Origin of the sequence: Albibacillus kandeliae, assembly GCF_003116585.1 — a bacterium.
Lineage (GTDB): Bacteria > Pseudomonadota > Alphaproteobacteria > Rhodobacterales > Rhodobacteraceae > Albibacillus > Albibacillus kandeliae.
Genome location: NZ_QEHM01000003.1, coordinates 507,792 through 562,084, shown reverse-complemented (window position 1 = coordinate 562,084; position 54,293 = coordinate 507,792). Strand labels below are relative to the sequence as shown.

The following is a 54,293-nucleotide window of genomic DNA, read 5'->3' as shown; positions in this document are numbered from 1 at the left end:
CTCGTGTTCGGTCTCCGAGACCTCGTAATTCACCCGCTCGCGCGTTTCGCTAGCCTGGCTGCTGGATCCCTGGTTGCCCGCGCCCTGGCCGTCGGGCAGATTCGAGGCCACGGTCACGTCGCCCGCACCGTCGTTCTTCGCCGAATCCGACTTTTCCTCGGTGTCGGTGCTGATTGCGACGCGGCCCTCCGGGTCGAAACGGCGTTCGCGGATCGATTCGGTCTCGGTCACGGTGTCGACGCTGACCTCCACCACCGCGTTGCCCGCGCCGACGCGGGCCTCGACCAGCCGCTGCACCCGATCGCGCAGCAGTTGCGCGCGATCGTCCCCGCTGGCGGGCCCTTCGGCACTGTCGGCGGGCCCGAGCAGCGACCCGTTGGCGTCGATGATCGCGACCTTGTCGACCGTCAGCCCGCTGACCGCCGAGGCGACGAGGTAGCGCAACGCGTTGGCCTGCGCCTGCGTGATCGGCACCCCCGCAGGCACCACCGAGACCGAGGCGGTCGGCGTCACAGCGCGCTGGAACGGGTTGGATCCGTTGTTGGCGATATGGACCCGCGCCTGCGAGACGAAGGGGCTGGCGACGATGGTGCGTGCCAGCTCCCCCTCCTTGGCGCGCCAGTAGGCGGCATCGAACATCTGCGAGGTGGTGCCGAACCCGTTCAGCTGATCGAGCAGTTCGTACCCCCGGCCACCCGTCATCGGCAGCCCCTCGCTGGCCAGGACAAGGCGCAGTTCATCCCGTTCCGCGGCGGGGACGTAGATCGAACCGCCGCGAATCTCGAACGGAGTCGCCCGCTGTTCAAGCGCGCGCACCACGTCACCCGCCGCGCCGGCCTCCAGCCCGGCATAGAGCAGCGTCATGTTCGGCGCGGTGGCCAGCCGCGACATGGTCATCAGGGTGACTGCGAGCGCCACACCGGCCAGAACGATGATGACACGCCGGCGCATGTCCAGCCCGTTCCAGACATCGAAGATCTTCTGCACGTCAGCCTCCGGTTCGCCGACCTTCTGTTCGACGTTGGCCCAGTCTGGCCGATTGGCCTTAACAATCGGTTAGTTCCTGCAGGGTTATGAAGGACATGCGAGTCAGAAGGAGAGGCCATGACCGACGCCGCTGCAGATCCGCCGGAGGAGGTGCCGGCCAAGTCCGGAAAGCTGCCCCTGATTCTGGGGCTGGTGCTTGCGCTTGTCGGGGCGGGCGCGGGCTTCTTCGCCGTGTCGTCCGGAATGCTGCCACTGGGCGGTGCATCGCATGACGCCGCGGAGGGGCAAGCGGGCGACAGCCACGGCGCCGCCGGGGAGTCCAAAGACGGAGATCACGGCACGGGTGAGGACCTCTCCCGCATCGCATTCGTTCCGCTCGACCCCATCGTGGTGTCGCTCGCGCAGGGCGGTCAGCTCCAGCATCTGCAGTTCCGCGCCCAGCTCGAGGTGGAGGCCGCCCGCCGGCAGGAGGTCGAACTGATTCTGCCGCGCGTGATCGACGTGCTGAACGACTACCTGCGGGCGCTCGAGTTCAGCGACCTGCGCGATCCCATGGCCCTGGCGCGGCTGCGTGCCCAGATGCTGAGGCGGGTCCAGATCGTGGTGGGAAAGGACCGGGTGCGCGACCTTCTGATCATGGATTTCGTCCTGAACTAGGAGACGAAGATGGAATTGATGGCAGACATACTGCTGGTCGCGGGGGCGCTCGGCGCGGCGCTCTACTGCTTCGTTCTGGCGCGGCGTCTGAACCGGTTCAACGACCTCGAAAAGGGGGTCGGCGGGGCCGTCGCGGTGCTCTCGGCACAGGTCGACGACCTGAGCAAGACACTGGTCGCCGCCCAATCGGCGGCAGAGGGGTCGCATTCTGTGCTGACCGACCTCACCACGCGGGGAGAGACCGTCGCCGCGCGGCTCGAACTGCTTATGGCCGCGATGCACGACATGCCCGAAGCCCGTGATGCGCCGGGGGTCGCGATACCCAGTCGCCCGACCGTCGCCACCGAAACTGCGCCAAAGCCGCCGCTCCCGGCGACCGAGAGTGTCGAGTCGGGTCTCGTGTTCACGCGACGCGCCCGTGGCGGGGCGGCACGACGATGAGCGGGCGAGGGCAGCGCGCCCGAATCCGCCGAACGCGGTTCGGCGCCCTGTTCTGGGTCGCGTTCATGTTTCTCGGCTCTGCCCTGCTGCGCCTCGGACTCGAGACCGCGCCGGCAATTGCGCGTGAGGCGATGCAGCCCGATCAAGGCGACGCACCCGCCGCTCATCATGCAGAGCAGGGTTCGGGCAGTGACGCGGAACTCGACCAGTTGATGCAGGCTATGAAAGCGCGCGAAACACGGGTCGAGGCGCGGGAAAAACAGATCGAGGAGCGGTTGAAGGCGCTGCGTATCGCTGACCAGAAGATCAGCGAAAAGATGACCGCACTGACCGAAATGGAAAGCGCGCTTCGCGAAACGCTCGCCCTTGCCGATGGCGCCAGCGAGGCCGATCTCGCCCGCCTCACCTCGGTCTATGAAAAGATGAAACCCAAGGACTCCGCGGCCCTGTTCGAAACCATGGACCCGGCCTTTGCCGCCGGGTTCCTGGCGCGGATGAGGCCGGATACGGCAGCCGGAATCATGACCAGCCTCAGTCCGGATGCGGCCTACACCATCAGTATCATATTGGCGGGTCGGAACGCCTCGGTCCCGAAGGAATAGCGCGCGAGGAGTGTCATCCTCAGGCTTTGTTAATGCGAAACGGCGAGACTGCGACAAGGCAGGTTCGGGCGGAGACTCTGGATGATCGGTATTATCGGAATCGTGGTGATCTTCGTGATGGTCTTCGGCGGCTACCTGCTGGCTGGAGGCAAGATGGCGATCATCATCAAGTCGCTGCCGTTCGAACTCATGATGATCGGCGGCGCCGCTGTCGGTGCCTTCCTGCTCAGCAATGACGGGGCGGCGGTCAAGCATACGCTCAAAGACATCGGCAAGGTGTTCAAGGGCCCCAAGTGGAAGCCTGACGATTACCGCGATCTGCTATGCCTGCTCTTTGCCTTGATTCGCATGGCGCGGCAGAACCCGGTAGCCATCGAACAGCACATCGAAGAGCCTGATGCCTCCTCGATCTTCTCCAAGTACCCCCGGATTCTCAAGGACCGCGAAGCGATCGACCTGATCTGCGATACCATCCGCTCCGCCTCGATGAATTACGACGATCCCCACCAGGTCGAGGAGGTGCTGGAAAAGCGGATCGAGGCCAACCTGCATCACGCCCTTCATTCCAGCCACGCATTGCAGTCGATCGCCGACGGTCTGCCCGCGCTCGGGATCGTGGCTGCCGTGCTCGGGGTCATCAAGACGATGGGGTCCATCGACCAGCCGCCGGAGGTGCTCGGCAAGCTGATCGGTGGGGCGCTGGTCGGCACCTTCCTGGGCGTATTCCTCGCCTATGGAATGGTCGCGCCCTTCGCCACCAAGGTGAAGGCGGTGATCGAGGAGGACGCGCACTTTTACCAACTCATTCGCGAGGTGCTGGTCGCGAACCTGCACAACCACGTGGCCGCGATCTGCATCGAGGTCGGACGCCAGAACACGCCCTCCCACATCCGGCCGGGCTACTCCGATCTCGAAGAGGCGCTCAAGGCAGCCAAGCAGGACGCGGCATGAACGCAACCGGCCAGAGGGGTGCGCAACCGCGTGTCTGGTCGCTTGGTTCGGCCGCGGCGTTGCTGTGGATCATACTGTCCGCCGGTCCGCTCTCTGCCCAGTCCATCCGGTTGCGTGCGGGCGAACATGAGGGCTTCACGCGGTTTACCCTGAACCTTCCGTCTGGGGCGAACTGGGCCTTGGAGCAGGGGCCCGGCCAAGTTACCCTGGTCCTTGATCGGCCGGGGTTTCGTGCCAACATCAGTTCGACCTTTTCCCGAATCCCCCGCACCCGTGTGCGCGATGTCGTGCAGCCTCCCGGCGGCGGACGGCTCGAATTCCTGCTCGGTTGCGACTGCCAGGTCGAGACTTTCATGACCTCCGGGCGACTCCTTGTACTGGATTTCAAAGGTCGCCCGGGGAGCCGTCCGAAGAAGCAAACGGGCGTTCCTTCATTGGCCGCCAGCTTTGGCGCGACGCCCTACCGCTTCCGTATCGAGCCCATTTCGGACGGTCTGCAGGTTGGTATGGGGGAAGTCGACTCCCTCCCCGAGGTGGCGTCGCCCCGTCCAACCGAAACCGCATCCGGCAGCCAGAAGCCGCTGCCTCCACAGGTTCTCTCTTCCCGGGTGGCGGGAGGCCCAGACGAAGAACCTTTGCCGCCACCCGGCCGGCTCGCCGCGATTGGCGAAATGGAAGCTCGCTTGCTCCAACAGATCCGGCGCGCCTCGGGTCAGGGCCTGCTTTTGCCCCAGCCGGGTCCGCTGTTGCCCGATCTGACGCAATCGGTTGCGAGCGGGGAGGAAGAGGCCGAACCGCCCCCAGATGCGTCAGAGGTCAAGACCTACCCAGCACCGGCCGGGGACGAAAACCTTGTTGTCGAGACCGCCATAGACCGTGACCTGGCCCAAGTGGCAGATATGCTCGGTGCCGGTTTGCCCGCGGATCGCTGTCTGCCGGACGAGTCACTCGCGCTTCACCTTTGGGCCTCCGACGCGCCCTTTGCCGAACAGATTGCCGGGCGTCGTTCAGCGTTGATCGGCGAGTTTGACATGGCCGATACCGCTGCGGTGCTCGGCCTCGCCCGCAACTACATCGCCTTCGGCTTCGGCGCGGAGGCGATGCAGACCCTCGAGATGATCGGCACCGATTCACCCGATACGGCCGTCCTGCGCACGATGGCGCAACTCCTCGACGGTGGTGCGGTCGCTCTCCCGAATGCCTTTGCCGGCATGGCGGGTTGCGATACCGATGCCGCCCTCTGGGCGCTGTTGTCAGAGCCCGATCCGCGAGAGCCGGTGAACGACGCGGCTGTCCTGCGAGCCATCAACCGACTGCCCTCCCATATCCGGGAGCTGCTGGCGCCCGATCTGGCCCGCCGCTACGTGCAAGCGCGGCGGCGCGATATGGCAGAGGCGATCCTGCGGGCGGTCGATCGGATCAACGATGAACCGACGCCCGCGATGACGATGGCCGCAGCGTCGGTGGCACGCGTCGAGGGCGATACCAAAGCGTCCGATCGTCACCTGGGACAGGTAATCGAGACGGCTTCGGAACTGTCGCCCGAGGCGCTTGTCGCACTGGTTCGCAGCCGGTACAGGTCGCACGCAACGCTCAAGCCAGAAACCGCCGGGCTTGTTTCGGCCTATCTAACCGAGCTTCGCAACAGCGCGATGGGTCCGGACCTCAGACAGGCGAACATTCTGGCACTGGCACTGACCGGAGACTTTGCCGAGGCTGCCGAGCAGGTGGCGGCCCTCTCAGAAATGGATGATCGCGCTGCGCAGGACTCGGCGAGGAACGCCGTGCTCGATCTCCTGACCGAGCGGGGCGATGATGTCTCCTTCATGCGATACGGATTGGCGCTGAGCGAAAGGGAAGACCTTCCAGACGATCTCGGCGACAGGATGGCGCGGCGGCTGCTTGATCTCGGCTTTCCCCGTCCAGCCCTTCGGCTTGTTACCGGTTCACGTTCGGATCCTGCGTCGGAAACACGTCGGCTCCTGAGGGCTGAAGCCGCGCTGGCCGAGCAACTGCCGCACGAGGCGCTGATCGCATTGCTCGGGATCGAGAGTGATCGGGGGGTGCAGCTGAAAGCCGAGGCGATGCGCCAGCTGCGCGATGTCTGGAGCGGTGGCGCCCTGCTCCCCGCGACGATTCCTGATCAAGCGGCAACGGCTTGGGCTGCGGAAGAATGGCAATCGGTGCCCGGGCTGGCCGGCCCCGACATCACCAAACTAGTGCCCCGGGCGATCGGCAGAACCGAGCGCAGTGCGGAGGTCTCGCTGCTGCCGCCGCTGGCGCGCGCGCGTGCGCTTCTGAGCGACAGCGGTTCGACGCGAACGGATATCGCGCGGTTGCTCGAGGCAATTGAAATCCCGGGAGCAGGGCCGGACGGCTAGGCCTTTCGAGGGTAAATAACCGAATCTAAATGATTTTGCCCCAGAATCGAGAAGACTCGAAATGCGGAGATTGGCAAAATGCTGGATCGGTACTCAAGCGCGCTTGCGCCTGACGCGCTTTGCCACGCCTCAGAAACCGTTCGATGGCTTGGTTGGGCGCGAGCCATGACTCTCATCATATCGGTGCTCTGCCTCTTCTACGCGGCGACGGATGCGCGCAGTTCCTCCGGACATGCCCGCAGTGACGCCGACCTGTGCGATATCGCAGCGCAGAAAGCCTCACGGCGTTCGGGGGTGCCGCTTGACGTTCTGCGCGCCATCACGCGTACGGAAACCGGGCGGCCAGCAAAAGGAGTGCTGCAGCCCTGGCCTTGGACGGTCAATATGGAGGGCGCAGGTCATTGGTTTGACGACGAAATCAAGGCCAGACGCTATGTCGAACAACAGTTCTCACGCGGGGCCCGAAGCTTTGACGTGGGTTGCTTCCAGATCAATCACAAGTGGCACGGTGCAGCCTTTCGAAACTTCGAGGAGATGTTTGACCCACAGCGCAATGCGGACTATGCGGCGCGCTTTCTGTCCGAGCTTCACGAGGAGTTTGGCGACTGGACGCGTGCGGCAGGGGCTTATCATTCACGCACGCGCCAATACGCCAAGCGCTACGAGGATCGTTTCGATCGCATCCTTGGCCACCTGTCCGCCATGGCGACGACCCGAGAGCTCCGCAGCGAAGCTGAGTTCGGACCTCCGCAAGCACTGAATCTCGACCGGCGGCTCGTACCCGTTCTCTTTGACACGGGCAACGGCCGAACGCCGCAAACGAATGTCAGACCGTCAGGGGTGATGGGTTCCCTGGCGCCGCTCGGCAATTCGGTGCGGGCCTTCATCGCGCTGGATTAGGGGACCATGTTGCCAAGAATCGCAGCACAGGACCTTTTCAGCCCCACGGTGCTCCTCGCGCTGGCCCTGATGGCGGTCATTGTGATGATGATCCTGCCGATGCCGGCCTGGGTGCTGGACGTTGGCCTTGCGGGATCGTTCTCCCTCGCGATCCTGATCTTCACCGTGACGCTCTTCATAGAAAGACCACTGGATTTCTCGGCCTTTCCTACGGTCCTGCTCGCCTCACTCATGCTGCGGCTATCGCTCAATGTTTCCTCGACCAAGCTGATCATCGGCCAGGGGCATACCGGCCCCGGTGCCGCGGGGGACGTGATCGAGGGGTTTGCCAATTTCATCATGGGCGGCAGCGTTTTCCTTGGTCTTGTCGTCTTCGGTGTGCTGCTGATCGTCAACTTCATGGTCATCACCAAGGGTGCGGCCCGTATGGCGGAGGTTGGAGCGCGGTTTGCGCTCGATGGCATGCCGGGCAAGCAACTCGCGATTGACGCCGACATGTCCGCAGGGGCCATCGATCATCGCCAGGCCAAGGCGCGGCGTGAGCTCGAACAGCAGGAGACGACCTTCTTCGGGTCGCTCGATGGCGCCTCGAAATTCGTCAAGGGCGACGCGGTCGCGGGCCTCCTGATCACCCTGCTGAACCTGGTGATGGGCCTGATCATGGGCATTGTCGTGCATGGCATGCCGATTGGCGCGGCGTTCGAGACCTACGCCATCCTGACGGTCGGCGATGGCCTCGTCACCCAGATCCCGGCTGTGATCATCTCCATCGCGTCCGCCCTTTTGCTGGCCCGCGGCGGCACGCTTGGGGCGACAGACCTCGCCCTGTTGGCCCAGCTCGGCCGTCACCCTGCGGCGCTTGCGACGGTGGCGCTGCTGATGGTCCTGTTTGCACTCGTCCCGGGCTTGCCGTTTCTGCCGTTCATCCTCGGCGCGTTGATCCTGGCGCTCGCCGCCTGGTCGTTGCGCCGCCGCGCCCACGGTCTCGCCGCCGCCGAGGATTCGCGCGCCACCGAAGCCGCCATGCCCGCGCCAAAGGCGCTGGGAGATGTGCTCGACCTCGACGATGTCCACGTCGAGTTTGCGCCTGACCTCGTCGGCATGGTCCTTGATCCCGGCACCGGGCTGGACGCGCGGATCGCTAACATGCGCACCCATGTCGCGATGACATATGGCCTGATCCTTCCCGACATTCGCCTGACTGACCAACCCGAGCTGCAGATCGGCGAATATCTGATCCGGGTTCAGGGCGTCGAACAGGTTCGCGGCACGCTCCACCCCGATCTCGTGCTGGCCCTGATGCCAGGCGCGCAGGACGATCTTCCCTCAGGCACCGATGTGTCAGAGCCCGTCTACGGCGCGCCGGCGCGCTGGATCTCGCCCCGTCACCAGGAATCCGCCGCCGTGAGCGGGGCCACGATAGTGACGCCGCCCGAGATCTTGGCGACTCATCTCCTTGAGGTCATCAAGCTCAATTTCGCACGGCTCCTCACGCTCAAGTCGCTGCGACGGTTGCTGGCAGAGATGACCCGCCTTTCCGACCCCGACCGGTCCGAGGCCAATCGAAGGCTGCTGGATGAGTTGATCCCCGACAAGGTGCCAATTGACACGTTGCACGCCGTCCTGCGCCTGTTGTTGGAGGAACGGGTGTCGATCCGGAACCTACCCCTGATCCTCGAATGCATCGCCGAGGCGCGTTTGCAGACGGTTCAGCCCGAGCTGCTCTGCGAGATCGTGCGCCAGCGTCTCGGCTTCCAGCTCGTCGCGGAAATGCGGCGCGCCGACGGAAGCATTCCGCTGGTTCAACTCGCGCCCGAGTGGGAGGAGACGTTTTCGACCTACCAGGTGGAAACCAAGGTGGGGGCATATGACATCGCGCTGCCCCCAGACCTGTTCAACCGACTGGCCGAGGGCGTCGCGGTGCGCCTGTCCGACAGCGCCGAACAGGGGGTGTTTCCAGCGCTGGTCACGTCCAGCCGACGACGAAGGTTCCTGCGCACCATCATGCGCGCGCGTGGCCTGACGAACCCCGTCCTATCCTTCGACGAGATCGGGTTGGAGGCGCGCCCGGCCCTTGTCGGCGTGGTCCCGGCGTGACGGGGAACGCGTTGGACCTGATTGGTCAGGTGGATGTCTGGGTCTGGCAGGCACTGGCGGTGTTCCTGCGCTGTGGTGCGGTAGTGGCGCTCATGCCGGCCTTTGGGGAGCGAAGCGTTCCGATGCGCGTCAAGCTCGGCCTCACAATGGCGCTGACCGCTGTGGTCGCGCCGGGCGCACCCGATGCCCCTCTTAAATCCTTGATAGAAGTGTCAATTCCGTTCTTCCTCTACTTCGCGTGTGCCGAGGCTGTTACGGGCCTTTTTCTCGGTCTGACCCTCCGGCTCTTCGTCCTCGTGCTGCAGACGGCCGGGTCGATGGCGGCGCAATCGACATCGCTCGCGCAGGTGCTGGGTGGCGCGGCGGCAGAGCCCTTGCCGGCCGTCGGCTACGTCTTGGTTGTCGGAGGTCTTGCTCTTGCGGTGATGGCCGGCCTGCACGTTGACGTGGCACGATTCCTGCTTGCGTCCTACGATCTCGTGCCTGTGGGCCGTTTCCCCTCGGTGGCTTTGGTCTCGGAAGGCGGTCTTGCGCAGGTAGCCGGCTGCTTCGGACTCGCCTTGTCCCTCGCCGCGCCATTCGTGATCGCCTCGCTGCTCTACAACCTGACCCTCGGCGTCATCAATCGGGCTATGCCGCAGCTGATGGTGGCCTTAGTCGGCGCTCCGGTGATCACATGCGGGGCGCTGGTCACGCTGATGCTCTGCGCCCCGATGATCCTGCTGGCCTGGCGCGAGGCTCTCATGACATTCCTCGCCAATCCCGCGGCCATGCCGCGATGACCGAGTCCGCTGCCGACAAGACCCACGAGCCGACGCAACAGAAGTTGTTGAAAGCCCGAGAAAAAGGGGATGTGGCACGCTCGACCGACCTGCTGGTCGCGGCCTCCTATGCCGGGCTTTTGTTGACGATCATCGCGCTCGGGCCGGGCATGGCAGGTGACGTGGGATCGATCCTTGCAGCGATGCTGGACCGAAGCGAGAGCCTCTCGGCGCAGGTGTTGCAGGGCCCTGCCTTCCGACCGGTTGGGGGGCTGCTGACCAGCATCGCCACAGCCATTGCGCCACTGTTTGCCGGGCCCGCCGCCCTCGTGCTTGCGGCCCTTCTGGCGCAGCGGGCTCTTGTTTTTGCGCCGTCCAAGCTGGTCCCGAAACTATCCCGTATATCTCCGGTCGCAAATGCGCGGAACAAGTTCGGTCGCTCGGGCCTGTTCGAGTTCGCCAAGAGCCTCGTCAAACTTGTGCTCTATTCCGTCTGCCTCAGTTTCTTCCTGCGCCAACGCCTGCCCCTGATCTTCGGCACGGCGGGGGCCGATCCCCGCGCCGCGTCGGTGGTCATGGCAGACCTTTCTACCCGGTTCCTGACGCTTGCCCTGGCGGTCGCGATCTGTCTGGGGGGAGTCGACGCGGTTTGGCAGTTCTTTGATCTTCGACGCCGAAATCGGATGACCCGGAAAGAGCTGACCGACGAGGCACGCGAGGCGGAAGGGGATCCGCAGATGAAGCAGCAACGCCGGTTCCGGGCCCAGACGATTGCAACCTCGCAGATGATCGCCGAGGTCGCCAAGTCGGAGGTGGTCATCGTCAACCCGACCCACTACGCCGTGGCCCTGCGCTGGAGCCGCGCGCCCGGGTCCGCGCCGGTCTGTGTCGCCAAGGGCGTGGATGAAATGGCCATGGCGATTCGGCGCGCGGCAGAGGCTGCGGGCGTGCCGGTTCAGCACGATCCGACAACGGCCCGGGCGATCCACGCGACTGTTCCGCTCGGGCAGGAGATCGGGACCGAACTCTATGCGCCGGTGGCCGCTTCCATCCGCTTTGCCGAGGACATGCGGCGCCGGGTGCGGGAGGGTCGTTGATGGAGAGGTCACGGTTGGAAGTACTGCGCGAGATCGCGGCGGCGAAGTACCTGCAGGAATACCGCGTCATCGCGGCTCTTCTGGCCGAGGAGGTGCGGTTGCGCCGGGCCCTGGCTCAACTTGATCGTCAGGTCAGGACCGCTCATACGACTTTGGCGGATACAGTCGGTGCACAAAGCATCGGTGGGGATGTGCTGTGGCAGGTCTGGGTGGGGCGCACGCGCCGCGATCTCAACCTCCAGCTTGCGAAGGTGATGGCCAGCAAGGAGCCCGCGATGGCGGGCCTTCGGCGCAGTTTTGGCCGCCGGGTCGCCCTCGACCGGCTGATCGTCAGTGAGGCGGATGGGCGCAGGCGGATGGCGGCCCGCAGGTTTGAACAGGACCTGATCGCGTTTCGCAGTTAACCGAATTTGCGAGGTCAGCTGTCCTGTCGGCCGATGTCTGTGATCAACACGTCCCGGATGTCGTTGCCCATCTCCTTCCGGGCAACCTCGCGCAGGGCGCCGCGCAACAGGTCGAGGCGGTCGGCCTGGGTAAAGCTTCCGCGAAATCCGCCCATGCTGGCATGATCGAAGAGCACCCGAAGGAAGAGATCGCGCAGCTTCGGTTCGCGCGCGTGCATCCTCTCCTTCAGGTTCGGCCCGGTCTCGAGGCTGAGCGAGAGGACGATCATCGAGGTGACCCTGTCATCCTTGACGAGGGGCACGACGAACTGGCCGGTCATCTTGAAGAACTCCGAGTCCGGCGCGCTGACCGGTATCTGGGAGGAGGAATGCGTCTCATCCGGGGGTTCAACATGCGAGTCCCCTCCGCCGCTGGTCGGCGCATGATCTGCGTTCTCTTCCGGCGCGTGATCGTCTGCTTTGGGCGGGGCAAGAACCAGGGCGACCCCGATGCCGGCCCCGGTTCCAATCAGGAGCAGAACGAGAGGCAGGAGTTTCTTCAGCATGTCGAGGTCTCAGAACGGGAGGATGGCATCGAGGATCTGCTGGCCGTACCGGGGCTGCTGCACGTCGGTGATCTGGCCGCGTCCGCCGTAGGAAACCCGCGCCGACGCGATCTTGTCGTATGTGACCACGTTCTGGCGGGTAATGTCCTCGGGGCGGACATAGCCAGACACCAGCAGTTCCCGGATCTCGAAATTGACACGCAGTTCCTGCGACCCGGCGATCTTCAGGACGCCGTTGGGCAGCACATCGGTGATGGTCGCGGCGACGCGCAGGGTGAGCTTCTCGTTGCGCGACACCGACCCCTGACCGCTGCTCTGTGCGCCCGAGCTGAGTTCGACCGCATCGGCGGAGGACGCGCCTTCGGGCAACCTCCGGTCCAGCCGCTGGGGCAGGCCCAGAAGTTGCGGCATCCCCAGCGATTCCGAGGCATTGCGCGACCGCGAGGTGCCGTTCGATATCTCGGCGCTCTCGTCGATTTCGATCACCACGGTCAGGATGTCGCCCTTGGCGACGGCGCGGCGGTCGCCCAGCAGGCTCTGCCGCTCGCGACTCCACAGCGAAGCACCATCGACCGTGCGCTGGACCGAGGCGGTCAACGGCAGGCCGGGCCACAGCATGGCCACCTGCTCGGGCGTTTCGGTGTTGGGCGTGAAGGATGGCGGTTTGCCAAGGTGATCGACGCGACTGCACCCGGCAGTCAGCAGCAGGCAGAGGGAGAGGCGGCAATACCAATACATCAGCGGACCTCTATGATTCCATCCGCGCGCACGAAGCCGGTGACGGTGCTGCGCGAGGAAAGGTTCATGACGCGGATCGTTTCGCCCGCCGAGGCGCGGTCGAGTGACCGGCCTTCCGTGGTGATCCGCAGGCCGCCCTGCGCGAAGATCAGCGAGACGATCTGGTTCCTGTCGATGAGGGCGGGCGGGCCGATGTCGCCCGACCGGAGCGGGCGCCCCGGGTAGAGTGCCACGCGCGCCTCCTGTCCCACCGCCTGATCCGGGTGGGTCAGCGTGCCGGGGACGTCGGCCAGCTTGACCGTGATGTCGCCGGGCGCAATCACCTCACGCGCGCGGATCGTGCGCAGCGGGACAAGGACATCGGCAGCCGCCGTCTGCGCGGAGAGCCCGCAGGCCAGGACAAGCGCCCGCATCATCGCACCTGCGTGGTCGCGGCGAGCATCTGGTCGGCCGCCGAAATGACCTTGGCATTCATCTCGTACCCGCGCTGGGCCTCGATCAGCTCGGTCACCTCGCGCACCGCATCGACTGAACTCTCCTCCAGGTAGCCCTGGCGCAGAGTCCCGAGCCCGTCCTCGCCGGGCGTGGAGACGTTGGGCGGACCCGAGGCCTCCGTCTCGGCGAAGAGGTTGCTGCCTAGGGCCTCCAGCCCCTTGGAATTGGTAAACCCGGCGAGGCTGAACTGGCCGATCAGCTGACCGACGGCATTGTCGGCAAAATAGGCATAGACCTCGCCCGCGGCGTTGATCGAGATGCTGCGCGCATCTGCCGGGATCACGATCTCGGGCGCGACCGGGTAGCCGTCGGAGGTCACGATCACGCCATCAGGCGACCGCTTGAGGCTGCCGTCGCGGGTATAGGCCGATTCACCCGATGGCAGAGTCACCTCGAGGTAACCATTGCCCTCGATAGCAAGGTCCAGATCCGCGCCCGTCGCCTCGAGTGCGCCCTGTTCGAGGTGCACCGTGATCGAGGCGGGCCGGACGCCGAGCCCCAGTTGGACCCCCGTGGGCAGCACCGTGCCGTCGGTGGCGTTGATCGTCCCCGCGCGCGCGACCTGCTGGTAGTGCAGGTCGGCAAACTCGGCCCGGCGGGCGTTGTAGCCGGTGGTGTTCATGTTCGCCAAGTTGTTCGAAATGGTCTCGACCCGCATCTGCTGGGCGGCCATCCCGGTGGCGGCAATCCTGAGAGCCCGCATGGCCCCTCTCCTCTAGCTGCGGATCAGTGTTTTTACCGCGTTGCGGATGCGCTGATCCTCGGTTTCCAGAAAACTCTGCCCCATCTCGTAGGCGCGCTGGACCTCGATCATCCGGGCGATCTGAAGCACCGGATTCACGTTTGACCCTTCGAGAAAGCCCTGAATCAGCCGCGCATCCTCGGCGGGAAGGACCCCGGCGGGGGAGTCGAACCTGACGCCGTCCTCGCGTTTCAGCTGCAGCGGATCGGCCGGCAGGTAGAGCCCAACCTGGCCCAGCGGCTGACCATCGGCGCTGATGGTCCCGTCATCGGCGATGGCGACATCCGCTCCGGCGGGCACGAAGACAGGCGCGCCGCCGGCATCGAGGACAGGATGGCCCTCCGGCGTGACAAGATCGCCGTTGGCGCTGGTGGCAAAGCTGCCGGCACGGGTCAGGCGCTGGCCCGCCGGGGTCTGGATCAGGAAGAACCCCTCGCCCTCGATGGCGAGATCCAAGCGGCCGCCGGTTTGCGTCAGGGCGCCCTGTTCCATCGAGGTATTGCGCACCTGCGCGCGGCTCATCGACAGCGAGGGCTGATCAGGCGCGGTGCGGATGTACTCCGAGAACACCAAGCCCTCCTGGCGGAAACCAGTGGTGGCGGCGTTGGCGATGTTGTTGGCCACGATCCGCATCTCGTTCATCAGGCCGCCCTGGCGGGACAGGGTGACGTAGCCGGTGCTACTCATCTCGGAAGCCCTTCGATCAGGGGCAGGATGTTGCCATCGAAAAAGGCGACCAGGGTTTCGGTCATGAAAGACATCGAGACCCAGAAGACAAGGACGATGGCTGCCAGTTTCGGCACGAAGGTCAGAGTCATTTCCTGGATCGAGGTGAGGGCCTGAATCAGCCCGATCGACAGCCCGGTGGCCAGCGCCACGGTGAGGATCGGCAGCGAGATCAGGACCGCAGACCAGAGGCCCTGCCGCAGGGTGTCAAAGAAGAGCCCGTCGTTCAGCATGGGTCAGACCGGCATCCGCAGGATTTCCTGGTAGGCCTCGACCACCTTGTTGCGCACCGTGACCGCGGTTTCGACGGCCAACTCGGTCTGGGTCAGGGCCTGGACCAGCGCGTGGGGATCCGCGTCGCCCGTCATCGCGGCGATCGCGGCCTCCTCCCCGGCGCGCAGGGTAGCGGCGAAATCGCGGGCGGTGTCAGAGACTGCGGCTGCGAGACCCGCGCCGGCAAGGGCGCCGGCGGCATCCTTCGCACGAGCATAATTCTGGCTGGCGGAGAGGCTTCTGATATCCATCTGGGGCTCCGTTAGTTGCGTAGCAGGTCGAGCAGGGCAGAGGACATCTGCCGCGTCTGGTCGAACATCTTGAGGTTGGCCTCGTAACTGCGCTGGGCTTCCCGCGCGTCGGCGATCTCGATCATCAGCTGCACGTTCGACCCCCGGTAATTGCCGCTCGCATCTGCCAGCGGATGGGCGGGGTCATGAATGGTCTCGAGCTCGCTCTGGTCGAGCTTGACGCGTCCAACCTGCACCAGCCCGGCTTCTCCGCCCCCGGTCTCGAAGGGCACGGTCTTGCGCCGGTATCCGGGGGTATCGGCGTTCGAGATATTCTCCGAAACATGTCGCAGCCGGGCGGCCTGGGCCACCATTCCGGCGGCGGAGGCAGCGATGGAACCCGAGAAATCGCTCATCTAACCGCTCCTCAGTTCTGCCGCAGGCTGGCACGCAGGACGTTCATCCCCGAGCGGTAGATGGCGAGGGCACGGTCATGCTGACGCGAGACATCGGCGGCCTTCATCATCTCGGTTTCGAGCGTCACCGAATTGCCGTTCGGATCCCTCTCGGACCTGATTTCCTCCTCGCGCGGGGGCGCGGATCCATCCGACAGCACTCCAACGTGCCCGGCCCGCGTTGTCCGCATCTGGTTGGTCCCTTCGGGCCCAATGAGATCGGCGAAGCGCGTGACATCGCGGGCGCGGTAGCCCGGGGTATCGGCATTCGCCATGTTACGCGCGATCACGGCCTGCCGCTGGCCCGCATGTGTGGCCATCGCGCCGGCCAGGCGAAAGACACTCAGGTCACTGAACACCGGGGTTTCTCCCTCGATCCGTTTCAATCAAGGCTTAACTCCGATTCCTTTAGAAACCGTTCTCAGCACTTGAAGGGGAGTCGATCATGGCCGAAACGGACATGGATGCGCTGAAGCAAGCCATTGAAGATGCGTCGCTTTCCCGCCCAGTCGGCAGAGTGAGGGAAATTTCAGGCGGGGTCGCGCAGGTCTCGGGACTCGCCACGCTGGCCCGGATCGGCGACCGGGTGGAACTCCGCCGCGGCCGGCTTGCGCCGCTTGCAGGAGAAATCCTGCAGATCGAAGGCGACCTCGTGGGCGTCCTGCCGGACACCACGCCTGACGGTGTGGCGCGCGGCGACGCCGTTCTGCTGCAACCACGGCGGCCCTTCGCGCCCGCGGACCATTGGATTGGCCGATTGGTGGACCCGTTCGGCCAGCCGCTCGACGGTGAGCCCCTGCTGCCCGGCGCGCGCGGTGCGGATCTCATGTGTGCCCCGCCCCCGGCCGCGACCCGCCGGCCGCTGGGCGACAGAATCAACACCGGCTATGCCGTGCTCAACACCCTCCTGCCGATCGTCGCGGGCCAACGCCTCGGCCTGTTCGCGGGGTCTGGCGTGGGCAAATCCCGGCTTCTTGCTCAGCTGGCCCGCAACATGGAGGCTGATGTGGTCGTCGTGGCCCTCATCGGAGAGCGCGGCCGCGAGGTGAACGAGTTCGTGACCCGGGTTCTCGGGGGCGAAGGCATGCGTCGCGCGGTGGTCGTCGCGGCGACCTCGGACCAGTCCGCGCTCACCCGGCGCCGCTGTGCCTGGGCGGCCATGTCGGTGGCGGAACACTTTCGCGACACCGGGCGCAACGTCCTCCTGCTGGCGGATTCCGTGACCCGCTTTGCCGAGGCGCATCGTGAAATCGCGGTCGCCGCGGGGGAGGCACCGGCCCTGCGCGGCTATCCCCCCTCGATCGCGCCGCTGATCACTGCATTGTGCGAACGTGCCGGACCGGGTGCGGCGGGGCAGGGCCATATCACGGCAGTCTTCTCGGTGCTGGTTGCGGGGTCCGACATGGAAGAGCCCGTCGCCGATATCCTGCGCGGGGTGCTGGACGGTCACGTGGTGCTGAGCCGGGACATCGCAGAGCGCGGCCGTTTTCCCGCAATCGATGTCGGGCGTTCGGTCTCGCGCAGCCTGCCGGACGCGGCGACCGCCGCGGAGAACACCTTGCTGTCCGAGGCGCGCCGCATGCTGGGAGTTTACGAACAATCGGAGGTCATGATCCGTGCCGGTCTCTACTCCGAGGGCGCCGACCCACGACTGGACAGTGCTGTCCGGCTCTGGCCCGAACTCGACGCGTTCTTCGCGCGATCTGAACCTGGCCAGATCCGCGACAGTTTCGACCGGCTCGACCTGATCCTGCGACGCGCTCTCGGACCCGAAAAGCGCAAGGGCTCCACGCAGGGAGACTAAGGTTATCCCGTCTGCAAGAGTTGAAGCGCTATGGATAGCGGGGAATTCGACTGTTGGAATGCTTCCAGCTGCGATCGGACCAGGTAGAGGTTGGTGAGTTTTTCCAGGGCCTCGGGTTCACTGAACTGCGCCACGCTGTCCGCTCCAGTCAGGCCCGGCGTACGTTGCTGCAGGATTTCGACCTGTTTCTCCAGGTCCATTTGCGCCATTCCATCTGGCAGGCCCAGAGCGGTCTGGAAGAATTCGCGCAATGGCGTAGAGCCGAGAATCCTGTACCAGAGCGTCGCTTCGCTGGCATCATCCGCGGCTAGATCGGGGAGTGCATGTTGGGCATAGAGAGCAACACGCATGGCATTGTCTGCATCGCCGACCGCGACCTCGAATTTGTTCGCGACGCTATCGGCCAGGATCTGCCTCATGCGAGCGGTATCGCCGGTCGTAGGCGTTTCTCCCGGACCAAGGCGGAAAGCCTCGCTCAGTTTGCGATAACGGTCGTCCGCCAGACGGTTTGCCAATGCATCCGGATCGGAGGTGCCATCACCCAACACGCGCTTGAGAAAGTACTTGTTGTCGAGGTCGTCCTGCAGCCCGAACGCGCCAAGCGCAACGCTCAGCAATTGCCGGTCGCTCACAAGGTCTTCCGCGGTCTTCACCTTGCTAATGTTCTCGAGGAAGTAATCGGTATGGCGTTGCAGTTGGGCCGATTGCTGGAAGTTCTCGAACTGCAGATTGTAGGTGCGTTGCAGAAAACGCCATGCAACCAGACCAGTTCCGGCGACGACGGGTTGGTAGCTCATGATGGCCGGGCCGCAAGCAGGCGATCTTCACGGGGCATCAGGCTGCGCAGGGCCTTGAGGCATCGATAGTATTGCCGGTCGATCAGGGCACGCGTCGCCTCGGTCAGGGTGCGGCGGCTGTCGGGATCGGTAAAGACCTGGCTCAGTTCCTCGATACTGCGCAATAGCGACAGCTGTGCATCCTCGGGATTGCTGTCGCCGGTCAAGACCAACTGCGCCGCGTAGCAGACCCGCCTGACAGGAGTCGTTGCTTCGGCAGGATGGATGGCATCCTTAAGTCTCAGGATGTTGGCGTGCGGTGTAACGATGGCCAGCCGGCTTCGACGCTCTCCATTCTCGATCACCGCCCCATTGATCAGAAGTCTTTCCTTGGGCGCGAGTTTAAGCACCAGCCCAGTCATCTCAGGCCGCCTCGCCACGCAGGCCGCGCAGGACGGACTTATTGACCTCGAGAAGCGCCTCGACAGTTGCCTGGCGGGCGAGAATTCTGCCGGTATGGTGATGCGTGAACTCGGCCAGATAGAAAATGCGCGCGCGCAGCTCTTTTGGCAGGGTGTTGCGGTCATCTGCGACTTCGATGGCGAAAATGTTCCAGAGTTTCTTGTTTTCGTGCAGCGCCTGGACCAGAGCGGTGAACCCAGCCGGGCCACGGTCGGCGGCGGCCTGCAGCTTCTGCGTTATTCTTGCCACCGCCTCGTACTCCGAGTTGCGGGCGGTACGGGTCGGGGTCGAAACCGACGAATAGGCACGCCGGGCCTTTGACAAAGCGTTCACGACTGATCCTCACTTGGTTGGCTCGGGCGCTCGCGTCCGGCTGGCTTCGGTTGGCCGGGGCGAAAGTCGCCCCGGCCCTTCGTTTAGCGGAACAGCGACAGGATCGTTTGCGGCGCCTGGTTCGCAATCGACAGAGCCTGGACCCCCAGCTGCTGCTGGGTTTGCAGGGCCTGAAGACGTGCCGAGGCTTCTTCCATATCCGCATCGACAAGAGCGCCAATCCCCGACTTCATCGCATCCATGACCTTGGACACGAACTCCGACTGGTCAGCGATACGCTTGGCCGAGGCGCCGAGCGATGCCGCCCCGTCCACCGCGGTCTGGATATGGGCCTCGATGGCGGTAATGGACGCTTCGGCGTTGGTAGCGTCGCTGACATCGATGTCCGACAGGTCGAGGTTGGATGTGAAGTCCACCGCAGAGACCGTGATATTCGCGGCCGTCACGGTACCACCACTGTCGCGATCGATAGACGACAGGACGGTAAGATCGACACCATCATCGTTCAGCAGGTTCATCCCGTTGAACTGCGATGCGCTGATGATCGAGGTGACCTGGCTCGTAAGTTCGGTCACGTCGGCCGCCAGCTTGGTGTAGTCGACGTTCTCACCGGTTGCCGCGACGACCTTCTCCTTGATCTCGTTCAGCAGGTTGGTGATTTGCTCTGCCCCGGCGAGTGCCACGGCAACCGTGGATTCACCAAGCGACAGAGAGTCGGAGACCGCCTGAAAGCCGGCCACGTCCGATTCCATCACCTTGGAGATGGCCCAGATCGCGGAGTTATCGCTCGCGCTGGCGATATCCTTGCCTGTCGAGATCTCGTTCTGAGTCTTCTCCAGGCTGATGTTGATGGACTTGAGCGTCTGAAGCGCGATCATCGCGCTGTTGTTCGTCAGAATACTCGACATAGAATTTTCCTTTGATCACAGGGGCGCTTTTACGCCCGGTTGATTACCGCCCAACGGCGGTGCAAGCGGCGTTCTGACCTGTGCGATCTTCCTGTTGATCGGTATCGCGCCACCTGACTTTCAGGTGCGGCGTCAGGATCGTTGCAAAGTGCTAAAGGAGTCCTAATCCGGTCGACTTCCATCTGGTGAATTTACCTAAATTCTAGGTCACACGCGCCGCTCCACACTTGCTGCGCTGGTATTCACGAAACTTCTCCGGTGCCCGGCGTTATCATAGATCGCCAGCCCGCTGCGCACTCGGTTCAAAGCCTTCATTCGCTCAGAAACCGACCGGAGTCCTTCGAGTGTTCCCAGAACAAGAACCTGATTTCTCACAATTTTCTTTTGCAACCGACCGAGCGAGACGCGATCTGCGCGCTTCAACAGGTCCATGCGGACGAGCAACCGTTCCTTTAGCGGTGCCAGGCGCGCCAATGCTTCCATTTGGCCTGTCAACAGGGCCTCCCGCTCACGTTCCAGTACATCTTCAAGTTCGTCGACCAATGTGCGTGCAGGCTCATTTGTCATGGGCTCTCTCCACAAGTGCATCGAATAGGACTTCGGCCAGCCCAATTCCCCCGGCCTGCGCCATCAGGCGCGCCTGCTCAATCACCAGAAATGAGCTGAACTGGTCTTCCCCGACACCTCCGGCGGAGGAGCCGGAGGTTCTTGATAAGCCAGCGGCTCTCAGCATCTCAGCCAGAAAATTCGCTTCGAGTTCCACCGCCGCGTTGCGCAACGAATCCTTGGTTTGAGGCAGCGCCGGAGATTGAGATGTGAATGTGTCGGGAATCATATGGTCGCTCGAATTGATCTGATTTTGAGAAGATGACCTGCGACCGGTTAAAATATCGGTAACCCGGATAGGTCATTCTGTGGTGGCACGAGAGAGTTATCGGAACACCATGCAGATCATTCCCGTCACTACGTCAGGTCCGGAGACCTACCAACCGCCGCCGCGGCACTCGACCAGAGATCCGGCGACATCGATCTTCGCGGCACATATGTGTCGAACTCACGGGCAAAGGTCGGAAACTGTGACGTCAGAGGCGAACAGGAACTGAGAGGTTGTTGTTGCGCAACCGGAAGCGAAAGAAACTGCACAAGAAAGCCATGCGTTTGATCAAGAGGAACTAGGAACCAGTCAGGAGCTGAAGGCAGCAGATACCCCCCTAACTCCCGGAGCCGAAGCGCCCCAGATTTCGACTGGCTCAATGAGATCTCCGGCCGCGCGGCACCAAGGCGAATCCGATAATTTGGAGGGGGATAGCGGCGACGCGATAGGTTACTCGAATGAGGTTACATCTGGCGATGCAGGGGTAATTCTACCTGCGAGTGAGGTCAGGCGTGCGCCCGTTGATCGCTCTCAGGGGGACGAATCAAAGCCTGAAACCAGGCTTCTGGCGGAGGCTTTGTTACCGGATAATAAGATGCAGCAGAGCCTTCCTCCTTTGCGGGATGCTGCGCTTTCCTCTTCGAAGCAGGCTGTCGAAAGCGGTTCCGAAGCTTCGATATATCGCGGTCGATCTGCGCATCAGATTATGCCATCTGCGCTGTCCTCTACGTCGGGCTCGGAGCATCCGGCGCCCGGAGTCGTCCCGGAATTGGACTCTGAGACCGTAGGTGCCCGCTTGGAGAACGGGCCAGGCCGAATTCCGCAGGCAACGCAGCCGACAGCAAATATGTCACGCGGAACGAGGCCCGCGGAGAGAGTGCAGTACTCCTTGCAGGACGTGAGGTCCGCGCAAGCCGCCTCCAGTGGAACGAGCGGCGATCTAAGCGATGCGACCTCGCTTGAGGCGGCGAGTCCGAGTTCCGTCAATGCTACGATGTCAGCCTTACGACTTGTCGTGGAGGGTGCACGTTCAAACGCGAGCCCGGAGTCATTCCCTGCTGAAACAAGCTCTCGGGGTGTGGAAGCTTATCAAACCACTGTTGTCACGGCTCTCGAACGAGCTGGGACGGATGTGCGGCTTCACGACTATGGCATTCGGGTGCGAACCGGGAGCTCGGGCACTGGCTCTGCATTGCCGGACGGGAGTCGGGTTTGGTCGGGGAGCGATAGCGTAACAGGTGAAGTGCGAGGCGATGTCGATTCAACGACTCGCGGCGCTGTGCGTGGCGAGTGGCAGTTACAGGCGGCTTTAGGACCGGGATTGTCACCAACCGCAGTGACAATCCGCGCCGATCTCAGCCGAATGCCGACTGCCACCCTTGCCGAAGAGCTGGCGCGAGTGCCGAGGCGAGCGGTCGAAATCTCTCTCAGTCCCGAAGAACTGGGCCGAGTGCACATGACTCTATCGACCCGCGACACGGGTCTTGTCCTAGTGGTCAACGCAGATCGGGCGGATACGTTGGACTTGATGCGTCGCCACATAGACCAGCTGGGACAGGAGTTTCGGCGCATGGGGTATCAGGATATCGGTTTCGAGTTCGGGCAGAGCGGTTCGGAGGGGCGGTCGGAACGTGCGAGCGATCATGTGAACGGTCTGCTGGATGACGCCATAGCGACCAGCGAGGTGCCGGAGATCGTTGTGCCGCGGGCTGCAACACGGCCGAGCGGGGCAGGTTCCGCCGGACTGGACCTGAGGCTCTGACGATGGTTACCGTGACAGATGCCTCGAACTCGACAAGTTCGGCCGGAGCGTCCGCCACGGCCAGTGCGACTACTGTTTCGGACGGGTCGGTGCTGACCTCGGATTTCGAAACCTTCCTCAAGATGTTAACCGCCCAGGCGCGTTACCAGGATCCGCTCGAACCGATCGACTCGACCGAGTTCGCGTCCCAGTTGGCGCAGTTCTCGATGGTCGAGCAGCAGGTCAAGACCAACGAGGTGCTGGATTCGGTGCTAGGGGCGCTCGCGGTGCAAAACGCCGCGGCGCTCTCGACCTGGATCGGGATGGAGGCCCGGGCCAACGCACCCGCGTTGTTCTCGGGGCAGGCGGTTACCCTGGCTCTCGCGCCAGCTTCGACCGCGGATGAGGTTGCCCTGGTTGTCCGGGACAGTGCGGGCACGGAGGTCCAGCGGCAGTCGGTCCCGTTGGGGACCGAGCGGCTGGAATGGGATGGCACCGGCCCTTCAGGCGAAAGCCTGCCGCTCGGGCTCTACAGCTTCGAAGTCGAAAGCCTCCGCGAGGGCGAGGTGATCCTGACCAACGCGGCCGAGGTCTACTCCCGCGTCGTCGAGGCTCAGGCGGGCGAGGACGAGATCGTCCTGCTGCTCGACAGCGGTAGCACCGTTCCGGCCAGCGCCGTCAGCGCGCTGCGTGCCCCATGACGTTACTCGGCGGCGTCCACATCTGCGTTGCTGTCGTCGATGACGTCGCTGCGACCGACCGAGACGTAGCGCTGGAAGCCTGCGCGGCGGGCGTCCCTGGCAGAGTAGATGTTGCGGAGGTCGGCGAGTGCGGGAAAGTTCATGCGGCGTGCCAGCCGCTTGAGGTCCAGCGCGCGGAACTCGTTCCATTCGGTCAGGATGACGACGGCGTCGGCCTTCTGCGCCGCCTTGTAGGCATCATCGTGCCACTGGACCCCGGGCAACAGCTCGGCGGCCTCGCGATGGCCCTGCGGGTCGACGGCGCGGACCTTGGCGCCGGCTCCGATCAGCGCCGGGATCACGGTCAGCGAGGGGGCCTCGCGCATGTCGTCTGTGTTCGGCTTGAAGGTCACGCCCAGCACCGCGATGGTCTTGCCCGCGATGCGGCCATCCAGCATGTCGACGACCTTGTCGACCATCCGCCGCCGGGTCTCTTCGTTGACCTTGATGACGGTCTCGGTGATCTGCATCGGCAGGCCGTAGTCCTGACCGATCCGCGCCAGCGCCCTGGTGTCCTTGGGGAAGCAGGATCCGCCATAGCCGGGGCCCGCATGCAGGAACTTGTTGCCGATGCGCCCGTCGAGGCCCATGCCCTGGCTGACCAGTTTCACGTCTGCGCCGGTGCGCTCGCAGAGTGCGGCGATCTCGTTGATGAAGGTGATCTTGGTCGCGAGAAAGGCATTCGCGGCGTATTTGATCATCTCCGCGCTTTCCAGATCGGTCGTCAGGATCGGGAAGTCGCGCAGGTAGAGCGGGCGGTAAATCTCCGACATCACCTCGGCGGCGCGTTCGTTCTGCACACCCACGACGATCCGGTCCGGGCGCATGAAGTCGTCGATGGCCGCGCCCTCGCGCAGGAACTCGGGGTTCGAGGCCACATCGAAATCGGCCGCGGGGTTGGCGCGGGCGATGGCTTCCTTGACCTGCCGGTTGGTGCCGACAGGGACGGTCGATTTCGTCACCACGACCGCATAGCCGGTCAGCGCATGGGCGATCTCTTCGGCGGCGGCCATCACGTAGGTCAGGTCGGCATGGCCATCGCCGCGCCGGGTGGGCGTGCCAACGGCGATAAACACGGCGTCGGCGCCATCGACGGCGGCCTTGAGATCCTCGGTGAACGACAGGCGCCCCGCCTCGACGTTCTTGATCATCAGCATGTCGAGACCGGGTTCGTAGATCGGCACCTTGCCCGCGCGCAGCATCTCGATCTTGTCCGGGTTCTTGTCGACGCAGATCACGTCGTGCCCAAAATCGGAAAAACAAACCCCGGAGACGAGGCCGACATAGCCCGTTCCAATCATCGCAATCTTCATGACCATCGCCCTGAATAACTTTTGTTCAGCCTTGGGCGACCGGCGGCCTCATGTCAACCGGACAGGCCGGATCAGAGGTCGGCGAGAGCGCGCGCCAGGTAAAAAGGCGGAAGCAATATGCGCCGGAACGGGCCGAGCGGGAAACGGGCCAGGGGCGTCTGCATCACGCGGGGCACGCGCGAGCGTCCCTGCGCCAGTTCCGCAAGCATCATGCCGGAATAGCTGCCCATGGCGACGCCGTTGCCGTGGTAGGCCATCCCCGCGAACAGGCCGGGCTGGCCCGGCACCGAGCCGACGAAGGGGGTGCGCAAACGCGCGAGGCAGACCATTCCCGACCAGGCGTGGGTGGCTTCCACTTGTTTCCACGCCGGGAACATTGCTTCGAAGTCGGCGCGATTGCGCTGGCGGGCCTTCGCCTCGGCCGCGGGCGAGGACATGAGTCCGCCCCGCATCCCGAAGAGAAAACGCCGGTCCGGCATCAGGCGGAAATAGTGCAGCAGGTTGCGCGTGTCATAGCTCGCCTGATCGCTGGTCCAGCCCTGCGCATCCAGTTCGGCATCGGTCAGAGGCCGGGTGACCAGCACGTTGGACTGCGCCGGGATATAGCGGGCGCCCAGCCACTTGGGCAGGTCCTCGCTCGAGTAGCCGTTGGTGCCCACGATAACCGTTTCGGCGGTGACGGTACCGTGCGGCGTGGTCAGCTCCCAGCCCCGGGCGCCGCGCTTCAGCGCCGTGACCGGGCTCTCGCGGTAGAGGCGCGCACCGGCCTGATCTGCCGCGGTGGCCATGCCAAAGAGATACTTGCGCGGGTTGAGGCCAAAGCCGACCGGGAAGGTCAGCGCGCCGTGAAACGGCCCGCCAAGGCCCTTGGCCGCGAGGTCGCCCGCCTCGATCAGTTCGACCTCGGTACCCGATTTGGCGGCGGCCTCGGCCTTGCGGCGCAGCTTTTCCATGTCCTTGGGACGATGGGCCAGCTGGGTTTCCCCGCGCGAATGGCGATCCACGTCCAGCCCCAGTCGCTCGATCACCGAGGCGGCAAAGTTCACCGCGTCTTCCTCGGCCTGCCAGTACTCGGCGGCAGCCTCGGCGCCGACCCGTCGGGTCAGGCCCGGCTCCTTGATCATCGCCCCGCCGAGGCAGCAGAACCCGCCGTTTCGGCCGGAGGCGCCAAAACCCGGGAACTTGGCCTCGAGCAGTGCAACGGACACCCCGGCCTCGGCCAAGTGCAGCGCGGCAGAGACACCGGTGAAGCCGCCGCCGATGATGGCGACATCGGCCTCGAGGTTGCCCTGCAGGCGCGGCCATTCGGGGGCCGCGATGGTTTCGTCCCACCAGCAGCCATCGCGCGGCCCGGGGCCGTAGGCGTATTCGGAAAAGATATGCTTCATTGCGCGCGCGCCGCTGCCTGTTCTTCCCTGCGTTGGCGGACCATGTTGCGCTTGGAGATCACCGACGCGGTGATCACACCCGCGGTCACGATCCCGATCATGATGGTCGACAGGGCATTGATTTCCGGGCTGACCCCCAGCCGGACGGCCGAGAAGATCTTGATCGGCAGGGTGGTCGCCGAAGGTCCGGTGGTGAAAGAGGCGATGACGAGGTCATCGAGAGAGAGGGTGAAGGCCAGCAGCCAGCCCGAGATCACCGCCGGGGCGATGATTGGCAGGGTGACCAGGCGAAAGGCCTGTGCCGGCGAACAGCCAAGATCGAGGGCGGCCTCTTCCAGCGACTGGTCAAAGGTGGCGAGCCGCGACGAGACTACGACCGAGACGTAGCACATGGCAAAGGTGGTATGCGCCAGCACCACGGTCAGCACGCCGCGGTCAAGCCCGACACCGATGAAGAGCAGCAGCAACGCGAGGCCGGTGATCACGTCGGGCATCACCAGCGGCGCATAGATCATGCCCGAGAACAGCGTGCGCCCGGTGAACCGCCCGGCCCGGATCAGCACGTAGGCCGCCATGGTGCCAAGGATGGTGGCAAGCGTCGACGAGAACACGGCGACGCGCAGCGTGACCCATGCCGCATCGAGGAAGGCCTGGTCACGGAACAATTCGCCGTACCACTTGGTCGAGAAGCCCGCCCAGACCGTCACCAGCTTGCTCTCGTTGAAGCTGTAGGTGACGAGGATGATCATCGGGATGTAGAGGAAGGCGAAGCCAAAGGTCAGCGACACCGCGTTGAACCAGCTGAAGCGATTCATTTGGCGGCCTCCTCTGCGTCCTGCTGGTTGCGCTGAAACAGCACGATCGGGATCACGAGGATCAGCAGCAGGATCACGGCCACGGCCGAGGCCACGGGCCAGTCGCGGTTCGAGAAGAACTCTTCCCAGAGTACCTTGCCGATCATCAGCGTGCCGGACCCGCCCAGCAGCGACGGGATGACGAACTCACCGAGCGCCGGGATGAAGACAAGGAAACAGCCCGCGATGATCCCGTTGCGCGACAGCGGAACGGTCACCAGCCAGAACGCCGAGAGGCGCGAACAGCCAAGATCCTCGGCCGCTTCGATCAGCGAGCCGTCCATCCGGTCGAGCGCCGAGTAGATCGGCAGGACCATGAAGGGCAGGTAGGTGTAGACGATCCCGATATAGACCGCCGTGGGGGTGTTCAGGATCATCAGCGGTTCGCTGATCAGCCCCGTCCACATCAGGAACTGGTTCAGCAGACCTTCCTGGCTGAGGATGCCCATCCAGGCGTAGACGCGGATCAGGAACGAGGTCCAGAACGGCAGGATGATCAGCATCATCAGCGTGGCGCGCCATTCTTCCGGCGCGCGGGCCATGCCGTAGGCCAGCGGATAGCCGATCGTCAGCGTCAGGATGGTCGAGAGACCGGCGATGGAAACGCTGGAGAGGTAGGCTTTCCAGTAGAGGGAATCCTCGGTCAGGAAGACGAAGTTCTCGAAATCCAGGTCCCTGAGAAAGGCCATGATCCCGTCGTCCCACGAGAACTGCGGAACATAGGGCGGCCGCGCGAGGGCCACGTCCGACAAGGAAATCTTGAGGACGATGAAGAAGGGGATCAGGAACAGCGCCAGCAGCCAGGCATAGGGCACCGCGATCAGGAAGAACTTACGCATGGCGGCCTCCCCGGCGGGTCGGATTGCTACGCCGCACCGTCATCGGGCCAGCATCACCCCGGCGGTGGCGGTCCATGACAGCCACACCGTATCGCCCCAGGTAAAGGACCGCCGCGCGATCCGCCGCGTGTTGGCCGTCTGCGACTTGATGATCGTCCCGTCCGCCAGCTCGACGTGGTAGGTGGACAGGTTGCCGAGATAGGCGATGTCCAGCACCTTGCCCTGAACGATGTTGTCCGCCGCCTGCGGCTTCTCCGCCGAAATCGCGACCTTCTCGGGCCGGATGGCGACAAAGCAGGTCTGGCCCTTGTCAAAGGGCTGCGACGAGGCGGCGTGCAGGGGCATTTGCCCCTCGGCCCAGTCGATCTGGTACTGGCCGTCCTCGATCAGGGTGGTCTTGCCTTCGATGATGTTCACGTCGCCGATGAAGTCGGCCACGTAGACCGAGACGGGCGTTTCATAGATCCGGTCGGGCGTCGCGACCTGGATCAGCTGGCCCTCGTCCATCACGGCGATGCGGCTCGCGACGGTCATCGCCTCTTCCTGGTCGTGGGTCACGATCACGAAGGTGGTGCCGGTCTTTTCCTGGATATCCATCAGCTCGAACTGCGTGTCCTGGCGCAGCTTGGCGTCAAGCGCGCCCAGCGGTTCGTCCAGCAGGAGCAGGGTAGGGGCCTTGGCCAGCGAGCGGGCGAGGGCGACGCGCTGGCGCTGGCCCCCGGAAATCTGGTGCGGCTTGCGCTTGGCAAAGCGTTCGAGCCGGGTCAGGCGCAGCATCTCCTCGACGCGCGCGTTCATCTTGTCCTTCTCCATCCCCTCGCGGCGCAGGCCAAAGGCGATGTTGTCCCAGACGGTGAGGTGCGGGAACAGGGCGTAGGACTGGAACATCATGTTGGTGGCACGCTTGTTCGGCGGCACCGGGATGATGTTCTTGCCAGCCAGTTCGATCCGGCCGGACGTCGGGGTCTCGAAACCCGCCAGCATCCGCATCATCGTGGTCTTGCCACAGCCCGACGGGCCGAGGAGCGCGAAGAATTCCCGTTCGTAGATATCCAGCGACAGGTTGTCGATCGCGGTAAACGTCCCGAATTTCTTGGTGACGTTCTGGAAACGGATCAGGGGTTTCTTCTCGGGATCTTCCCACGGAGCGAATACGGTGGAATTCAAGGCAGGCCCTCTTGCAGTCACGACATGAAAAGGCGGGCCGCGATGGGCCCGCCTCTCAGTTTCGGGCTCAGGTGCCCGATTTCACCTTGGTCCAGAGGCGCGTGACGACACGCTGCACTTTGGCGTCATAGGGCGTGGTGGTGTAGAGGTTCGCAACGGTTTCCTCGGTCGGGTAGATGGCCGGATCACCGATCACGTCCTCTTCGAGAAACTCCTGCGAGGCCTTGTTGCCGTTGGCGTAGTAGACGTAGTTCGACGCCGCGGCCATGTTCTGGGCATCCATGATGAAGTTCAGGAACTTGTGGGCGCCGTCCGGGTTCGGTGCATCGACCGGGATCGCCATCTCGTCGAACCACATCAGCGCGCCTTCCTTGGGCGCGTTGTAGGCGATCTCGACGCCGTTGTCGGCCTCGGCGGCGCGGTCACGGGCCTGCAGGACGTCACCCGACCAGCCGAAGGCCACGCAGATGTCGCCGTTGGCCAGCGCGTTGATGTATTCCGAGTTGTGGAACTTCAGCACGTAGGGGCGGATCGCTTCAAAGACCGCTTCGGTCTTGGCGATGACGTCCGGATCCTGGCTGTCGGGGTCTTCACCGATATACTTCAGCGCGGCCGGGATCATCTCGGTCGGCGCGTCAAGCAGGTGAACGCCGCAGCTCTGCAGCTTTTCCATGTTCGCCGGATCGAAGATCAGCGCCAGCGAGTCGATCGGGGCGTCCTCGCCCAGCACTTCCTTGACCTTGGTCAGGTTCACGCCAAGCCCGGTGGTGCCCCACATGTAGTTGATGGCGTATTCGTTGCCGGGGTCGTACTGGGCCGTGCGGTCCATGATCACGTCCCACATGTTGCCGATGTTCGGCAGCTTGGACTTGTCGAGCTTCTGGAAGGCACCGGCCTGAATCTGGCGCTGCAGGAACGTGCCCGAGGGAACCACGACGTCATAGCCCGATCCGCCGGCCAGCATCTTGGTTTCAAGGACTTCGTTGCTGTCGAAGACGTCGTAGATCAGGTCAATTCCGGTTTCTTCTTCGAACTTGGTCAGCAACGATTCATCGATGTAGTCGGACCAGTTGTAGACGCGGACTTCTTCTGCCTGAGCGGCGGCAGCAGAAAGGGCCAGCGCAGAGGCAAATGCCAGAGTTTGGGCTTTCATGAGTGTCTCCCTTGGAGTTCCGGGTTTTTTCCGGTTGTGTTTTTATTTGATCAAGTTTTGCCTTTCGCGGCAATAGTCTTTATGTTTCCACGGGTCCGGGACCGACGCAAGTATCGACGGTCGGGCGCGGCGGGCTTGACGGAGGGCGAGGAATGGGCGTGGTGAAAAAAGCGGCAGATACGGACGGCGAGACGCGACCGGCATCGCCGATTCACGAACAGGTCTACCAGGAGCTGCGCGGCCGGATCCTGTTCGGCGAACTCGCCCCCGGTCAGCCGGTCACCATCCAGGGGCTGGTCGAGGCACTGGGGGTCGGGATGACCCCGGTCCGCGAGGCGATCCGCCGGCTGACATCCGACGGTGCGCTGGTGTTTCTCGGCAACCGCAGGGTGATCGTTCCGACGCTCACGATGGACGATCTGGAGCAGCTCGTTTTCATCAGGAAAACAATTGAAACCGAACTGACGCGCCGGGCCACGCGGCGCATCACGCCCGAGGTGCTCGCCGAGCTGAACCAGATCGACACCGAGCTCGACGGCGCCATCGCCAAGGGCAACGTGGTCGGCTACCTGGCGCTGAACTACCGCTTCCACACCCGCATCTACGAACACGCCAAGGCGCCCATCATGGCCGAGCAGGCCGACAGGCTCTGGCTCCGTTCCGGGCCGCCGCTGCGGGTGGTCTGCGGACGTTTCGGCACCCAGAACCTGCCCGACCGTCACAAGGATATCCTCGACGCGCTCGAACGGCAGGACGAGGCGGCCGCGGCCCGGGCGATGGGGCAGGACATTGATCAGGGCATGGAGCAGATCGCCGCTGCACTCGACCTCGATACGTGATTCGATTGACACTCCCGAATTTGATCATATTCTGGGGCGGATTTTGAACCAGGGGACTCTTTGCCATGCCCGCGATCACCAACCACATGCCGACGGAAGAACTGCAAAGGATCGATGCGGCTCACCACATGCACCCGTTCACCACGGGCGACGAACTGTCGGCCAAGGGCGCACGCGTCATCACCCGTGCCAAGGGCGTCTACCTGACCGACAGCGAGGGCATCGAGATCCTCGACGCGATGGCCGGTCTCTGGTGCGTCAACATCGGCTATGGCCGTGACGAACTGGCCGATGTCGCCGCGCGGCAGATGAAAGAACTGCCGTATTACAACACCTTCTTCCAGACGACCCACGTTCCGGTCATCGCGCTCTCGCAGAAGCTGGCCGAGCTGGCGCCGGGCGATCTGAACCACATCTTCTACGCAGGGTCGGGCAGCGAAGCGAACGACACCAACCTGCGGATGGTGCGCACCTACTGGGCGCAGAAGGGCAAGCCGGACAAGAACGTCGTGATCGCGCGCTGGAACGGCTACCACGGCTCGTCGATGGGCAGCGGCTCGCTCGGCGGCATGGTCGGCATCCACTCGCAGGGCGGTCTGCCGATTCCGAACATCCACCACATTCCCCAGCCGCACTGGTGGGCCGAGGGCGGCGACATGTCGCCCGAGGACTTCGGCCTCGCCCGAGCGCAGGAGCTGGAAAAGGCGATCCTAGAACTCGGCGAAGACCGTGTCGCGGCCTTCATCGCCGAGCCGGTGCAGGGCGCCGGTGGCGTGATCGTTCCGCCCGCGACCTACTGGCCCGAGATCCAGCGCATCTGCGACAAGTACGGCGTCCTGCTGATCGCCGACGAGGTGATCTGCGGTTTTGGCCGGACCGGCAACTGGTTCGGGTCGCAGACCATGGACATCCGTCCCGATATCATGACCGTCGCCAAGGGCCTGTCCTCGGGCTACATCCCGATCGGCGGTTCGATCGTGAGCGACGAGGTCGCCAAGGTGATCAACGCCTGCGAGTTCAACCACGGCTACACCTACTCCGGTCACCCGGTGGCCGCCGCCGTGGCGCTGGAGAACCTGCGCATCATCGAGGAAGAGAACATCATCGGTCACGTCCGTGACGTGGTGGCGCCCTACCTCAAGGAGAAATGGGAAGCGCTGACCGACCACCCGCTGGTGGGCGAGGCCCGGATCGTGGGCATGATGGGCTCCATCGCCCTGACCCCGAACAAGGCCACCCGCGCGGCCTTCGCGTCCGAGGCGGGCACCGTGGGCTACATGTGCCGCGAGCGCTGCTTTGCCAACGCTCTGGTCATGCGCCACGTGGGCGACCGGATGATCATCTCGCCGCCGCTGGTCATCACCCCGGCCGAGGTCGACATCCTGATCGAGCGCGCCCGCAAGTCGCTCGACGAAACCTACGAGGCCGTCATGGCCAAGGGCCTGATGCAGGCCGCAGCTTAAGCTGCCACTCACGACGGCCCGGCAGGTAACTCCCGCCGGGCCGTTTTTCTATCCGGCCCTCACGCCGTGAGTTTCCGCCCCAGCCCTTCGAGCATGGTCAGACAGCCCGACAGCTGATCGAGGCTCAGGTACTCGTCGGGCTTGTGCGCCTGGTCGATCGACCCGGGCCCGCAGACCGCAACCGACATGCCCATTTCCTGGAACAGCCCGGCCTCGGTGCCAAAGGGCACCACGTCGGCCCCATTGGCTCCCACGAGGCCAGTCACCAGGTCGCGCGCTTCGTTCTCGTCCATGATCTCCATGCCCGAGACTTCGCCGATCACCTCGGTCTCGATGGCCGAGGCCGGGTGGATTGAGCGCATGGCCGGCAGCAGGTCGCGTTCGACATAGGTCTCGATGGCCTTCTTCACGAAATCCTGGTCGGCCTTCTGCACCGGCCGCATCTCCCAGGCGACCTCGGCCCAGCCCGCGATGACGTTATGCGCGACACCTGCGTTCAGCCCGCCGATGTTGATGGTGGTCCAAGGCGGGTCGAACCGACTGTTCTTGGGCGCGCGCATCATCAGGTCACCGCGCAGCCCCATCAGGTGGCTGACATAGCGCACGGCATACTCGGCCGCGTTGACCCCACGCTCGGGGGCCGAGCCGTGCCCGGCAAGCCCGGCAAAGCGGACGGTGTACTCGCAGCACCCCTTGTGCCCCTCGATCACCCGCATCATCGTCGGTTCGCCGATGATCGCCATCGCGGGTTTCAGGCCGCGCTTCTGCAGCTCCGGCACCAGCGCCCGGGCGCCGAGGCATCCGACCTCCTCGTCGTAGGTAAAGGCAAAGTGCAGGGGCCGCTTCAGCGGCAGCTCCGCATACTCCCGCGCCATCACCGTGGCGGCGGCGATGAACCCCTTCATGTCGCAGGTGCCGCGCCCATAGACCCGGCCATCGCGCTCGTGCAGGGCAAAGGGATCGGACGACCAGTATTCCTCCTCCGCCGGGACCACGTCGGTATGCCCGGACAGGATCAGCCCGCCGTCGCCCTCGGGGCCCAGCGTGGCAAAGAGGTTGGCCTTGTGCCCGCTCTCGTCGCGGAACAGTTCGACACGGGCACCGACCTCGCCCAGACGGGTGGCGAGGTCGGCGATCATTTCAAGGTTGCTGTCCGCCGAGACGGTCGGATAGGCCACCAGCCGCTGGAGCAGGTCCAGCGTGTCTTCAAGGCGATCTGCCATCAGGATTTCACGAACAGCTTTCGCGGCCGGTTGCAGAAGGTCTCGGCGGGGCCGTCCGGCGTGATCAGGATGCTCTCGGTGATCTCGAGGCCCCAGTTCTCCATCCAGAGACCCGGCATGAAGTGAAAGGTCATGCCCGGCTCCAGCACCGTTTCGTCAGTGGGCCGCAAGGAAATGGTGCGCTCGCCCCAGTCGGGCGGATAGCTCAGACCGATGGGGTAGCCGCAGCGCCCGTCCTTGGTGATCCCGGCCTTCTCCAGCGCTCCGTAAAGCGCATTCGCCACGTCGCAGGCACGGTTCCCGGCGCGGGCAGCGTCCAGCCCGGCCTCCAGCCCGGCCACCACGGCCTCTTCGGCGCGCAGCATGTCATCCGGCGGCGTGCCAAGAAACAGCGTCCGGCAGAAGGGTGCGTGATAGCGGCGGTAGCAGCCCGAGATCTCGAAGAAGGTCGCCTCCCCGCTGGCAAAGGGTTTGCCGTCCCACGTCAGGTGCGGCGCGCTGGCATCCGCGCCCGAGGGCAACATCGGCACGATGGCGGGGTAGTCCCCCCACGCGCCCTCGACCCCGCTGATTGCGTCACGGTAAAGCTCCGCCACCACCTCGTTCTTGGCAACGCCCGGCTCGATCCGCTCCAGCAAACCGTCGACGATCTTCTCCGAGATCGCCGCCGCCTTGCGCATGAACCCGATCTCCGCCTCCGACTTCACCGTCCGCAGGCGGTTCACGGTTCCGGTCGCATCGGTCCAACTCGCCTTGGGCAGCGACGCGTTCAGCGTGTGCATGGCGCGGGCCGAGAAGTAGTAGTTGTCGAGTTCCACCCCGATCCGGCCCGACCCGATCCCCAGCTTGGAGAAGGTCATGGCAAGATCCTGCATCGGGTGCGAGGTGGTCGACTGCACGTAGTCGTCGCCATAGCCAAAGACCCGGTCCTCACCCATCCAGACGGTCCGCAGCGCGCCGTTCCGGTCGATTCCGCGCCCCCACCAGACCGGATCGCCATCCGGCAGCACGATGACACCCTGGTGCACGTAGAACGACCAACCGTCATAGCCGGTGAGCCACGCCATGTTGGAAGGATCGCTGAGATAGAGCGCGTCAAGACCGTTGCTTGCCATCACCTCGCGGGTGCGTGCCAGTCGGCTCTGATACTCCTCGGGTGAAAACGGCAAATCCGTCGCTGGCATGAAGACCTCCTCGGTTCAGACAATCGTTAAGGTGACAATACGCGGATCGCGCGCATCCAGAACCCGTGAATCATTCCCCGGACCGCAGCATTCCCCGCGCAAAAGTTCAAGAAACAGTCTGAGATAGGCGCCGTTCCGGCGATTTTCTTCGAGTTGGTTGCAATCCCCTTGGCGACTGTGATTACATTCGGACATGAACAGACGCTTTGACCGACGTTCAAAAATACAAATCGCAGACCCAATAACTGCGAAAGTCCAAGGGGAGCCGTTTTGGCCGATACGCTGACATCCGGCGCGTTCGTTGAGTTCGAACGCGTCCAGAAGAGCTATGATGGCGAGACACTCGTCGTTAAGGATCTGAACCTCTCGCTGCCCAAGGGCGAGTTCCTGACAATGCTCGGGCCCTCCGGGTCGGGCAAGACAACCTGCCTGATGATGCTGGCAGGCTTCGAGACCGCGACCCACGGGGATATCCGGCTCGACGGCGTCAGCATCAACAACATCCCGCCGCACAAGCGGGGCATCGGCATGGTGTTCCAGAACTACGCCCTGTTCCCGCACATGACGGTGGCCGAGAACCTCTCGTTCCCGCTGGAAGTGCGCAAGATGGGCAAGGCAGAGCGCGAGCAGAAGGTGCAACGCGCCCTCGACATGGTGCAGATGGGCGCCTTCGGTGGCCGCCGCCCCTCCCAGCTTTCGGGTGGTCAGCAACAGCGGATCGCCCTGGCCCGCGCCCTCGTGTTCGAGGCCGAACTGGTGCTGATGGACGAACCGCTCGGCGCGCTGGACAAGCAGCTGCGCGAACACATGCAGTTCGAGATCAAGCGCATCGCCGACAACCTCGGGATCACCGTGGTCTACGTGACCCACGACCAGACCGAGGCGCTGACGATGTCCGACCGGGTCGCCGTGTTCAACGATGGCCGGATCCAGCAGCTCGCCCCGCCGGACGAACTCTACGAGGCGCCGCAAAACAGCTTCGTCGCCCAGTTCATCGGCGAGAACAACACGCTCGAGGGCGTGGTGAAGGAGATCAAGGGCGGCACCTGCATCGTGCAGCTCGACGGTGGCGAGGTGATCGACGCCAAGCCGGTCAACGTGACCCAGCCGGGCGAGCGGACGCGCGTCTCGATCCGTCCGGAGCGGGTGGAATACAACAAGAACCGGCTTCAGGAGGGCGCCCATACCCTCAAGGCCGAAGTGCTTGAATTCATTTACATGGGCGACATCTTCCGCACCCGTCTGCGGGTCGCCGGAAACGACGAATTCATCATCAAGACGCGGAATGCGCCCGACGTGGAGCGCCTGAAACCGGGCCAGCAGATCGAGATCGGCTGGCTGCCCGAGGATTGCCGCGCCCTCGACGCGAACTAGGGTCATGCACCCGGCCGCCAATTGGCCGGATGCTTCAGTGGACCGCGCCTATCCGTCCGTAAAGGCGGTCTGCACAACAGTACGGACACAACGGGAGTTAACTATGAGATTCACCAAATCACTGATGGTGACGTCGGCACTGGCCATCTTGTCCGGCCCGGCGCTCGCCGACATGGCCAACGAGATGACCATCGTGTCCTGGGGCGGGGCCTACCAGAAGTCCCAGCTCAAGGCCTACGTGGAGCCCTACCTGGCAGAGCACCCCGAAGTCACCGTCGTCTGGGACGAGAGCTCGGCCGAAGCCGTGGCCAAGCTGCGCGCGATGAACGAAGCCGGCAACATCACCTGGGACCTGGTCGATGTCGAAGCCGCCGACTCGATCCGCCTCTGCGACGAAGGTCTGGCGATGGAAGTCGACTTCGACGAGTCCCTCGCGGCCGCGCCCGATGGCACCTCGGCCTCCGACGACTTCGGTGACTCCATCGTTTCCGACTGCTTCATCCCGCAGATCGTGTTCTCGACCACCGTCGGCTACCGCACCGACATGGTTCCCGATGGCACCGAGCCCCCGAGCGACATCTGCGCGCTTTTCGACCTCGACAAGTACCCGGGCAAGCGCGCGCTGAACAAGCGTCCGCTGGCAAACGTCGAATGGGCCCTGCTGTGCGACGGCGTGCCGAAGGAAGAAATCTATGACGTGCTGGCCACCGAAGAAGGCCAGGAACGCGCGCTCGCCAAGCTCGGCACCATCAAGGATCAGGTGATCTGGTGGACCGCCGGTGCCGACACGCCGCAGCTGCTGGCCGATGGCGAAATCTTCATGGGCTCCACCTACAATGGCCGCCTGTTCTCGGCCATCGCCGAGCAGAACCAGCCGATCGGCATGCTCTGGGACGCCGAGATGCTGGACTTTGACGGCTGGGTCATTCCCGATGGTCTGCCCGAAGACCGTCTGGCCCGCGTGATGGACTTCCTGTTCTTCGCCACCGACACCCAGCGTCTGGCCGATCAGGCTGCCTACATCTCCTACGGCCCGGCCCGTGCGTCCTCCGCTCCGCTGGTCGGCAAGCATGCCGAACTGGGCATCGAGATGGCCGAGCACATGCCGACCGATCCGGCCAACGCCAAGAACGTCTTCGTCACCCAGTACGCCTTCTGGTCCGACTACCGTGACGACATCGACGCCAAGTTCCAGGCCTGGCTCGCCAAGTAAGGCCGCCTGACACGACTGCGCGGGGCCCGGAGATAGCGGGCCCCGCCGCCAACGGGGACAAGAACAAATGCCAAAAGGCTACTGGATCGTACATGTGACGGTCAAAAATCCGGAGGAGTACGCGGAATACGTCCGCCTCGATACTCCGGTCGTCGAAAGTTTCGGCGGGAGGTTCCTTGTGCGCGGCGGGCAGACCGAGACGCCCGAGACTCCGCAGAAGGACCGCCACGTCATCATCGAGTTCCCCGACTTCGCAACCGCCCGGGCCTGCTATCATTCCGAGGCCTACCAGGCGGCCGCCAAAATCCGGATGGCGCATTCCGACAGCGACATCGTGATCATCGAGGGGCAACCATGACCGACGCGACACACGATACCACGGCCAGGGGCAAACCCGGCCCGATGCTCGCGGCGGACGGCACGCCGCTGAAACGCAGCCTCGCCCGCGCCCTGCGGATGCAGAAGATACGCGCGCTGCTGCTGATCGCACCGCTCCTGCTCTTCGTGCTGGTGACCTTCATCGCGCCGATCGCAGACATGCTGTTCCGTTCGGTCGAGAACGACATCGTCGCCAACACGCTGCCCGACACGGTCGAGGAACTGGCCAGCTGGGATGGCGCCAGCGGCGAGACCCCCTCCGAAGCGGTCTACCAGGCGCTCTACTTCGACCTGTTCATCGCCGCCGAGGCCAAGGAGCACACCAAGCTTGGCACCCGCCTGAACTATGAACAGACCGGCATCTCCTCGCTGTTCCGTTCGACGGGCCGGAACCTCGATGACCTCGGCAAGGACTATCAGAAGACCCTCAAGAAGATCGACAAGTCGTGGGACGACGGTGCCTTCTGGTACGCGCTGATGAGCGGCGAAGGCGGGGAAGAGGTTCTCGAAAGCCATCGCCTGCAGTACATGCAGCTCATAGGACAATCGCCAAGATCGATCATTTCCCGGTTCTGGTGCGTCATTCGCGGTATTTTCTATAAAGCGTGCCCGACCGCCCTTGAAGATATCGACCTGAACTTCACACCCTCAGCCGAAGCAGCCCAAATGCTGCCCGCAACCGTCGCCGCCTATTCCGACTTCGCGGTCTTCACCGTGCTGGCCGATGGCGACGTGGTTGCCGAGGAGGATCCGTGGGAGGCCGTCTATGCCGCCTTCGCGCAGGATCTGAACGCCCCCGGTACGGTCGAAAAGATCCAGTCCTATAGCGGACCGGGTCAGGCCGAACTGCTGGCTGTCACCGAAAACCTCGCCGATCTCCCCGCGCCCGATTTCAAGACCACCTTCCTCGACATCGACAAGGACTGGGGCAAGATCGAGAACTGGCAGACCATCAAGATCTACTCTCCCAAGTACACCTCGGGCTACTTCCTCAATTCCGTCGACCTGATGAAGACGCCCGAGGGCATCGATGCGCGCCCCGAGAACCAGCGCATCTATCTCAAGCTGTTCAAGCGCACTCTGTTCATGAGCCTCGTGATCACCGGCTCCTGCATCCTGCTCGGCTATCCGGTCGCCTGGATCCTCGCGAACCTGCCCGCGCGCAAGGCGAACCTGCTGATGATCCTCGTGCTGCTGCCGTTCTGGACCTCGCTGCTGGTGCGGACCTCGGCCTGGAAGATCATGCTCCAGCAACAGGGCGTCATCAACGACACGCTGGTCTGGCTGGGGCTGGTGGCAGATGGCAACCGTCTGGTGATGATCAACAACCAGTTCGGCACCATCGTGGCGATGACCCACATCCTGCTGCCCTTCATGATCCTGCCGATGTACTCGGTGATGCAGACGATCCCGCCCACCTACCTGCGCGCGGCCAAATCGCTTGGGGCAACCAATTGGACGGCCTTCTGGCGGGTCTACTTCCCGCAGACCGTGCCCGGGATCGGCGCCGGCTCCATCCTCGTCTTCATCCTGTCGATCGGCTACTACATCACGCCCGAGATCGTGGGCGGCACCACCGGCACGTTCATCTCGAACCGGATCGCCTATCACATCTCGTCCTCGCTCAACTGGGGCCTCGCCGCCGCGCTGGGGACGATCCTGCTGGGCGTCGTGCTGCTGCTCTACTGGGCCTATGACCGCATCGTCGGCATCGACAACGTGAAACTGGGGTAAGCGACATGAGCGACATCGTCCTGACCGATACCTTCAAGAAACCCCTCGGCTTTCACGTCGCCGTCGCCGCTGCGGCAGGCGCCTTCGCCGGCATCTTCGTCGGCGCCGCGCAGGGTTCTTCCCTGCTCGGCATCGTGGTGGGCGCGCTGCTGCTGGGCGCGCTGTCGTTCCTCGCGATCGAGGTGCTGGGGCGCTCCGCCGAAAAGGCGGTCCGCTGGGGCATCCTCGCCCTGTTCGCGCTGGGCGGCTTCCTCTTCGGCGGCCTCCCCGGGCTGGTGATGGGCCTGCTGTTCGGCTGGTTCTTCGGCTGGTTCATCTACTGGATCGGCTTCAACCGCTACCGGGCCAAGCTGGTGCCCTACCTGACCAGCGGCCAGGTTCTGTGGTACTACGCCTTTCGGGTGATCTGCGGTGCGATCTTCGTCTTCCTGATCACGCCGATCCTCGTGGTGATGCCCCTCAGCTTCAACGCGCAGGACTTCTTCACCTTCACGCCCGAGATGCTCCGGTTCGATCCGGCAGGCTACTCGCTCAAGCACTACCGCGACTTCTTCACCAACTCCGACTGGCAGCAGGCGCTGAAGAACTCGGTCCTGATCGCGCCGGTGGCGACGCTGCTCTCGGTCGGCTTCGGCACGCTGGCGGCAATCGGTCTCAGCCAGCCGCATGTGCCCTTCCGCCGCGCGATCATGGCTATCCTGATCTCGCCGATGATCGTGCCGCTGATCATCTCGGCGGCGGGCATGTATTTCTTCTACTCCCGGATCGGGCTGCAGGGCACCTACATCGGCGTCGTGCTCGCCCATGCCGCGCTGGGCATTCCCTTCGTGATCATCACCGTGACGGCGACGCTGGTCGGCTTCGACAACTCGCTGACCCGCGCCGCGGCCAACATGGGGGCCGACCCGGTCACGACCTTCTTCCGCGTGCAGATGCCGCTGATCCTGCCCGGCGTGATCTCGGGCGCCCTCTTCGCCTTCATCACCTCCTTCGACGAGGTGGTGGTGGTGCTCTTCGTCGGCTCGGCGGGGCAAAAGACACTGCCTTGGCAGATGTTCATCGGTCTGCGGGAACAGATCAGCCCGACCATCCTCGCGGTCGCGACCATCCTTGTGGTGATCTCCATCGGCCTGCTGACCGTCGTCGAAATGCTGCGCCGCCGCTCCGAACGCCTGCGGGGCATGAGCCCCGGCTGAGCCGGGGAGCGTTGGGACTAACGAAAAGAGCGCCCCGTAGGGCGCTCTCTCTCTCAAATCCGCCGAGGCCTCACCGCATCCGCTCCAGCAGCCGCAGCGAGGGGTACCCATCCGGCATGATCCCCTCGGCGATCTGGTAGGAGCGCAGGGCGCTGATGGTGCGGGGGCCGATGCGCCCGTCGATCATCTCGGTATCGAAACCGCGCGCGGTCAGCCGCTGCTGCAACTCTTTCCGCTCGGCCAGGGTCAAACCCCGGTCTCCGCGCGGCCAGGCCCCCCGGATCGGCGGGCCGCCCATGATCCGGTCGCCCAGATGGCCGACACCGATCACGTAGGCATCCGCCGGGTTGTAGCGCTCGATCACCCGGAAGTTCCCGAAGATCATGAAGGCCGCACCGCGTCCGCCCGCAGGCAGCAGGATCGACGCCTCGCCGTAGTCGCGGACCGCGCGACCGTCCATGTCGCGCACGCCCATGGCCGACCATTCGCCGGGCGACTTCATGATCGACCGGTTGGCGAGGGTAAAGTCGAACCCGGGCGGCAGCTGTACCTCGACGCCCCAGGGCTGGCCCTTGGTCCAGCCGAAGTGCTTGAGGTACGAGGCCGTCGAGGCCAGCGCGTCCGACGGGTCGTCGGACCACAGGTCGCGCTTGCCGTCGCCGGTGAAATCGACCGCATGCGCCCAGAACGAGGAGGGCATGAACTGGGTGTGCCCCATGGCACCGGCCCAGCTGCCCTTCATCTGCTCGGGGGTGACGTGCCCCCCCTGGATGATCTTAAGCGCCTGGATCAGTTCGGCCTCGAAGAAATCTGCGCGGCGGCCCTCGTAGGCCAGCGTCGCGAGACTGCGGATGGTGTTGCTGGAGCCGCGGAACGTCCCGTAATTCGTCTCCATGCCCCAGATCGCCAGCACGGCCTGCTTGTCGACACCGTACTGGCGTTCGATCCGGTCCAGCACGGGGCCATACTTGGCCAACTGGGCCTTGCCGTTGGTAATCCGGCTCTCCGACACGGCGCTGTCGAGATACTCCCAGATCGGTTTCACGAACTCCGATTGGTTGCGGTCTAGCCGGATCACGCTCTCGTCAAAGGTCACGTCCCGGAACGACCGGTCCAGCACGTCGGCGCGAATGCCCTGCGCCAGCGCCCGCTGCCGGAACGCGCTCACCCAGCCGGGGAATCCCGCTGCATCCGCTGTCAAATCCAGCTCCGTCGTTGCCCTCGCGGGGATGGTCTTGGCCGCCAGCGTCGTGGTGGCTTTCGGCCGGGGTTCGGGCCGCAGGCTTTCCACCACGTCGTTCGCAGCCAGATAGACTGCGCCCATGCTCACGGCGGGCCGCGGCATCGGTCTGATGGAGGTCATGGGCGGTTCTGCGACCGCCGCGCTGGCCTGAATCGTGGCAAGGAACCCCGCACTTATGATCATGCGCATTGTTATGTCCTGCTTATCTGCTCGGACATCAGTCTAACCCGAAAGTGGCACGCCGCAAAGCGCGTCAGCGCGCAGGCGCGGGCTCTCGCCGGGGCCGTGGCGGCGACGCCCCAGCGGCGCCCTAGCGGCGTCGGCGGGCGACCTTGCGCTTGACCTTGTCGGTCTTGCGCTTGTGCGAAGAGACCTTGCGGCGCGGGCTGCGGCCGGCGGGCGAGGGCGCGCGCGGCAGTTCCTTGTCCTCCAGCGAGAGCAATTCCAGCTCCAGCCCGCCCGTCACCGGCGTTGCCTCGGTCAGCCGCACCGTGACCCGCTGGCCGATGCCGATCAGCAGCCCGGTGTCCGAGCCCATCAGAGTCCCGGCCTCGCGGTCGAAATGGAAATACTCGCGCCCCAGCGACCGGATGGGAATCAGCCCGTCCGCACCGGTCTCGTCCAGCTTCACAAAGGCCCCGAAACGGGCGATACCGCTGATCCGCCCGCTGAACTCGTTGCCCACCCGCTCGCTCAGATAGGCGGCAAGGTAACGGTCGGTGGTGTCGCGTTCGGCCATCATCGAGCGGCGCTCGGTGTCCGAGATATGGGTCGCGGTCTTGTCGAGCCCCTCGATCTCGTCGGGGCTTAGGCCGTCCTTGCCCCAGCCATGCGCCTTGATCAGCGCGCGGTGGACGATCAGGTCGGCATAGCGCCGGATCGGCGAGGTGAAGTGCGCGTAGTGGCGCAGCGCCAGCCCGAAGTGACCGAAGTTCTCGGGGCTGTAATAGGCCTGCGTCATCGACCGCAGGGTCGAAAGGTTGATCAGCTCGGCATCGTCACTGCCCGCCGCCTGGCTCAGCAGCTGGTTAAGGTGGCGGGTCTGCAGCACCTGCCCCTTGGCGAGGCTGTACCCGGCCTCCTGCGCGGTCTGGCGCAGGCTGTCGAGCTTCTCGGGCGAGGGCTCCTCGTGCACCCGGAACAGCAGCGGCGATTTCTTGGCAATCAGGGTTTCGGCGGCGCAGACGTTGGCCAGCACCATGAACTCCTCGATCAGCCGGTGCGCATCAAGCCGCTCGCGGAAGTTGACCGACAGGACCTTGCCCTCGTCCGACAGCACGATCTTGCGTTCCGGCAGGTCGAGGTCGAGCGGCTGACGTTTCTCGCGGGCGCGGACCAGCGCCGCGTAGGCGGCGTAGAGCGGTTTGATCACCGGCTCCATCAGCGGTTCCGTCTTGTCGTTCGGCTGCCCGTCAAAGGCGGCCTGAACCTCCTGGTAGTTCAGCGAGGCGGCCGAGCGCATGAGGCCCCGGCAGAACCGGTGCCCGATCTTCTGGCCGTCCTTGTCGATCTGGATGCGCAGGGCAAGCACCGCGCGCGGCACGCCCTCGTGCAGCGAGCAGAGGTCGCCCGACAGCCGGTCCGGCAGCATCGGCACCACGCGGTCGGGGAAATAGCTGGAGTTGCCCCGCTTGCGCGCCTCGCGGTCAAGCGCCGAGCCCGGAGTCACGTAATGGGCCACGTCGGCGATGGCGACCCAGATGACATGCCCCTCGGGGTTGTTCGGGTCCTCGTCCGCCTCGGCAAAGCAGGCGTCGTCGTGGTCGCGCGCGTCCGAGGGGTCGATGGTCAGCAGCGGCAGCTCGCGGAGGTCGTCCCGGCCCTTCAGACCGGCAGGTCTGGCCTTGTCAGCCTCCTCGATCACCGCGTCGGGAAACTGGTCGGGGATGCCGTGCTGGTGAATGGCGATCAGCGACACCGCCTTGGGCGCAGCCGGGTCGCCCAGCCGGTCGGTGACGCGGGCGCGGGGCAGGCCCATGCGGCCCTTGGGCCCCGATTGCTCGGCCTCGACCAGTTCGCCGTCCTTCGCGCCGTGGCGCGACTCCTCGGGCACCTGCCATTCGGTGCTGCCGGACTTGTCGATGGGCACGATCCGCCCGCCCTCGGCGGTCTTGCGGAAGATGCCCAGCACCTTCTTCGGGTTGGTCCCGATACGGCGGATCAGCCGCGCCTCGTAGTTGTGATCGGCCTCGTGCACCACGGCCAGCTTGGCAAGGATGCGGTCCCCTTCCCCCAAAGCCGGATCCGACGCGCGCGGGATCACCAGAACGATGGGCTCCACCCCCTCGCCGTGCCATTCCAGCGCGCGGGCAAACAGGTCGCCGTTCTCGTCCGGGGCTTTCACCTGCAGCACGGTGACGGGGGGCAGCCGGTCCGGGTCACCGTAGGCGCGCTTGCGCTTCTCAAGGTGACCCTCGGCTTCCAGCTCCTTCAGCATGCGCTTCAGGTCGATCCGGGCCGCGCCCTTGATCCCAAAGGCCTTGGCGATATCGCGCTTGGAATTCAGGTTCGGGTGGCTCGCGATCCACTCGAGGATCTCGGCCTTGGTGGGGATATGGCTCATGGTTCTGCCCTACCATGCCGCATGATCGTCGTCATGCTGAAAAGCATGGCTTGCCCGGTCAGCGCTTGGTGGCGCGCAGGTCGTCGAGCGTATCCACATCGCGCAACCGGTCCACCAGCGCCACGCGCCGCCCGCTCAGGCACCGCAGGCTGTCTGCAAGCGCGTGTTCGCCGGACCAGCGCACGCCCGCGAACATGTCGGGATGGGCCAGCGCGCCCCGGCGCAGCCCCACCAGCCAGTAACCGCCGTCCTCGGCAGGCCCGAACACCGCGTCATGCCCCCCGAGCGCGGCAAAGGCCCGCGCAACGCGGGCGCGCGTGATCCCGGGAATGTCGGCACCGATCACGCAGACCGGGGCCGTGGGCACGCCCGACATCGCCCGCGCCATGCGGCGGCCAAGGTCACCGGGCCCCTGCGGCACGCGCGCAAGGTCGGCGGGCCAGAGCCGGGTGTGATGGGCGTGGAGGTCGGGCGACACCGCCAGAACGATGCGCCAGCGCGGATCCCTGATCCGTCGCAGCAGCCGCGCCACCTGGTGCCGGAACCACCACGCGGCGGACACCATGCCAATCTCCCGGCCCAGCCGTGTCTTGACCCGCCCGGCGACGGGCGCCTTCACCATCACGACAAGGGTAGGGCGCTCAGGCAAAGTAATCCGTAAGGATGCGGCCATAGATGCGCTTCAGCTGGTGGATCTGTTCCACCGGCACGCACTCGTCCACCTGGTGCATGGTCTTGCCGACCAGACCGAACTCCACCACCGGGCAGTGGCTCTTGATGAACCGCGCGTCCGAGGTGCCGCCGGTCGTCGACATTTCGGGGGTCACGCCCGTCTCGGCCTCGACGGCCTTCGAGACGAGAGCCGAAAGCGCGCCCGGCGGGGTCAGAAAGGCCTCGCCCGAGACCTTCACCTTCATCTCGATGCTCACGCCGAAATCGGCGGCCACCGCGTCGGCCTCGGCCTGCAGCCACTCGGTGAGGCTGGCGCCGGTGTGGATGTCGTTGAACCGGATGTTCACCGTCCCCCGGCACTCCGCCGGGATCACGTTGGTTGCCGGGTTGCCGGTGTCGATGGTCACGACCGCGAGGGTCGAGGCGTCGAAATGGTCGGTGCCACGGTCAAGCTCGTGGCTGGCCAGCCGGTCCATCAGCCGCGCGATGGCGGGCAGCGGGTTCTTCGCGCGATGGGGATAGGCCGAGTGCCCCTGCTTGCCCTTCACCGTGAACCACGCCGACATCGAACCGCGCCGCCCGATCTTCATCATGTCGCCCATGACATCGGGGCAGGTGGGTTCGCCGACGAGGCAGGCGGACATCGCCTCGCCCGTTTCCGTCATGTAGTCCAGCAGCGCCGTCGTCCCGTCGACTGCATCGCCTTCCTCGTCGCCGGTGATGGCGATGATCACGGCGCCGTCGGGCGGCGTCTCGGTCACGAAGTCCACGGCAGCGGCGGCAAAGGCGGCCACGCCCGATTTCATGTCGGTCGCGCCCCGCCCGTACAGAACGCCGTCGATCACCTCGGCGCCAAAGGGCGCGTGGGTCCAGGCGGCAGCATCGCCCACGGGGACCACATCGGTATGGCCGTTGAACCCGAAGGTGCGCCCGTGCCCCTTGTCGCCCCAGCGCGCGAACAGGTTGCTCACGCCACCCCGGTCGACGCGGGTGCAGTCGAACCCGGCCCCACGCAGCAGCTCTTCCAGCAGGACCAGCGCCCCGCCTTCCTCGGGCGTGACCGAAGGACAGCGGATCAGGTCGGCGGTCAGGCGGGCGGCGTCGGTGGGCATGGGCATCTCCTTGGCTCTCTCGCGCCAAGGTGTGGGCCGAAACGGCGCGGAATCCAAGGGCCCGCGCACCGATTTCCCGGCCCGCGGTCCATGATCAGGCCGCTCAAGGACGTGTCAGGCCCGGCGCAGGAACCTTGCTCCGGCGATCAGCAGGCAGGCTCCGATGACACCGACGATCAGCTGCCCGACCCAGCCGCCCAGCGTCGCGCCCAGCAGCGTGACCAGCAGGAAGTTCAGCAACAGCGCGCCGACGATCCCGAGGACGATGTTCAGCAGCAGACCGCTGCTTGCCTTCATGATGATCGAGGCGATCCACCCCGCCAAGGCGCCGACGATGATCGCGGCGATCCAACCCATTCCAGCCATGAGATACCCCTTCGTTCCGATAATGCTCTGGAACAGAACGGCTATTCGATATCCGCGGTTCCCGGCCTTCTCAGTCTTCCTCGACTTCGTCGCCAAAGAAAGGGGTCATTTGCGCAACGATCACCGCGTTCTCGTCCAGCGCCCGCTGCATCAGCGCGCGCTCTTCCTCGTCGATCTCGTGCCCCTCGGCCTCGCGCTCCTCCAGCGTGCCATAGCCGGTCACGTCCAGCGGCGCGGTATCCGCCTGCTTGAGGATCGCAACCGTTTCGCGCACGGCCTCCGCCTCGTCGATGCCGCTGGCATAGCACATCAGGGCAGCGCCGGTGGCGCCTTCGGGCAGCCCGTCGCCCGCCTTGCGCCCGATCTGGACGAGGAGGGTAAAGACCTGCTGGCGGGAGGGTTTGTTCCGGGGTGTCATGGCCGCTCCTCTACTCCCGGCACGGCGTTGCCGTCAACGGAGTCCGTCGTTGGTCCCGATTTGGACACAATTAACCAAAAATACCATTCAAATTGCCTATTTCCGCCAGATTACCCCGCCAGATCTCGTCGCCCGAGGGAGGCGACAGGCGCCAACCGGTTCTGAACGAGGGTAAAGGCTATGGGAAAACCATCTGGCGGCGGCGGTTCTCCGTCCTCTGGCGGCTCTTCCGGCGGTTCCACGTCGACCGACAGCCAAGAGGAACACAACGGCCTCGAGGTAGATACCTCCGCCAGCGCCATGGAAATGGCCGAGGCGATGTTCGGCTCGGGCATCACTATCGTCGGCGCGTCCTATACCGGTGCCTCCAGCGCCTCGGGCATCTATTCCGGCGGTGACGAATCCGCCCCCGACCTCACGCCCTCCGACACCGGCGTGATCCTGTCGACCGGCAAGGCGACGGACGTCACCCATGACTCCGGCGACGTGAACACCTCGGCAGGCACCACCACGCAGCACGGCACCGCAGGCGACAGCGATCTCAGCGACGTCGCCGGGATGCAGACCTACGACGCAGCCGTGTTCGAGGCGACCTTCATCCCCGAAGGCTCGACGCTCACCATGCAGATCGTGTTCTCGTCCGAGGAATACCTCGAATACGTGAACTCGGGCTACAACGATGCCGTCGGCGTCTGGGTGAACGGGGTCAAGGCCGAGCTGACGGTCGGCACCGGCGACATCACGATCGACAACATCAACGACGAGAGCAACTCGAACCTCTACGTCGACAACTCGGCCAACGATGACACCTACAACACCGAGATGGACGGCTTCACCGTCACGCTCACGTTGAAGGCGACGGTCAATCCGGGCGAGGTGAACACCATCAAGATCGGCATCGCGGATGCCGGTGACAAGCAGTACGACAGTAACCTCCTGATCGCCGGGAACTCGATCCAGACCGCGCTCGTCGCGGGCGACGATGTCATCTCCGTCTATCACGACCAGGGCACCTACGACCTGCTGGCGAACGACAGTTCCAGCACCGGCACCACGCTGACGATCACCAAGATCAACAACCAGCCGGTGTCGGCCGGCGACACGATCACGCTCGCCAGCGGCGAAAAGATCACCCTGAATGCCGACGGCACCATCACGGTCCTCGGTGACGGCGACCACGAAACCAACTCGTTCAGCTACGAGGTGACGGACGGCGAGGGCAACACCGACGTCGCCTTCGTCGAGATGACGACCGCACCCTGTCTCGTGGCCGGAACGCTCGTCGATACCCCCAACGGCAAGGTCCCGGTCGAAGACCTGCGCCCGGGCGATCTCGTGATCACCCGCGACGACGGGGCCCAGCCGGTCCGCTGGGCCGGGCGCGCCACGCGCCGGGCCGAGGGGCGCGACGCCCCCGTGGTCTTTGCAGCGGGCGCCTTCGGCACGCACGAGACCGTCGAGATGTCGCAGAACCACCGCGTTCTGGTGACCTCTTCCAGGGCCGAGCTGCTGTTCGGGCAGAACGAACTGCTGGTCAAGGCAAAGGACCTGCTGAACGACGCCAGCATCCGCCTGCGCAGCGACGGCGCCCCGGTGACCTACGTCCACCTGCTGTTCGACCGTCACCAGATCATCACCGGCAACGGGCTCGACAGCGAGAGCTATCATCCGGGCGACCAGACCCTCGACAGCTTCGATGCCGGCACCCGGGACGAGATCCTGCGGCTGCTGCCCGAAGCCGAGGGCGGCGCGCCGGTCTATGGCCCCGCCGCACGCATCTCGCTGAAAAGCTACGAGAGCCGGGCGCTTCTCGGCGGCTGATCCTGCCAGACCAAGAAAAAGGGGCGGCCACCCGGCCGCCCCGCAAAACCTCTCCCGGCCGCGCGCGGCAGCCCAATCTCATAACGGGCCAGCGTTGCCGCTTCACCCGGAACGTGGTCGGCCTTTGATCAGCGGATCAGGCGCGAACCTTGCGCACGATCCAGATCAGGGCGACAGCACCGATGATCCCGACGATCAACTGCGGAACCCACGTGTTCGCCGCGTAAATCCCGACGAGGCTCAGCACGAGGTTCAGAACCACCGCGCCGACAATGCCGAGAATGACGTTCATCAGAATGCCGGTGTCGGCCTTCATGATGCTGCTTGCGATCCAGCCGGCCAGACCGCCGACGATGATGGATGCGATAATGCCAAGTCCCATGAGAATACCCCCGTTTGTCAGACCACAATACAGTCAGAACGACGATTCCGGCTATAGGGTTCCGAAATCGGCTGCCGGAGGGGGCAAAAAACGCGCGCCACGGATGACCGCGGCACGCGTCCGGCGCGAGATCAGTCGCGCAGCAGTTCGTTGATGCCGGTCTTCGACCGGGTCTTCTCGTCCACCCGCTTCACGATCACCGCGCAGTAGAGGTTGACGTTGTTCTTCGAAGGCATGGTGCCCGCGACGACCACCGAGTAGGGCGGCACTTCGCCGTACATCACTTCGCCGGTCTCCCGGTCGACGATCTTGGTCGACTGGCCGATGAACACGCCCATGCCCAGAACCGAACCCTCGCGGACGATCACGCCCTCGACCACCTCGGAGCGGGCGCCGATGAAACAGTTGTCCTCGATGATGGTCGGGCCCGCCTGCATCGGTTCCAGCACGCCGCCGATTCCGACGCCGCCCGACAGGTGCACGCCCTTGCCGATCTGCGCGCAGGAGCCGACGGTGGCCCAGGTATCAACCATGGTGCCGGAGTCCACATAGGCGCCGAGGTTCACGAAGGAGGGCATCAGCACCACGCCGGGTGCGATATAGGCCGACTTGCGCACGATGCAGTTCGGCACGGCGCGGAAGCCTGCGGCCTTGAACTGGTTGTCGCCCCAGCCTGCGAACTTGCTGTCGACCTTGTCCCACCAGGTGCCGTCCTGCGGGCCGCCCTTCTGGATTTCCATGTCCTTGATGCGGAAGCCCAGCAGAACCGCCTTCTTGGCCCACTGGTTCACGTGCCACGAACCGTCCGCCTGTTTCTCGGCCACGCGCAGCGTGCCGGAGTCGAGGGCGTTCAGCGTATCCTCGATAGCATCGCGGGTTTCACCGGTGATCGACGGCGTGATCTGGTCGCGGGTTTCCCACGCGGCTTCGATGGCAGCTTCAAGCTGGGCGTTGGACATGTTCAGGCTCCCGTTTTCATGGTTCTCCGCCCTATAGCGGTCTGGCCTCCGCCAGACAATGCGAAGAAGGCGCGCGCCCTACCCGGCGAAGGGATCGGGCGCGATATTGGCGCCGCAGACCAGCACGGCGACTGTCTCGTCCGGTTCCGGCACATAGGCCCCGCTCATCAGCGCCGAGAGCGCGGTGGCGCCCGCCGGTTCGACCAGCTGGCGGCACTCCTGCCACAACGCCTTCTGCGCGGCGATGATGGCCTCGTCGGTGACCAGAACCGAGTGGACCCCGGTCTGGCGCGCAAGGTCAAAGCAGATCGACCCGATCCGCCGCGCGCCAAGCGCGTTAGCGGCCACGCCCGATACCTCGACGTCGACAGGTGCACCGGCCTCCAGCGCGGCATTCAGCGCGCGCGAGGTTTGTGGCTCGACTGCCACCACCTTGCGCCGTCCCTGCAGCCAGGCCATCGCGCCCGCAATCAGGCCACCGCCGCCCACGGCGATCAGCACGGTATCGGCCTCCAGCCCCTGCGCCTCCCACTCGCGCATCAGCGTGCCTTGCCCGGCCACGGTCATCGGCGCGTCATAGGCGTGGATCTGCATCGCCCCGGTCTGCGCCTCATGGGCCTGCGCCTTCTCCAGCGCGTTGGCGTATTCGCCCGGCACCACGCTCAGGTCGGCCCCGGTGGCCCGGATCAGCGCGATCTTCGACGGGCCCGCCATCTCGGGTACGAAGATATGCGCCGGGTAGCCCAGCTGCCGCGCGGCATAGGCCGCCGCCGCGCCGTGGTTGCCGCCGCTCGCCGCGACGACACCGGCGGCGGGCACATCGCCTGCCAGCAACGTGTTGAACGCACCGCGCGCCTTGAAGGTGCCGGTGTGCTGCATCTGCTCCAGCTTCAGCTCCACCGGATAGCCCAGCCCGAACGCCTCGACCCGGGCCACCGGGGTCCGCACCACGTGACCCTCGATGCGCGCTGCGGCGGCCTCGATCTCAGTCGTCCAATCCGTCATGGCGGTGCCGCCCCCCGTTCCTGTTACTGGTGTTCATCGCGCGAACCCTATAGGTCTGATGGGCACACGCAACCGGGGAACAGACTGGCATGACCGAAGACCACCGCACGCCCTTTCGCGACGCCCAGATCGACAGGCGCTCTGCCCGTCACGTGCCCCTGACCGAGCAGACCCAGAACCCGTCCTACCGTCTGGCCTTCGCGGACGACGACTTTCTCTGCCGGGACGAGCTGCGCCCCGTGCGCCTTCAGCTCGAACTGCTGAAGCCCCAGCTGATGCTGGATGAACACCATATCGAAAGCACCGTCGTACTGTTCGGCGGGGCCCGGATTCCCGAACCCGCCCGCCGCGAGAGCGCGCGGACCAAGACGCTGGCGGACCTGTCGAAATACTACGCCGAGGCGCAGAAGTTCGCCCGGTTGGTCACCGAGAAGTCACTCGCCACGGGCGGGCGGCAATACGTCGTGATGACGGGCGGCGGCCCGGGGGTGATGGAGGCAGGCAACCGCGGCGCGGCCGAGGTCGGGGGCCGGTCCATCGGGCTGAACATCGTTCTGCCGCACGAGCAGGCGCCGAATGAATACGTGACGCCCGACCTGTGCTTCAACTTTCACTACTTCGCCATCCGCAAGATGCACTTCCTGATGCGGGCCAAGGCGATCTGCGTGTTCCCGGGCGGGTTCGGGACCCTCGACGAAATGTTCGAGAGCCTCACCCTGATCCAGACCGGACGCATGGAACGCATTCCCTACCTGCTGTTCGGCAAGGACTTCTGGACGCGCATCATCAACTGGGACGCGCTGGCCGACGCGGGCACAATTGCCCACGAGGATCTGGACCTGTTCCGCTTTGTCGAGACCGCCGAAGAGGCGATCGAGCAGATGGACCAGTGGGAACACAAGGGTCAGAAACGGTCGGAAATTCCGGGGCGCGCCGCAGGCGCGTCCTGATCCGTTTCGATCCCGGTCGCGCTCAGCAGATGCCGGCGGGCAGAACGCCCAGTTCGCTCCCGTTGCGCAGCTGGGTCACGATGCGCTGCTCGCCCTCTTCCTTGATGCCGTAGCCGAAACCGGCAATGCGGAACTTCCACTCGCGGGCCGAGAGGGCTTTCTTGCGCTCGGCGGTCAGAACTTCGAGAACGGCGAGATCAAGTGCGCCGGTATGGATCATTGCGTGTGCCATCAGTCAATTCCTTTGTCGCTATAATGGTCAGACTGATAATTTCCCCGGTTGCGGGCTGAATTCGTGCGGCCACGGGGTCTTTTCGCGGCAGCAGACGCGGAAATATGGCATTGTTGCCCAAATGGACACGACATGGGGGGTCATCGCCGGTTCCATCCCGCCAATCTCAGCAGATCGGGTCCGAATTCGCCATTTCCTGCTCGATCCCGATCAAATCCAGCAGCGATTGTTTCGACACGTCCCCCATGATCGCGGTGCGCCCGATGACGAGGGAGGGGGTGCCGATGAAGCCGAAGACCGCGGCGATGGCCGCCGACCGGTCCAGCTGGCCGGTCACCGCCTCGCTCTCCATGTCGCTCAGGAACCGCTCCTCGTCGAGGTCGAACCGCTCGGCAAGGCGGCGCAGGGCGGCGGGGCCCGGTGGCAGGTGCGTGCGCATCAGGTAACGATGCAGCGCCTCGTGCCCCGTCTGCTCCGCCGCCGCGAGCGCGGCGCGGGAGGCAACGACGGATCGCGGCCCGAGGATCGGCCATTCATGCCAGCGGATGCGGATGGGCGCCCCCTCGTCGCGCAGACCGATCAGCCGGTCGCTGACCTGTGGGCAGAAGGCGCAGTAATAATCGGTAAAGGCGGCGACGGGAATGGCGCCATCCCCGGCAGCGGGCGCGAAGAGCGCGGGGCAGGGCGCTTCCACCACCGAGGCCCGCAGGGCCATCTCGCGCGGGTCCGCGCGCTCCAGCCCGATCAGGGCAACATTGCCCGAGGCCCGCGCATCCTGCCGCACGGCGCGAAACCGGGGAAGGTTGGCGATGGGTTCGAACTCCCACCGCGCGCCGAACAGGCGCGCGACGCGGGGAAAGGCGGCTGCCGCACTGACCGCCAGCGCGGCGATCAGGAGGTCGCGCCGCCGCACCGGATCAGAGCCCCGCTTCGGCCTCGATCTGACGGCGGGACTTGCGGGCGCGCTCGGTCGCCGACTTCAGCTGACCACAGGCCGCCATGATGTCCTCGCCGCGCGGTGTGCGGATGGGCGAGGCATAGCCGGCCTTGTAGATGATGTCGGCAAAGGCGCGGATGCGGTTGTTGGACGACCGCTGATAGGGCGCGCCGGGCCATTCGTTAAAGGGGATCAGGTTGATCTTGGCCGGGATGCCATTGTCCTTGATCAGCTTGATTAGCCGGTGCGCGTCCTCGTCCGTATCGTTCACACCCTTCAGCATCACGTACTCAAACGTGATCCGCTCCGAGTTCGACACCTTCGGATAGGTCTTGAGCGCCTGCAGCAGCTCTTCGATGTTCCAGCGCTTGTTGATCGGCACGAGGATGTCGCGGGTCTCGTCCGTGGTGGCGTGGAACGAGATCGCCAGTTGGCAGCCGATTTCCTCGGCGGTGCGGGCAATCTCGGGCACCACGCCCGAAGTCGACAGCGTGATGCGACGCCGCGAAAGCTGGATGCCCTCGGCGTCCATCGCGATCTTCATCGCGTCGCGCACGTTCTCGAAGTTGTAGAGCGGCTCGCCCATGCCCATCAGCACGATGTTCGACAGCAGCCGCGTCTCGTCCTTGGGCGCGCCGCGCTCGGGCCATTCGCCAAGGTCGTCGCGCGCCATCATCACCTGCCCGACGATCTCGCCCGCGGTCAGGTTGCGCACCAGCTTCTGCGTGCCGGTGTGGCAGAACGAACAGGTCAGGGTGCACCCCACCTGCGAGGAGACGCAGAGCGTGCCGCGATCTTCCTCGGGGATATAGACCACCTCGACCTCGTGCCCGCCCGCGATGCGGACAAGGTACTTGCGGGTGCCGTCATTGCTGACCTGCCTGGACACCACCTCGGGGATCTCGATCACGAAATGCTCGGCCAGCTTGGCGCGATAGTCCTTGGCAAGGTTCGTCATCGCGTCGAAGTCGCGAACGCCCCACTGGTAGATCCACTGCCAGATCTGGCCGACCCGCATCTTGGCCTGCTTCTCGGGGGTGCCGATTGCCAGCAGGGCCTCGCGCATGGCGGGCCGGGTCAGGCCGACGAGATTCACCAGCCCCTCCGGCAGTTTCCGGGGGATCGTGACAACGTCCTGAGTGATCGGTGCCTTGACAGACATGGCGTACGGGTTCCGAAAAATGGGTAACAGACC

The 54,293-nt window shown here is 64.8% G+C and carries 58 protein-coding genes (1 of these 58 only partly in view); 22 read left to right on the top strand and 36 right to left on the bottom strand.

Translation table 11 applies throughout. The features are described from left to right. Positions 1-987, bottom strand: the 5' portion of a protein-coding gene (fliF, locus tag DDT93_RS08590; protein ID WP_109465383.1) for a flagellar basal-body MS-ring/collar protein FliF. It extends 633 nt beyond the left edge of the window; only the first 987 of its 1,620 coding nucleotides appear in the window; its start codon is at positions 985-987; its stop codon lies beyond the left edge, outside the window. Positions 988-1,104: 117 nt separating this feature from the next. Between fliF and DDT93_RS08585 the strand changes: the two genes are divergently transcribed. The 10 genes from DDT93_RS08585 to DDT93_RS08540 all read left to right on the top strand — a co-directional run bounded on the left by DDT93_RS08585 (position 1,105) and on the right by DDT93_RS08540 (position 11,278). Then, positions 1,105-1,644 (top strand): flagellar basal body-associated FliL family protein, encoded by a 540-nt coding sequence (locus DDT93_RS08585; RefSeq protein ID WP_109465382.1) that lies wholly within the window; start codon positions 1,105-1,107, stop codon positions 1,642-1,644. 9 nt (positions 1,645-1,653) lie between these two features. Further along, on the top strand, positions 1,654-2,085 hold the full coding sequence (locus DDT93_RS08580) for a hypothetical protein (RefSeq protein ID WP_109465381.1): 432 nt from the start codon (positions 1,654-1,656) through the stop codon (positions 2,083-2,085). Further along, on the top strand, positions 2,082-2,687 hold the full coding sequence (locus DDT93_RS08575) for a MotE family protein (RefSeq protein ID WP_109465380.1): 606 nt from the start codon (positions 2,082-2,084) through the stop codon (positions 2,685-2,687). Before DDT93_RS08580 ends, DDT93_RS08575 begins: the two co-directional genes overlap by 4 nt. Before the next feature lie 81 nt (positions 2,688-2,768). After that, positions 2,769-3,638 (top strand): flagellar motor stator protein MotA, encoded by an 870-nt coding sequence (gene motA / locus DDT93_RS08570; protein ID WP_109465379.1) that lies wholly within the window; start codon positions 2,769-2,771, stop codon positions 3,636-3,638. Beyond that, on the top strand, positions 3,635-6,019 hold the full coding sequence (locus tag DDT93_RS08565) for a hypothetical protein (protein ID WP_109465378.1): 2,385 nt from the start codon (positions 3,635-3,637) through the stop codon (positions 6,017-6,019). The genes motA and DDT93_RS08565 overlap by 4 nt, the downstream gene beginning before the upstream one ends. 165 nt (positions 6,020-6,184) lie before the next feature. Next, positions 6,185-6,919 carry a transglycosylase SLT domain-containing protein gene (locus tag DDT93_RS08560; protein ID WP_109465794.1) on the top strand — a complete coding sequence of 245 codons (735 nt, stop codon included), beginning with the start codon at positions 6,185-6,187 and terminating at the stop codon, positions 6,917-6,919. Positions 6,920-6,988: 69 nt separating this feature from the next. Then, complete coding sequence (gene flhA / locus DDT93_RS08555) at positions 6,989-9,016, top strand: flagellar biosynthesis protein FlhA (protein WP_408607922.1); 2,028 nt, start codon at positions 6,989-6,991, stop codon at positions 9,014-9,016. Positions 9,017-9,027: 11 nt separating this feature from the next. After that, entirely contained in the window at positions 9,028-9,798 is a 771-nt protein-coding gene (locus tag DDT93_RS08550; RefSeq protein WP_232825402.1) for a flagellar biosynthetic protein FliR, read from the top strand. Further along, complete coding sequence (locus tag DDT93_RS08545) at positions 9,795-10,874, top strand: EscU/YscU/HrcU family type III secretion system export apparatus switch protein (RefSeq protein WP_109465377.1); 1,080 nt, start codon at positions 9,795-9,797, stop codon at positions 10,872-10,874. Before DDT93_RS08550 ends, DDT93_RS08545 begins: the two co-directional genes overlap by 4 nt. A gap of 14 nt (positions 10,875-10,888) precedes the next feature. Then, entirely contained in the window at positions 10,889-11,278 is a 390-nt protein-coding gene (locus DDT93_RS08540) for a hypothetical protein (protein WP_157960129.1), read from the top strand. A gap of 14 nt (positions 11,279-11,292) precedes the next feature. On the opposite strand, the gene DDT93_RS08535 is transcribed toward DDT93_RS08540, so the two are convergent. From DDT93_RS08535 to DDT93_RS08495, 9 genes are read right to left on the bottom strand one after another with little or no spacing between them, the layout of a single operon-like run. Further along, positions 11,293-11,823 (bottom strand): flagellar basal body-associated FliL family protein, encoded by a 531-nt coding sequence (locus DDT93_RS08535; RefSeq protein WP_109465375.1) that lies wholly within the window; start codon positions 11,821-11,823, stop codon positions 11,293-11,295. A gap of 9 nt (positions 11,824-11,832) precedes the next feature. Then, entirely contained in the window at positions 11,833-12,561 is a 729-nt protein-coding gene (gene flgH / locus DDT93_RS08530) for a flagellar basal body L-ring protein FlgH (protein ID WP_109465374.1), read from the bottom strand. Then, on the bottom strand, positions 12,561-12,974 hold the full coding sequence (gene flgA, locus DDT93_RS08525; RefSeq protein ID WP_109465791.1) for a flagellar basal body P-ring formation chaperone FlgA: 414 nt from the start codon (positions 12,972-12,974) through the stop codon (positions 12,561-12,563). Before flgA ends, flgH begins: the two co-directional genes overlap by 1 nt. Beyond that, complete coding sequence (gene flgG, locus DDT93_RS08520; RefSeq protein WP_109465373.1) at positions 12,974-13,759, bottom strand: flagellar basal-body rod protein FlgG; 786 nt, start codon at positions 13,757-13,759, stop codon at positions 12,974-12,976. The genes flgA and flgG overlap by 1 nt, the downstream gene beginning before the upstream one ends. Positions 13,760-13,771: 12 nt before the next feature. Next, the gene (locus DDT93_RS08515) at positions 13,772-14,485 is read right to left on the bottom strand and encodes a flagellar hook-basal body complex protein (protein ID WP_109465372.1); all 714 of its coding nucleotides are present in this window, start codon (positions 14,483-14,485) and stop codon (positions 13,772-13,774) included. Then, positions 14,482-14,757 (bottom strand): flagellar biosynthetic protein FliQ, encoded by a 276-nt coding sequence (locus DDT93_RS08510; protein WP_109465371.1) that lies wholly within the window; start codon positions 14,755-14,757, stop codon positions 14,482-14,484. The genes DDT93_RS08515 and DDT93_RS08510 overlap by 4 nt, the downstream gene beginning before the upstream one ends. Before the next feature lie 3 nt (positions 14,758-14,760). Next, entirely contained in the window at positions 14,761-15,048 is a 288-nt protein-coding gene (gene fliE / locus DDT93_RS08505; RefSeq protein WP_109465370.1) for a flagellar hook-basal body complex protein FliE, read from the bottom strand. A gap of 11 nt (positions 15,049-15,059) precedes the next feature. Next, the gene (gene flgC, locus DDT93_RS08500; protein WP_109465369.1) at positions 15,060-15,443 is read right to left on the bottom strand and encodes a flagellar basal body rod protein FlgC; all 384 of its coding nucleotides are present in this window, start codon (positions 15,441-15,443) and stop codon (positions 15,060-15,062) included. A gap of 11 nt (positions 15,444-15,454) precedes the next feature. Further along, positions 15,455-15,868: a FlgB family protein gene (locus DDT93_RS08495; protein ID WP_232825401.1), complete on the bottom strand. Its 414-nt coding sequence runs from the start codon at positions 15,866-15,868 to the stop codon at positions 15,455-15,457. 59 nt (positions 15,869-15,927) lie between these two features. On the opposite strand from DDT93_RS08495, the gene DDT93_RS08490 reads away from it, so the two are divergent. Beyond that, positions 15,928-17,286: a FliI/YscN family ATPase gene (locus DDT93_RS08490; protein ID WP_109465368.1), complete on the top strand. Its 1,359-nt coding sequence runs from the start codon at positions 15,928-15,930 to the stop codon at positions 17,284-17,286. Positions 17,287-17,288: 2 nt separating this feature from the next. Here the strand turns inward: DDT93_RS08490 and DDT93_RS08485 are convergent, their stop codons facing one another. The 6 genes from DDT93_RS08485 to DDT93_RS08460 form a co-directional block, all read right to left on the bottom strand. Beyond that, the gene (locus tag DDT93_RS08485; RefSeq protein ID WP_109465367.1) at positions 17,289-18,083 is read right to left on the bottom strand and encodes a DUF1217 domain-containing protein; all 795 of its coding nucleotides are present in this window, start codon (positions 18,081-18,083) and stop codon (positions 17,289-17,291) included. Beyond that, positions 18,080-18,484, bottom strand: a complete 405-nt coding sequence (flbT, locus tag DDT93_RS08480) for a flagellar biosynthesis repressor FlbT (protein WP_109465366.1) — start codon at positions 18,482-18,484, stop codon at positions 18,080-18,082. Before flbT ends, DDT93_RS08485 begins: the two co-directional genes overlap by 4 nt. Position 18,485: 1 nt before the next feature. Next, positions 18,486-18,857, bottom strand: a complete 372-nt coding sequence (flaF, locus tag DDT93_RS08475) for a flagellar biosynthesis regulator FlaF (protein ID WP_109465365.1) — start codon at positions 18,855-18,857, stop codon at positions 18,486-18,488. A gap of 83 nt (positions 18,858-18,940) precedes the next feature. After that, on the bottom strand, positions 18,941-19,765 hold the full coding sequence (locus tag DDT93_RS08470; RefSeq protein ID WP_109465364.1) for a flagellin N-terminal helical domain-containing protein: 825 nt from the start codon (positions 19,763-19,765) through the stop codon (positions 18,941-18,943). Between the two features lie 207 nt (positions 19,766-19,972). Further along, positions 19,973-20,332: a flagellar biosynthesis protein FlgN gene (locus DDT93_RS08465; RefSeq protein ID WP_157960128.1), complete on the bottom strand. Its 360-nt coding sequence runs from the start codon at positions 20,330-20,332 to the stop codon at positions 19,973-19,975. Beyond that, positions 20,322-20,600: a rod-binding protein gene (locus DDT93_RS08460; protein WP_109465362.1), complete on the bottom strand. Its 279-nt coding sequence runs from the start codon at positions 20,598-20,600 to the stop codon at positions 20,322-20,324. Before DDT93_RS08460 ends, DDT93_RS08465 begins: the two co-directional genes overlap by 11 nt. Before the next feature lie 418 nt (positions 20,601-21,018). Here DDT93_RS08460 and fliK point away from each other — a divergent pair, with 418 nt between their 5' ends. Together fliK and DDT93_RS08450 are read left to right on the top strand one after the other, a co-directional pair. Continuing rightward, complete coding sequence (fliK, locus tag DDT93_RS27115) at positions 21,019-22,401, top strand: flagellar hook-length control protein FliK (protein WP_332872689.1); 1,383 nt, start codon at positions 21,019-21,021, stop codon at positions 22,399-22,401. 2 nt (positions 22,402-22,403) lie between these two features. After that, positions 22,404-23,081: a flagellar hook capping FlgD N-terminal domain-containing protein gene (locus DDT93_RS08450; protein ID WP_109465360.1), complete on the top strand. Its 678-nt coding sequence runs from the start codon at positions 22,404-22,406 to the stop codon at positions 23,079-23,081. 2 nt (positions 23,082-23,083) lie between these two features. On the opposite strand, the gene DDT93_RS08445 is transcribed toward DDT93_RS08450, so the two are convergent. The 6 genes from DDT93_RS08445 to DDT93_RS08420 form a co-directional block, all read right to left on the bottom strand. Continuing rightward, the gene (locus tag DDT93_RS08445) at positions 23,084-24,433 is read right to left on the bottom strand and encodes a UDP-glucose dehydrogenase family protein (RefSeq protein WP_109465789.1); all 1,350 of its coding nucleotides are present in this window, start codon (positions 24,431-24,433) and stop codon (positions 23,084-23,086) included. Positions 24,434-24,504: 71 nt separating this feature from the next. Then, on the bottom strand, positions 24,505-25,821 hold the full coding sequence (locus DDT93_RS08440; RefSeq protein WP_109465359.1) for an NAD(P)/FAD-dependent oxidoreductase: 1,317 nt from the start codon (positions 25,819-25,821) through the stop codon (positions 24,505-24,507). Beyond that, a complete protein-coding gene (locus DDT93_RS08435; protein WP_109465358.1) occupies positions 25,818-26,636 on the bottom strand; it encodes an ABC transporter permease in 819 nt (272 codons plus the stop codon). The genes DDT93_RS08440 and DDT93_RS08435 overlap by 4 nt, the downstream gene beginning before the upstream one ends. Beyond that, entirely contained in the window at positions 26,633-27,514 is an 882-nt protein-coding gene (locus DDT93_RS08430) for an ABC transporter permease subunit (RefSeq protein ID WP_109465357.1), read from the bottom strand. The genes DDT93_RS08435 and DDT93_RS08430 overlap by 4 nt, the downstream gene beginning before the upstream one ends. Positions 27,515-27,553: 39 nt before the next feature. Continuing rightward, complete coding sequence (locus tag DDT93_RS08425) at positions 27,554-28,681, bottom strand: ABC transporter ATP-binding protein (RefSeq protein WP_109465356.1); 1,128 nt, start codon at positions 28,679-28,681, stop codon at positions 27,554-27,556. 67 nt (positions 28,682-28,748) lie between these two features. Then, a complete protein-coding gene (locus tag DDT93_RS08420; protein WP_109465355.1) occupies positions 28,749-29,834 on the bottom strand; it encodes a polyamine ABC transporter substrate-binding protein in 1,086 nt (361 codons plus the stop codon). Between the two features lie 152 nt (positions 29,835-29,986). Here DDT93_RS08420 and DDT93_RS08415 point away from each other — a divergent pair, with 152 nt between their 5' ends. Beyond that, positions 29,987-30,673, top strand: a complete 687-nt coding sequence (locus DDT93_RS08415) for a GntR family transcriptional regulator (RefSeq protein WP_109465354.1) — start codon at positions 29,987-29,989, stop codon at positions 30,671-30,673. Between the two features lie 65 nt (positions 30,674-30,738). After that, on the top strand, positions 30,739-32,136 hold the full coding sequence (locus DDT93_RS08410; protein WP_109465353.1) for an aspartate aminotransferase family protein: 1,398 nt from the start codon (positions 30,739-30,741) through the stop codon (positions 32,134-32,136). A gap of 59 nt (positions 32,137-32,195) precedes the next feature. Here the strand turns inward: DDT93_RS08410 and argE are convergent, their stop codons facing one another. Both argE and DDT93_RS08400 read right to left on the bottom strand, forming a co-directional pair. After that, entirely contained in the window at positions 32,196-33,359 is a 1,164-nt protein-coding gene (gene argE, locus DDT93_RS08405) for an acetylornithine deacetylase (RefSeq protein WP_109465352.1), read from the bottom strand. Beyond that, positions 33,359-34,543, bottom strand: a complete 1,185-nt coding sequence (locus DDT93_RS08400) for a M24 family metallopeptidase (protein WP_109465351.1) — start codon at positions 34,541-34,543, stop codon at positions 33,359-33,361. Before DDT93_RS08400 ends, argE begins: the two co-directional genes overlap by 1 nt. Before the next feature lie 270 nt (positions 34,544-34,813). On the opposite strand from DDT93_RS08400, the gene DDT93_RS08395 reads away from it, so the two are divergent. The 5 genes from DDT93_RS08395 to DDT93_RS08375 all read left to right on the top strand — a co-directional run bounded on the left by DDT93_RS08395 (position 34,814) and on the right by DDT93_RS08375 (position 40,438). After that, positions 34,814-35,917 carry an ABC transporter ATP-binding protein gene (locus DDT93_RS08395; protein WP_109465350.1) on the top strand — a complete coding sequence of 368 codons (1,104 nt, stop codon included), beginning with the start codon at positions 34,814-34,816 and terminating at the stop codon, positions 35,915-35,917. A gap of 103 nt (positions 35,918-36,020) precedes the next feature. Further along, positions 36,021-37,130 (top strand): extracellular solute-binding protein, encoded by a 1,110-nt coding sequence (locus tag DDT93_RS08390; protein ID WP_109465349.1) that lies wholly within the window; start codon positions 36,021-36,023, stop codon positions 37,128-37,130. 67 nt (positions 37,131-37,197) lie between these two features. After that, positions 37,198-37,488 (top strand): DUF1330 domain-containing protein, encoded by a 291-nt coding sequence (locus DDT93_RS08385; protein WP_109465348.1) that lies wholly within the window; start codon positions 37,198-37,200, stop codon positions 37,486-37,488. Continuing rightward, positions 37,485-39,242, top strand: coding sequence for an ABC transporter permease (locus tag DDT93_RS08380; RefSeq protein WP_109465347.1), 1,758 nt, complete (start codon positions 37,485-37,487; stop codon positions 39,240-39,242). The genes DDT93_RS08385 and DDT93_RS08380 overlap by 4 nt, the downstream gene beginning before the upstream one ends. 5 nt (positions 39,243-39,247) lie before the next feature. Next, the gene (locus tag DDT93_RS08375) at positions 39,248-40,438 is read left to right on the top strand and encodes an ABC transporter permease (RefSeq protein ID WP_109465346.1); all 1,191 of its coding nucleotides are present in this window, start codon (positions 39,248-39,250) and stop codon (positions 40,436-40,438) included. A gap of 70 nt (positions 40,439-40,508) precedes the next feature. Here the strand turns inward: DDT93_RS08375 and DDT93_RS08370 are convergent, their stop codons facing one another. The 6 genes from DDT93_RS08370 to DDT93_RS08345 all read right to left on the bottom strand — a co-directional run bounded on the left by DDT93_RS08370 (position 40,509) and on the right by DDT93_RS08345 (position 46,812). After that, entirely contained in the window at positions 40,509-41,870 is a 1,362-nt protein-coding gene (locus tag DDT93_RS08370; RefSeq protein ID WP_109465345.1) for a lytic murein transglycosylase, read from the bottom strand. 121 nt (positions 41,871-41,991) lie between these two features. Then, positions 41,992-44,244: a ribonuclease R gene (rnr, locus tag DDT93_RS08365; protein WP_109465344.1), complete on the bottom strand. Its 2,253-nt coding sequence runs from the start codon at positions 44,242-44,244 to the stop codon at positions 41,992-41,994. A 58-nt stretch (positions 44,245-44,302) separates the two neighbouring features. Further along, positions 44,303-44,866 carry a TIGR04282 family arsenosugar biosynthesis glycosyltransferase gene (locus tag DDT93_RS08360; protein ID WP_109465343.1) on the bottom strand — a complete coding sequence of 188 codons (564 nt, stop codon included), beginning with the start codon at positions 44,864-44,866 and terminating at the stop codon, positions 44,303-44,305. Positions 44,867-44,885: 19 nt separating this feature from the next. Next, a complete protein-coding gene (gene dapE, locus DDT93_RS08355) occupies positions 44,886-46,028 on the bottom strand; it encodes a succinyl-diaminopimelate desuccinylase (RefSeq protein ID WP_109465342.1) in 1,143 nt (380 codons plus the stop codon). A 114-nt stretch (positions 46,029-46,142) separates the two neighbouring features. Next, a complete protein-coding gene (locus tag DDT93_RS08350; protein ID WP_109465341.1) occupies positions 46,143-46,394 on the bottom strand; it encodes a GlsB/YeaQ/YmgE family stress response membrane protein in 252 nt (83 codons plus the stop codon). Between the two features lie 70 nt (positions 46,395-46,464). Further along, positions 46,465-46,812: a hypothetical protein gene (locus tag DDT93_RS08345; protein WP_109465340.1), complete on the bottom strand. Its 348-nt coding sequence runs from the start codon at positions 46,810-46,812 to the stop codon at positions 46,465-46,467. A 180-nt stretch (positions 46,813-46,992) separates the two neighbouring features. On the opposite strand from DDT93_RS08345, the gene DDT93_RS08340 reads away from it, so the two are divergent. Then, positions 46,993-48,633 carry a choice-of-anchor L domain-containing protein gene (locus tag DDT93_RS08340; RefSeq protein WP_332872688.1) on the top strand — a complete coding sequence of 547 codons (1,641 nt, stop codon included), beginning with the start codon at positions 46,993-46,995 and terminating at the stop codon, positions 48,631-48,633. A 136-nt stretch (positions 48,634-48,769) separates the two neighbouring features. On the opposite strand, the gene DDT93_RS08335 is transcribed toward DDT93_RS08340, so the two are convergent. The 3 genes from DDT93_RS08335 to DDT93_RS08325 form a co-directional block, all read right to left on the bottom strand. After that, positions 48,770-49,015 (bottom strand): GlsB/YeaQ/YmgE family stress response membrane protein, encoded by a 246-nt coding sequence (locus tag DDT93_RS08335; RefSeq protein WP_109465339.1) that lies wholly within the window; start codon positions 49,013-49,015, stop codon positions 48,770-48,772. Positions 49,016-49,146: 131 nt separating this feature from the next. Then, a complete protein-coding gene (gene dapD / locus DDT93_RS08330; RefSeq protein ID WP_109465338.1) occupies positions 49,147-49,974 on the bottom strand; it encodes a 2,3,4,5-tetrahydropyridine-2,6-dicarboxylate N-succinyltransferase in 828 nt (275 codons plus the stop codon). A 78-nt stretch (positions 49,975-50,052) separates the two neighbouring features. Beyond that, entirely contained in the window at positions 50,053-50,979 is a 927-nt protein-coding gene (locus DDT93_RS08325; RefSeq protein WP_109465337.1) for a threonine/serine dehydratase, read from the bottom strand. Positions 50,980-51,068: 89 nt separating this feature from the next. Between DDT93_RS08325 and DDT93_RS08320 the strand changes: the two genes are divergently transcribed. Next, the gene (locus DDT93_RS08320; RefSeq protein WP_109465336.1) at positions 51,069-51,929 is read left to right on the top strand and encodes an LOG family protein; all 861 of its coding nucleotides are present in this window, start codon (positions 51,069-51,071) and stop codon (positions 51,927-51,929) included. 22 nt (positions 51,930-51,951) lie between these two features. On the opposite strand, the gene DDT93_RS08315 is transcribed toward DDT93_RS08320, so the two are convergent. From DDT93_RS08315 to rlmN, 3 genes are all read right to left on the bottom strand, one after another. Further along, a complete protein-coding gene (locus tag DDT93_RS08315) occupies positions 51,952-52,161 on the bottom strand; it encodes a hypothetical protein (protein ID WP_232825399.1) in 210 nt (69 codons plus the stop codon). A gap of 166 nt (positions 52,162-52,327) precedes the next feature. Then, complete coding sequence (locus DDT93_RS08310; RefSeq protein WP_109465335.1) at positions 52,328-53,074, bottom strand: DsbA family protein; 747 nt, start codon at positions 53,072-53,074, stop codon at positions 52,328-52,330. A 4-nt stretch (positions 53,075-53,078) separates the two neighbouring features. Continuing rightward, on the bottom strand, positions 53,079-54,260 hold the full coding sequence (rlmN, locus tag DDT93_RS08305; RefSeq protein WP_109465334.1) for a 23S rRNA (adenine(2503)-C(2))-methyltransferase RlmN: 1,182 nt from the start codon (positions 54,258-54,260) through the stop codon (positions 53,079-53,081). Positions 54,261-54,293: the final 33 nt, after the last annotated feature.

What these genes read in the sequence shown, in the direction of transcription:
- dapE (WP_109465342.1), bottom strand. Translation starts at nt 46,028, where the DNA reads ATGCCCACCGACGCCGCCCGCCTGACCGCCGACCTGATCCGCTGTCCT.
- DDT93_RS08440 (WP_109465359.1), bottom strand. Translation starts at nt 25,821, where the DNA reads ATGAAGCATATCTTTTCCGAATACGCCTACGGCCCCGGGCCGCGCGAT.
- DDT93_RS08390 (WP_109465349.1), top strand. Translation starts at nt 36,021, where the DNA reads ATGAGATTCACCAAATCACTGATGGTGACGTCGGCACTGGCCATCTTG.
- DDT93_RS08345 (WP_109465340.1), bottom strand. Translation starts at nt 46,812, where the DNA reads ATGACACCCCGGAACAAACCCTCCCGCCAGCAGGTCTTTACCCTCCTC.
- DDT93_RS08435 (WP_109465358.1), bottom strand. Translation starts at nt 26,636, where the DNA reads ATGAATCGCTTCAGCTGGTTCAACGCGGTGTCGCTGACCTTTGGCTTC.
- DDT93_RS08460 (WP_109465362.1), bottom strand. Translation starts at nt 20,600, where the DNA reads ATGATTCCCGACACATTCACATCTCAATCTCCGGCGCTGCCTCAAACC.
- DDT93_RS08420 (WP_109465355.1), bottom strand. Translation starts at nt 29,834, where the DNA reads ATGAAAGCCCAAACTCTGGCATTTGCCTCTGCGCTGGCCCTTTCTGCT.
- DDT93_RS08445 (WP_109465789.1), bottom strand. Translation starts at nt 24,433, where the DNA reads ATGAAGATTGCGATGATTGGAACGGGCTATGTCGGCCTCGTCTCCGGG.
- DDT93_RS08430 (WP_109465357.1), bottom strand. Translation starts at nt 27,514, where the DNA reads ATGCGTAAGTTCTTCCTGATCGCGGTGCCCTATGCCTGGCTGCTGGCG.
- rnr (WP_109465344.1), bottom strand. Translation starts at nt 44,244, where the DNA reads ATGAGCCATATCCCCACCAAGGCCGAGATCCTCGAGTGGATCGCGAGC.
- DDT93_RS08370 (WP_109465345.1), bottom strand. Translation starts at nt 41,870, where the DNA reads ATGCGCATGATCATAAGTGCGGGGTTCCTTGCCACGATTCAGGCCAGC.
- DDT93_RS08575 (WP_109465380.1), top strand. Translation starts at nt 2,082, where the DNA reads ATGAGCGGGCGAGGGCAGCGCGCCCGAATCCGCCGAACGCGGTTCGGC.
- DDT93_RS08320 (WP_109465336.1), top strand. Translation starts at nt 51,069, where the DNA reads ATGACCGAAGACCACCGCACGCCCTTTCGCGACGCCCAGATCGACAGG.
- DDT93_RS08580 (WP_109465381.1), top strand. Translation starts at nt 1,654, where the DNA reads ATGGAATTGATGGCAGACATACTGCTGGTCGCGGGGGCGCTCGGCGCG.
- argE (WP_109465352.1), bottom strand. Translation starts at nt 33,359, where the DNA reads ATGGCAGATCGCCTTGAAGACACGCTGGACCTGCTCCAGCGGCTGGTG.
- DDT93_RS08340 (WP_332872688.1), top strand. Translation starts at nt 46,993, where the DNA reads ATGGGAAAACCATCTGGCGGCGGCGGTTCTCCGTCCTCTGGCGGCTCT.
- DDT93_RS08375 (WP_109465346.1), top strand. Translation starts at nt 39,248, where the DNA reads ATGAGCGACATCGTCCTGACCGATACCTTCAAGAAACCCCTCGGCTTT.
- DDT93_RS08360 (WP_109465343.1), bottom strand. Translation starts at nt 44,866, where the DNA reads ATGGTGAAGGCGCCCGTCGCCGGGCGGGTCAAGACACGGCTGGGCCGG.
- dapD (WP_109465338.1), bottom strand. Translation starts at nt 49,974, where the DNA reads ATGTCCAACGCCCAGCTTGAAGCTGCCATCGAAGCCGCGTGGGAAACC.
- DDT93_RS08585 (WP_109465382.1), top strand. Translation starts at nt 1,105, where the DNA reads ATGACCGACGCCGCTGCAGATCCGCCGGAGGAGGTGCCGGCCAAGTCC.
- flbT (WP_109465366.1), bottom strand. Translation starts at nt 18,484, where the DNA reads ATGACTGGGCTGGTGCTTAAACTCGCGCCCAAGGAAAGACTTCTGATC.
- flgH (WP_109465374.1), bottom strand. Translation starts at nt 12,561, where the DNA reads ATGTATTGGTATTGCCGCCTCTCCCTCTGCCTGCTGCTGACTGCCGGG.
- DDT93_RS08325 (WP_109465337.1), bottom strand. Translation starts at nt 50,979, where the DNA reads ATGACGGATTGGACGACTGAGATCGAGGCCGCCGCAGCGCGCATCGAG.
- DDT93_RS08350 (WP_109465341.1), bottom strand. Translation starts at nt 46,394, where the DNA reads ATGGCTGGAATGGGTTGGATCGCCGCGATCATCGTCGGCGCCTTGGCG.
- DDT93_RS08565 (WP_109465378.1), top strand. Translation starts at nt 3,635, where the DNA reads ATGAACGCAACCGGCCAGAGGGGTGCGCAACCGCGTGTCTGGTCGCTT.
- DDT93_RS08400 (WP_109465351.1), bottom strand. Translation starts at nt 34,543, where the DNA reads ATGCCAGCGACGGATTTGCCGTTTTCACCCGAGGAGTATCAGAGCCGA.
- rlmN (WP_109465334.1), bottom strand. Translation starts at nt 54,260, where the DNA reads ATGTCTGTCAAGGCACCGATCACTCAGGACGTTGTCACGATCCCCCGG.
- DDT93_RS08470 (WP_109465364.1), bottom strand. Translation starts at nt 19,765, where the DNA reads ATGTCGAGTATTCTGACGAACAACAGCGCGATGATCGCGCTTCAGACG.
- DDT93_RS08535 (WP_109465375.1), bottom strand. Translation starts at nt 11,823, where the DNA reads ATGCTGAAGAAACTCCTGCCTCTCGTTCTGCTCCTGATTGGAACCGGG.
- flhA (WP_408607922.1), top strand. Translation starts at nt 6,989, where the DNA reads ATGGCGGTCATTGTGATGATGATCCTGCCGATGCCGGCCTGGGTGCTG.
- DDT93_RS08465 (WP_157960128.1), bottom strand. Translation starts at nt 20,332, where the DNA reads ATGACAAATGAGCCTGCACGCACATTGGTCGACGAACTTGAAGATGTA.
- fliE (WP_109465370.1), bottom strand. Translation starts at nt 15,048, where the DNA reads ATGGATATCAGAAGCCTCTCCGCCAGCCAGAATTATGCTCGTGCGAAG.
- DDT93_RS08450 (WP_109465360.1), top strand. Translation starts at nt 22,404, where the DNA reads ATGGTTACCGTGACAGATGCCTCGAACTCGACAAGTTCGGCCGGAGCG.
- DDT93_RS08380 (WP_109465347.1), top strand. Translation starts at nt 37,485, where the DNA reads ATGACCGACGCGACACACGATACCACGGCCAGGGGCAAACCCGGCCCG.
- DDT93_RS08560 (WP_109465794.1), top strand. Translation starts at nt 6,185, where the DNA reads ATGACTCTCATCATATCGGTGCTCTGCCTCTTCTACGCGGCGACGGAT.
- DDT93_RS08490 (WP_109465368.1), top strand. Translation starts at nt 15,928, where the DNA reads ATGGCCGAAACGGACATGGATGCGCTGAAGCAAGCCATTGAAGATGCG.
- DDT93_RS08515 (WP_109465372.1), bottom strand. Translation starts at nt 14,485, where the DNA reads ATGAGTAGCACCGGCTACGTCACCCTGTCCCGCCAGGGCGGCCTGATG.
- flgC (WP_109465369.1), bottom strand. Translation starts at nt 15,443, where the DNA reads ATGAGCGATTTCTCGGGTTCCATCGCTGCCTCCGCCGCCGGAATGGTG.
- DDT93_RS08315 (WP_232825399.1), bottom strand. Translation starts at nt 52,161, where the DNA reads ATGGCACACGCAATGATCCATACCGGCGCACTTGATCTCGCCGTTCTC.
- DDT93_RS08410 (WP_109465353.1), top strand. Translation starts at nt 30,739, where the DNA reads ATGCCCGCGATCACCAACCACATGCCGACGGAAGAACTGCAAAGGATC.
- flgA (WP_109465791.1), bottom strand. Translation starts at nt 12,974, where the DNA reads ATGCGGGCGCTTGTCCTGGCCTGCGGGCTCTCCGCGCAGACGGCGGCT.
- DDT93_RS08415 (WP_109465354.1), top strand. Translation starts at nt 29,987, where the DNA reads ATGGGCGTGGTGAAAAAAGCGGCAGATACGGACGGCGAGACGCGACCG.
- motA (WP_109465379.1), top strand. Translation starts at nt 2,769, where the DNA reads ATGATCGGTATTATCGGAATCGTGGTGATCTTCGTGATGGTCTTCGGC.
- flgG (WP_109465373.1), bottom strand. Translation starts at nt 13,759, where the DNA reads ATGCGGGCTCTCAGGATTGCCGCCACCGGGATGGCCGCCCAGCAGATG.
- fliK (WP_332872689.1), top strand. Translation starts at nt 21,019, where the DNA reads ATGAGATCTCCGGCCGCGCGGCACCAAGGCGAATCCGATAATTTGGAG.
- DDT93_RS08545 (WP_109465377.1), top strand. Translation starts at nt 9,795, where the DNA reads ATGACCGAGTCCGCTGCCGACAAGACCCACGAGCCGACGCAACAGAAG.
- DDT93_RS08385 (WP_109465348.1), top strand. Translation starts at nt 37,198, where the DNA reads ATGCCAAAAGGCTACTGGATCGTACATGTGACGGTCAAAAATCCGGAG.
- DDT93_RS08335 (WP_109465339.1), bottom strand. Translation starts at nt 49,015, where the DNA reads ATGGGACTTGGCATTATCGCATCCATCATCGTCGGCGGTCTGGCCGGC.
- DDT93_RS08485 (WP_109465367.1), bottom strand. Translation starts at nt 18,083, where the DNA reads ATGAGCTACCAACCCGTCGTCGCCGGAACTGGTCTGGTTGCATGGCGT.
- DDT93_RS08510 (WP_109465371.1), bottom strand. Translation starts at nt 14,757, where the DNA reads ATGCTGAACGACGGGCTCTTCTTTGACACCCTGCGGCAGGGCCTCTGG.